Genomic DNA, 57,671 nt, shown 5'->3' with positions numbered 1-57,671 from the left:
CAGGAACAGCCGCCACTGAAGCGGGACGGAGGCGGTATCGGTGACCGCGTGCACGCTGACCGCCACCTGACAGTTCGCCTGTTTGCCCAGGGCCCCGCAGTACTGATGGGCCACGGCGACCGACATCTTCCCGTCCTTGGGAAACGACACGTCGTCGATGGCCCAGGCATCCGGGCCGATCAGCGGCACTATCCGCTGCGCGATCCGCCGCCGCACCGGCACCGGATCCCAGGTCGACTGGTTCACGAACTGCTGCAGGTTCTGCTCGTTGCCGTCCGGCAGCCGCGCAGCCATGGCCTGGATGGACTTGCGGCGGCCGTCCACCATCAGTCCCCGCAGATAACAGTCACCCTTGGCCCGCTGGTCCTTCCGCGGCACCGAAGAGAACACATCAGCCACGAACAACGCCAACTTCGCCCGAGCACGGTTCACTTCATGTGCGTCCACACACCCACCATGCCGCTGAACACCACCGACAGAAAGACCTAACGGAGTCCTACTAGCCGTCCCTGACCCCTCGGACACGCTGTCCGCGGTCTTCGCGGACGCTCACCTCGCCACCAGCCTGCTGGACTTCCATCGCGCCCAATATCTCTCCGCGCAACACCACGCCGAACAGGCTCTCGCCCTCTATGGGTCCCTTGACGGCTACAGTGAGGCGGTCCACACAGCGGCTCGCCTCGCCGGCCACGCCGCCTGGAAGCGGCCCCGCTACCAGGACTCCGTCACCCACTGGACCACCGCAACCACACCGCACACGCACGGGTCAGACGCGTTGGAGGGAACTCAGTGTGGAACAACCGCCAGAGGCGACAGCTATGCGCTCCGGGCGGCTCTCGCTGAAGCGGTGCTGGCAACCGGCGACGCACCCCGGGCCCGCACACTCATCGCAGCACTCCCCGCGGCATCTCCCGCTGCCCAGCTCGGCCCCATCACGAACGAGGCCCTCGGCGAGGTGGGCACTGGCACGCTCGCAGCCGCAGTCGCGGAGGCGCTGTCCGCGTACTTGCTGCCCGGCGCCCTGCCTGGCGACATGCTCCTCCTGCGTACCCGTACCGCTTACGCTCTGGACGACCACGACGAGGCTGCCGCCTATGCTCTCCACGTCCTGGAGCAGTCGAAGACCAGCGACCATCACACAGCCCTCGCTCACAACGTCCTAGCCCTCATCGCTTACAACTCCTGGGATTTAGAGCAGGCCCGCCAACACATTCGCCAAGGCCTCACCGCAGCCCGCCGCTGCCCCGACCAGAGTTGTCTGGTCCGACTTCTTCTGACCGATGCCGACCTCGCCGACCGCCGCTCAATGTGGGCACTACCGGGCATCAAACGTCAGTCGCCCATTCCACAGGTCACTGTTGCTGCGACACCCGCCGCGCCGACGACCAGCATGTCTCTCACACAGCGCACCGAATCAGCCCACCAGCGCGAACTCGCCGCCAGGCAACGTACCGCTGCGGAGAGTCTCGCCACTCAGCTCAACGACTCTCAGTTGCACGCACAGGCCATCGCTGCCCGTGATCCAGTAGCCGCCCTCACCGTCTACCGTGCTATTGGCGACCTGCATGGGGAAGCCGCCGCCCTGGGGTTGATGGCGGATGTCGCTGGCGAACGCGGCGACCTCGACCAGGTCGAGGAACTCGCCAACCAGGCCCTCACCCTCTACCGCACGCTCGGCAACCGGCGCAGAGAAGCCGACACCCAGGAGACCCTGGCAAGCGCCGCTTATCTGCGCAACGACCCAGACCGGGTCGAGGAACTCGCCAACCAGGCCCTCACCCTCTACCGCACGCTCGGCAACCGGCGCGGAGAAGCCAACGTCCTGGGGCTCCTCGCAGACGCCGCCCTCCAGCGCACCGACCTCAACAGGGTCGAGGAACTCGCCAACCAGGCCCTCACCCTCTACCGCACTCTCGGCAACCGGCGCGGAGAAGCCAACACCCTTGGGGTCCTGGCGAGCGCCGCCCTCCAGCGCACCGACCCCGACCTGGTCGAGGAACTCGCCAACCAGGCCCTCGCTCTCCACCGCGTCCTCGGCAACCGGCGTGAAGAAGCCAACACCCTTGGAATCCTGGCGGACGCCGCCCGCCAGCGCGGCGTCCCCAGCCTCGTCGAGGAACTCGCCAACCAGGCCCTCGCTCTCCACCGCACTCTCGGCAACCGGCGCGGAGAAGCCACCGCCCTGCATCTCCTGGCGGACGCCGCCCGCCAGCGCGGCGATACGAGGACCGCGCGCCACACCCTCGCAGAGGCAGCCGCGCTGTACGAGCAGATCGGGATGGTCCAGCAGGCGGCTTCATGCCGCCAGGAGCTACAACGGTGGTGACACAGGAGATGCACAACTCCGCCCGCTACATGGGCTTGGCATGAGACACGAGCGGCAACTCACATAGACGGCGAGCTGATCGTTTGGGACGCCGCGGGCCGCCTCGCGTTCGAGCGGCTGCAGAACCGGCTTGCCCGGCGCGGGGCCGGGGCGGCCCTGGCGGCAGAGGAGTGGCCGGCCCACTTCGTCGCCTTCGACATCCTGGCCCACCCTGCGGCAGGCCTCCCCGACCTGCGGCCGCGTCCGTACTCGGAGCGGCGCCAGGTCCTCCTGGACGTGCTCGCCGACGTCGGTCCGCCGATCGTGCCGGTGTGGTCGACCACCGACCGGGACGGGGCCCTGCTCTGGTACGAGGCGCTCGAAGGGACCGGTGCGGAGGGGATCGTGGCGAAGCCGCTCCGGTCGGCGTACAGGGCGGGCCGCGTGTGGTCAAAGATCAGACACGCGGACACGGTCGACGCCACCGTGGTCGGTTTCACCGGCACCCCCCGGCATCCGAAGGCGCTCGCCGTACGGCTGCCTGACGGACGCATCGCGCTGTCCCAGCGGCTGACCACGGCGCTCGCCTCCGTCGTCGCCCCGCACCTGGTCCCCCAGTCCGGGCGGGCGGTCCCGACGGCCGGCGACTCCTACACCCCCGCCACCGGTGATGTGGTGGTGGAGGTCGTGGCGGGCACGACCCGGCACGCGGTCGTGACCGTGGTCCGGCTGCGCTGACCGGTGACCATGTGGATCGGCAGCCGAGGGAAACTCTGATCGGGGGGAGAGGGCTACTTGGCAGAATCCGGTGTGTGGGAACAGCACAGCACACATCGCGGCAGCACCTCGTATCCCAGGTCCTGCTCAAAGAGTTCACGATGCCCGAGCCGAAGGACAGTAGCCAGCAGCTGCTCCCGTTCGACCTGCACAACCCCGGACACGTACACAAGCGGATGCCCCCCAGCCGATGCGGCTGGGTCGAGAACTTCGTCGCCGTCGACTCCCCATTCATCGAAGCACTGTGGAACAACGTGGAGAGGCGCGTACGTGCGGCGCTTGCCGCCGTGCACGCCGGCACTCCGTTCGCCGACCCGCTTCACGTGGACGTGCTGCGCGACCTCATCGTGCTCCACAACGTCCGGTCGCTCCACTACCGCGATGTGCATACCGACTCGGTCGAGCGGGCCCGAACGCACCTGGTCGCCAAGGTGATCACCCAGTATCCGGAGCAGCTGCGCCTCGAGGCACTGCGCGAGACGGGCCTGTACCTGTCCGGCCCGGCTGCCCTGGGCGCCTTCGCCGAACGTCTCATCGAACGGTCCCCGACTATGCGCGACCGCGAGAGCGGCAAGCTCTTCCGCACCAGCATCGAGGACACCTTCCACAAAATGCGGGACCTGGCGTCGACGCGGCGGCTGGAGGTGATCACGCCCGAGACGGGCCAGTTCCTGATCGGCGACAACCCGGCCCTGACCCTGTCCATGAAGGGAAGCCGCACCATGTACGGCATGGCGTTCCTTGACGCCCAGACCCTCGTACTTCCCATCGGCCCACGGCACATGCTGTCCTTGGGCGCCGAGGACGTCATGCTCACCGCTTCCCAGTCCTTCGTCGACCGCCTCAACGCCCTGCAGATCCACGCCGCCCACCGCTACGTCTACATGCACCCCGCGAGCGGCCTGGAACCGTTCGTGGAACGACGTGCACAGCGACGACTGGCCGGAGACCGGACCACCTGACAGGCGATCGTCATTGCTGTACCTCTGCGAGGGCCAGCGGCGGCGTGTCAGCCTGCGCATCCGAGCCGACCGGCTGATTCAAGTCCAGGTAGCAGCGCAGCCGTACACCGGGCTGGCCGACGTCGTGCGTCGTGCGCTCCGCTGACGACGTCGCCCACCGGTCGGCGAGCAGCTGCTGGAAGGCGAGCGCGGTGGCGTCGTCGGCGGCTGCGACGTCGACGACGACCAAGCCGGGCCTGCTGACGTGTACCTCGTTGATCGGGTCCATGTACGCCACTACGCCCGGATGTCCGGGAAGGTTCCGGCGGCCCGGCGCCTTCACCCGACCGGGTAGTACCGGGCACGACAGCCACGGACCGGTGCCAGCGACACTGGACGATCAGCCAGATACGAGAACGGCCTGGCTGACGCGCATGAACTCCAGGTAGGCGAGCTTCATCTCCTGCCCGTCCTCAGCCACCATCTCCGCCCAGTCCGCGCGCATAGTATCTGCGGGCCGGTCTGCCAGTTCCTCGCTCGCGAACCGGAGCGTGCTCACGAACCGCTCTGTCATGCGCCGCAGGGTGCCACCCGCGAGCTGGACGGAGTCAGGCCCCAAGAGCGCCAAGTGGCTGCACGCGGTGAGGAGTTTGAACAAGGCTTCCGCGTAGGCCTGCAACGACGCCTCATCCAGCACCGTGCCCGCTTCGAGCTGCTCACGCCGCCGGATGGACTCGACATTGAAGACGGCGTACATGTCCATCACCTGCAGACATGCCTTCTGCCGCTCCTGACGAACCCATTGCTCTTGTGCCAGAGCAGCCTGGTCGCGAACCTGAGCCCGTACGGCGGCCGCGTTCACCTCTGCGCCGATCCGAGCCCCACGTACTGCGGCACGCCCACCAGCAAGAGCACCGACGACCGCGCCAACAAGCCCGGCGATGCCTGCGACAACCGCTGCCCACCCTTGATCCACGCGTTCGAACCTGTCAGAGGCCCGGGGCCCCAGGAGGCGTTTCACCTAACACTGGCCGCATCACTATCAGCGCGGTGGCCACTTCCAGCCGTGGAGGTCAGGGGCTGGGGCCGCCCCCGCCCGCCGCGCCCCAGCCTCCGAGGAAGCTGGACAGGGCGCGGCGTTGCTGATCCTCGCGAGCAACCTCTTCGGTATCCATCCCCAGACCGCGCACCGGTGGGCTCTGTTCGCGCAGGACAGCTGGGCGGACTACCTCGCGGCCTGCGAAGCCACTACCGAATAGCACAGGGCCCGGAGGGCCGACGCACAGTTGCAGAAGCAGGCTGACATCGGTTCAGGGCACCAGGCGTAGCAGGGCGGCGGTCATGGCGATCAGCGTCTCGGCCTGCTCTCGGGTGTAGGTGAAGGTCTTGGTGACCGCGTCCGCGTGCACCGCGCCGCTTGCCTGGTCGTCGATGGCGGAGCGAATGATTGCCCATCGTTCGTCCTGAGCGCGCTGCTTTCTGTCCTTCGCAAACCCGGGCCAGTTCCACCCGCAGTGCAGTTCGATGTACTCCAGCGCCTGACGCACTTTGAGGATCGCTGCGTCGATCTCTTCCGGGCCGCCGCCGAGTTGGCGTTGGGCAGCGCGCAGGAGGATCACGGCCTCCTGCCGGGGGTCGTCCTCGGCGGGAAAGGGCACTGCCATCTCCACTGCCAGCGACTTGCCCAGTCCGGCCAGTTGGTCGCGCCAGCGGCTGGCCGCGACCGAGATGTAAAGCGTGGACTGCCCGGCGCCCGGGTACAGGCCGGCCGCTGCCTGCGGCAGCACTGCTTCAATTTCCAGCTTGAGGTTCAGATCATTGGACCGGCCCTGTTCGAGGGCGATCACCTGGGCGCTGGTAAGGAGGTAGCGCAAGGTCGCGTGACGTACCTCTCCCGGGGTGAAGGGGAGGTGGCAGACGGCTGAGCCGAGCCAGTCGTTGTGGCCGCCAGCCGATACGGCAAACAGGTTCGTGGGCAGGATCATCAGCCGTCCGGCCTTCTCCGGCTGCGGGGTCTGGACCGCGAGCGTCAGCTTGAGACTGTGGGTGCCCGCCGCTTTCTCGATCGTCAGACTGTTGTCGACGAGGGACACCGCCGCTGTCCCCAGTTCGGTGTCGAACCCGATCCGATCCATCCCAACATCCTTCCGTGCAGTCCGTAGTGCCCCGATTGTGACTGCCCGTTCGGTTGTCCGCCGCACGTTTTTGCGCGATCCGGCACAATGCCCGTACGCCCCGGGGCATGGTCGACAGCCTCTGGGAGTATCGAGGCTGGTCGGATCGCCTCTCAGGCTTGCAGGAGGACCTCATGGCGAACTCGTCCCAGCGTGGCCGGAACCTGGTCAGCCTGTACCTGTTCATCGACACCAACACCCTGATCGGCGCCCTCCACCGGAACACCGCAGCCGATGAGGCGGCCAGGGAGTTGTTCCGTCTCTGGGAGACGGGTTGGATCGGGTTGGCGCGCACGGACACGATGGACACGGAGCGCTTCGAGGGCCAGGACGCCGAGACCCGGGCCCAGCGAGAGGAAGAGGCCGCTGATCTCCCTGAAGCCCTCGGCCCGTTTGTCTTCGATCATTCCCGCTTCGATGCCTCGGTGTTCGCTTCCGGCGAGGACACGACCCGCGTCGAAGACGTCTTCGCGATCGTCTTCCCGACGAAGGTCGTGTCGACAGCGAGGAAGAACGAGGTCCGCGACGCCATGCACGTGGCCACAGCAGCCCGCTACGGGGGCCACGCGTTCGTCACCAACGACGGGGCCCTACTCAGGAAGGACCGTGAGATCGCCGAGCTGCTGGGCATAAGAGTCTGGTCCCCTGAGCAGGCGCTGACGGAAGTCAAGAGCAGGGTGGTGGCCCGCCGTCGGCTCCATGAACTCGAACCCGACAGAGGGCCGTTGCCTGCCGACTAGTTGTGCTATCCCACGAGGGCGCTGATCACCACAGTTGTCTTGTCGCCGCGGTGGCCTGCCGCGTCCGGTTGAGCGGTGCCTCGGAGCCAGGCCGCCCCCGGAGCCGAGGGCGGTCGCGTCGTCGGCTGCGGCAATGTCGACGACCAGCTGGCCCGCTTCCGCCACGTGTACTTCCTGGATCGGATCCATGCCCGGCATGACGATCCGGCAGACGCCGGGGTTCCGGCAGCCGGGTGGATTCATCCCAACGAGTACGGCCCCGGATCGCGGTCTCGCCCTGTCCGCGTGCGACCGGGTCAGGAGCGTGCGGTAGGTGTGGCTGGCAGCAGTGCCGCGGCCTCGCGGACGGTGGTCTGGAGAGAGTCGTGGACACTCACGTCCGGCCGGGCGTGCCGCAGTTGTTCCAGGACGTCCGGGCGGCGCGGGATATGGGTGCTGACGCACTGCCCTGGGCCGAACGGGAAGCACGTGACACCGCGAGAGAAGTCCAAGGGCTCAGGGCACGCGACGCATAGTCCAGAGTCGGGGGAACCGTAGTGACCTGGAATGCACGGCCGAGGTGCGCCCAGGCCATTGGTGTCCGTCCGTGGCGCACGGGGCCGGATACGACATTCTCAGGTGGCCGATCGGCAGCCAGGTCGGGAGAACTGGTGGCAGAGGGTGGGTGACGAGCGGATGATGCGCGTCTATGGGGATGCGGGGGCGCTGGGGCGTCCGGGTAGCGATCACGTTGTGCGTGACGGCCGGGGTGTGGCTGCTGGTGACGGCGCTGCGCGACGGGTGGGGTGGCGCGGACCCTTTGGCAAGTGTGTTCGACTCCGTGGCGGGGCTGGCCGCTTTGGTGCTCTCTCTGCGGGCAGTTCCCGCGCCCCGGCCACTCGTGGCCCGGCCGGCTCCGCCGGAGGTACCGGAATGGTGGGTGGACCGGGACGAGGCCGACGCGGTCATCCGGGCGGTGCGTGACAGCACCCGCCGGTGGCGGGGCGGCGGGTCGGTGGCGATTACGGCTGGGCTGCACGGGGCGGGCGGATTCGGCAAGACCACTCTGGCGAAGTACGTTGCCGCGCAGCGGTCGGTACAACGGCGCTTCCCTGGCGGCGTTCATCTGATCACGATCGGGCGGGACGTACGGGGGCGTGCGGCCGTTGCCGCGAAGGTCGCCGAGGAGACCCGCCTGATCACCGGCGACACCGTCGAGACCGGCTCGGACCCCGAGCGTGCCGGAGACCGCCTCGGCGGCTTGCTCGCGCAGCGCCCCCGCACCCTCCTGGTGATCGACGACGTGTGGGAGTACGAGCAGCTTGCCCCGTTTCTCCGCGGAGCCCAACGGTCATGCGTGCGGCTAGTCACCACCCGCAGATCCGACGTACTTCCTGCTGGGGCAGTTCGGATCGAAGTCGACCGCATGGCCGAACAACAGGCTCGGCGTCTGCTCGCCCACCGCCTGCCCGTCCTGCCCCGACGGGATGTGATGGAGGCTCTGGTGGAGGCGACCGGGCGGTGGGCTCTGCTGCTGGGCATCGCCAACAAGTTCATCGCCGAACAGACGGCAACCGGCGCCGACCCCACAACGGCGGCGAGAACGCTCCTGGAACGGCTGCGCGCCGGCGGGCCAGCCGTTCAGGATCCCGAGGCCACGCTCGATCTCAATGATCCCGACCGCCGCAACACCGCCGTCAGCGCCAGCATCAAGGCTGCCACCACTCTCCTCCAACCCGGTGACGCCGAGGACCGCTTCACCGAACTCGGTGTCTTCGCCGAGGACGAGGCAGTGCCCATGGTTCTGGTGACAGCCCTCTGGGGGGCCACCAGCGGCCGGGACGAAGCGGCCACGCGGTCGCTGTGCAAACAGATGGCCGACCTGTCCCTCCTCCAGATCGACACCACAGTGCCCGGCGGATCCCTCACCCTCCACGACGTCATCCGCGACTACCTGCGTGCCCAGCTCGGCACTAATGGACTACAGGCCGCCAACACCGTCCTGCTCGATGCCCTCGCCCCGAGCCTGCCACCCACCGACGATGGCGTGGCGTGGTGGCAGACCACTATCGGCTATCTCCAGGACCATCTCATCGAGCATCTCCTTGATGCCGGACGCACGACTCAGGCTCAAACAACAGCGGGAGACTTCCGGTGGATGCGCGCCCGACTGCATCAGCGCGGTCCCACTGCACCCTGGCGCGACCTCGACCGCATCGGCCTCCCTGCCCGCACGCTGGCCCGGCAACTGGCTTGCGCCGCCCACCTGCTGGCCCCGACCGACCCGCCCCACGCCCTCGACGCGATCTTGCGCAGTCGCATCACCGACGCCCCCCCACTGGCCCACCGCTCCACTGCCCGCAGGGCCACCTGGCCTCATCAACCGCTGGCCGCCCCCAGACCTGCCCCACCCTGCCCTGCTCCGCACCCTGACCGGCCACACCGACATGGTGAATGCGGTGGCCTTCAGCCCCGACAGCACCCGGCTCGTTACCGCCAGCAATGATCGGACCGTGCGGATCTGGGACCCGGCCACCGGACGAGAACTCCGCACCCTGACCGGCCACACCAACGGAGTGAATGCGGTGGCCTTCAGCCCCAACAGCACCTGGCTCGCCACCGCGGCCTTCGACTGGACCGTGCGGATCTGGGACCCCACCACCGGACGAGAACTCCGCACCCTGACCGGCCACACCAACGGAGTGAATGCGGTGGCCTTCAGCCCCAACAGCACCTGGCTCGCCACCGCGGCCTTCGACTGGACCGTGCGGATCTGGGACCCCACCACCGGACGAGAACTCCGCACCCTGACCGGCCACACCAACGGAGTGAATGCGGTGGCCTTCAGCCCCAACAGCACCTGGCTCGCCACCGCCAGCAACGATGGAACCGTGCGGATCTGGGACCCCACCATCCTTGAGGTGCTGCAGACGCCCCGCGCCCGAACCGGCCCCGCACATTCGATGGCGTTCAGCCCCGACGGCACCTGGCTCGCCACCGCCAGCTTCGATCAGACCGTGCGGATGTGCGACCCGGCCACCGGACGAGAACTCCGCACCCTGACCGGCCACACCGACGGCGTGAATTCGGTGGCCTTCAGCCCCGACGGCACATGGCTCGCCACCACCAGCAACGATCGGACCGTGCGGATCTGGGACCCCACCACCGGACGAGAACTCCACACGCTGACCAGCAACACCGACACGGTGAATGCGTTGGCGTTCAGCCCCGACAGCACCCGGCTCGCCACCGCCGCCTTCAACGGAACTGTGCGGATCTGGGACCCGGCCACCGGCCGAGAACTCCGCACCCTGACCGGCCACACCGACATGGTGAATTCGTTGGCGTTCAGCCCCGATGGCGCCTGGCTCGCCACCGCCAGCTTCGATCGGACCGTGCGGATCTGGGACCCCACCACCGGCACCGCCTCACGCACCCTGACTGGCCACACCGACGGCGTGAATTCGGTGGCCTTCAGCCCCGACGGCACATGGCTCGCCACCGCCAGCTTCGATCGGACCGTGCGGATCTGGGACCCGGCCACCAGCCGAGAACTCCGCACCCTGATCAGCCACACCAACGTAATGAATTCGGTGGCCTTCAGCCCCGACAGCGCCTGGCTCGCCACCACCAGCTACGACGGCACCGTACAGGTCTGGAGCCCCGACACAGGCTTGGTGCTGACCATGATTCGCACTGACAGCCACTTGTTCTGTTGTTCCTGGACTCCCGACGGGCGTGCACTGCTTGTGGGCGGAGTGGAAGGGCTTTTTGGTTACAACCTTTACCCGGGCTCCCCTGCCGGGTGATCCACCGCGCCTTCGGTACGCGGGCGTATCGGCCCTCACTAGGCTCTCAGCCTGCGTACCGAAACTCTGGCGGATAGCGAGGCGGCACAGCCACCGACTCACATGGCTGCGCTATTCGCACCTCTTCATTCCTTTGGTTCTGATGTGCGATGTCCGTGCCGCCGGAGGTCCCGCTCAGGCTCGGAGTTCGGTTCGAAGCAACCATCGGGGTCGAGTCCAGGGAAGCCGACGACGGCGATCGCGTCCAGCAGTTCCCGTACGAGCGCCTGGGCATCGGGACTACCGGAAGGGTAGGCGCGCAGCACGGGGGCCAGCCTCCAGGCGCCGAGTTCCGGGTGCGGGCGCAGCATCTGCTCGATGGACTCGATACTCAGGACGCCGCCGGCGGCCAGGCCGTCCAGGCCTCTGTCGGTGCTCGCCTGTGCGGACAGGATCCGTGTCCGGTGTTCCTCGGTCGCCTCCGGCTTCCACCGGCCGTGCACGTAGTCGGCGGTCAGGGCGTCGGCCAGGAGCTGCAGTTCATCCGTCTCACCGGTCAGCGTACGAATTCAGGGAGCAGGCTGGGCTGCCGCCCCTGATCTCCGATGTTGTCCGCCAGCGCCCGCTCGCCTTGTGCGCGTTCGGCCGCCCGCGAGGAGGAGCCGCCCTCTCAGAGAACGGAGTCGTCAGGTCCTGCGTGGACGGGCTGCCCATACGTCGTCATTGGCGATCCCTGACCTGAGAGCCCGGCGCGCGTACCGCCTCGCCAAGAACGACGTCGGCTCAGCGGCCCGGTTCGCGGCGTGCAGGCTCGTGGTCAGTTCCTCAAGACGCTGGCGTGCCGTGTCGTACTCCAGCGTGGCCAGGTCAACGCAGAGCATCTGCTGACTGCCGTCCCGCACTTCGACGTAGGCGTTGCCGGACACAGTGCACTGCGCCGCGTGCTGGTCCGGGGCCAGCAGGCTCGTCGCCCCTCCGATGACCGCGGCCAGAAGGGCGCCCACACCGGCTATGCGCGCACCGATGACATCGGCTACGGCCGACACGCCTGCCGTGGCACCCACCGCGGCCGCCAGCACCGACAGCCAGCGATGTGTGTGGCGCCAGATCATGGAAGCTGCGAACTGATGGTGCGCACTGTGCAAGGCCCGCTCCCACAATCGTTCACACTCCCCCGCAATGGCGCGCACTTCATCGGGGATGTCCCAAAGATCAAAGGGGACGGGATGCCCATGCCGGTCCGCCTGTTCAGCCATGATCCCCCCGAGACGCGCGCAAGCCCTCTGCCGGTAGGTCGCAGTGTGACCGTCTGCCTGCTCTGCCACCAGCCCGCCCACCAACGCGGCAGGCCGTAGCCGGTCCGCGCCCATCAGGGACTGTCGCCGCCCCAGTCCCAGCGGGCCGGGTCGCCGGGGCGCGGGTCGTACAACGCCCTCCCACCGGGGCCGAAGTGCCCCAGCTCGGTCTGGAGGGAGACACCGGTGTCGATCTCATCCTGCCTCCAGCCGGTGATGTCGAGCAGCAGCCCGTCCAGCGGCCCGCCGACCAGTTCGGCGTAGGCGCGGCCGGGGCGGGGACCTGGGTGAGGGTCGTCTGCATCGTGACCGTAGACCCGGCCGCGCAGCAGCTGCTCGTCATCGCTGTCCATACCGTCCAGCCTCGCAGCCGCCACTGACAACGCAGTCTTGACGACTGACGTGTGAGTGGTCAGCCGTTGGCGAGGGCCGAAGCGCCCATGATCTCGAAGATCTGCGGGACTCGCGCCCACCATAAGAAGGGAGTTCAGCACAGCGACGCGAAGGACCCCTCGCACGGACCTTGGCGCGTGGTTCGGCGGTGGGGACCTGCTCGCGGCAGGGCCCGCACGCGGTGAGCGTGCTTGCCTCGTACGGCGGTGGCGGGCAGAACCCGCAGTCCGGGCCGTGGACACGCAGTACACGCACGACGGGTCGCGCCCGGTCCGCTCGGGTCCGAACTGCCAGTACTGCAAGGTGAGTTCCAGCCGCCACCGGTCTCCGCCTCAGTACGGGTCGCCGCTCGCGGTCACCGGCATGGGCAGGCACAGCGCCCCGGGCAGGCCAGGAAGGCTGGCAGCCATCAGATGCGTCCCGTACGGCAGCCCGTCGACATCGGCGTCCAGATAGGCCCGCGGCCTCTCGTACGGCCGGCGGATGCCGTCGTCGACCTTTCAGCATCCAGCACTGAACGGTGATCTGCTCGCGGGCGGGGCCGAGGGCGAGCTTCAGCCGCGTGCTCTCGTCTTCCACGTGCAGCGGCAGTCGGGGTGTCGGCCACTGGTCGACGGGCACCGGCGGCTGCGCCAGGACCAGCCTCAGCCGCTCCTACACACAGCAGTACCTGCACACCGCGAGGTCCGCGAGCCGGAGATGAAGAAGTACCGCATCGGCCCCTCCTGTCCGCCGCGCACGGCTTCTCCGGCTGGTCGGTGCCGAGGTAGTGGCGGGCTACCCGGCTGCCGTCGGGGAGCTCGGTCTACTCGAACACGTTCGGTCCCTTGCCGTACGCAGTCGCGGTCCGCACCGGAGGCGGCCATTTTGGGGACAGGGGACCCCTCCGGCGAGAAGGTCGGTAGCTCGTTCTGCTCGGAGACGACCTTGCCGTCCACGAGTTCGCGAACGGCGAGTTGCCGAAGACTCCGGCGGGCCCACGAGAGTGAGCCCGCCGTCGCGTCAGCGGCGGGTCTCCCACCACAGGATCAGCAGGGACACCGTGCCGCTGCCAAGCCGGTTGGCCGCGCCCTGCAGGAACTCGCCCGAGACGATGTGTCCCTGCTGGACGATCCATTTCCGCAGGCGGCGCATGGTGTCGATCCGTCGCCTGACCCAGCGGAACGGGTGCTTGCGCTCGTCTTTCGCGTTACTCTCGTCCATACGGAGTTCCTCTCGTTACAGGCGTGCTGGAACACCGCGCAAGGAGCCCTCCCAACTCAGAGGCCTAGGAAACCTGTTGGGACGCAGGGGCTCCTTTTGCGCGTTCAGTGAGTTTATCGACGGCTGCTTGAAATGATTGTCGACTTGGCGTCATCGTGTGGCTGGAACCATACGAATGCTCAGCGGCGGGTGAAGTCGTGCAGTCGGTCGGCGAGTTGCTGGTCGGGGCGCCGGACGATGATGCACGAGCCGGACTTCTCGGTGGCGAGGCGGTCGACCTCCATTTCGAGGCCCCCGGTGGGCGGGCTGGTGAGGCTGGAGCCGGTTCGCCGTACGTACATCGCGACGGCTTCCAGGGTGGCGAGGAAGTCGCTGTCGGGGGCTTCGGAGTCGAGGACGTCGTGGGTGACCTCGTGAAGCCAGTGCCGTGCCTCGCGAGTCTCACCGAGGGCGAGGTGGTGCAGGTGCAGGCAGTAGGCGGCGGCACGGTGGCCGGCCCCGGCGGCGAGCTGCCACCAGAACTGGGCGCTCTCGCGGTGGTCGGTGAGGTGGAGCAGGCACGCGAAGATGAGGGCGCCGTCGACGTCCAGCTGGTCCGCGGTCACTTCGTCGGGTTCCTGGGCGAGGCGGTCGACATGGTCGGCTGCGTCGGGCCGGTTGAGGATCCAGCGGCACACCACCGACAGCCGCTGGCCGGCCTCCGCGGCGCGGATCATGTCCGGGTTCGGCGTCGGTGACGCGGTGGCCGCGTCGGCGGCGAGGCGGCGGAGCGCGGCGCCGACGTCGAAGCCCTCGTGCCGCGTGGTGGGCAGGCGCGCGTCGGCCAGGAGGGCGTCGATGGTGGTGCTCACTGTCCCGGTCCTTTCTTGGTCTTGCTGGGCGTGGCGGGCAGGCGCAGTTGGACGCGCAGGCGTTCCTTGCCCTTGCGGCCGTGGTAGTCGACGGTGCGGGTGTCCAGGCCCATGTACCGGGCGATCCGCTTGGTGGGGTAGCCGAGCAGGTGACGCAGGACGATCACGGTGAACTGCCGGGTCGGCAGGTCCAGGATCGCCTCGTACACGCGGTTGGCGTTGCTGCTGAGCTCCATCTGGCTGCGGACCGCTTCCAGGTTCTTCGCTATGGGGCCGTTGATGAGGAACGCCGGCGGACGTCCGTCTGCTTCGAGGCGGCGGGTGACGCCCCGGTGGAGCACGGCCAGGGTCTGCTGTTCGAGGTCGCCCTGCTGCAGAAGATCGTCCCAGCCGCCCAGGATGGTCAGGAAGACGTGGTGGACCACCCGTTCGGCGACCCGGCGGCTGCCCAGGTGGATCTCCGCGAAGTCGTGGAAGAACTCCTGATGGCCCAGGTAGAAGGCCTCGAAGTCGAGGGGCAGGTCGGGAGGGGCCAGGACGGGCTGGCCGTGGCCGCCGTCCTGGGGCGATACGTCAGTGGTGACGTCGCCGTTGCCCATACGGTCCTCCATGCGATGCGGGCACCGGACTCTCCGTCGAGGCCGGTGGGATCCAGCGCGGGCCAACTTGCCCGCGCAAGGGACCAGTTGGATTGGGCCCTCACGCACCACAATCTCTACTTTCCGGGCCTGAAACTCATACACCCCTCGAAAATCGTCACTCACCGATCTTGACCGTAAGCGGAACGTGAGTTCTCTTATCGCACAGACGTTCTATACAGGCGCTATGAGCTGGGAAAACAGAGCCATGCGGAGAGGTTCACTGTTCAAGAACCGCCTGGTTCGTGTCAGAGGTCACACTCTGCTCCCTTCTGTACAGACATCCACCGACGCGCCCCCGTCACTCGCGGCCTCCGATGTGGCAGAACCGATCCACCGTCACCCGATCGAGGGGCGCGCGATGGTGACAGTGAAACGCGCCTGGCACCACCGGTCTTCCGGCCGGCCGCCTCACCGCCTGCGTGACTTACCGATCCGTACGGGTGAGCCAGGGCGGATCACCGCGCGGCATACGGGACCCGCCCGCTACGAAGATCACGAACCGTCTGTGATCTTCGAGAGGAAGCCCCTCGTGCGCCTCACCCGCTCACATGCCGCTGCCGCCGCACTCGCTGTCCTGCTCTCCCCCGCCACCGCTCACGCAGTCGGCCCCGGCGACACCGTCGCCCTGCCCGTACGCGACGCCCTCCACGCCCTGACCATCCAGACCGAGAACCGCACCGGATACGAACGCTCGAAGTTCCGCCACTGGGTCGACGCCGACCGCGACTCGTGCAACACGAGGCAGGAGGTGTTGCTGGAGGAAGCCGTCACCGCACCCGTCCAGGACGCCAACTGCGTGCTGACCGGCGGGTCCTGGTACTCCCCGTACGACGACACGTACTTCACCCAGGCCCGCGCCCTCGACATCGACCACCTGGTCCCGCTCGCCGAATCCTGGGACTCCGGCGCCTCCACGTGGACAACGGCCGAACGCCAGGCCTACGCCAACGACCTCGGAGACGCCCGCGCCCTGATCGCGGTCTCCGCCACCACCAACCGCAGCAAATCCGACCAGGACCCCGCCACCTGGCAGCCCCCGGCAGCCGACTACCGCTGCACGTACGCCACCGACTGGATCGCCGTCAAAACCCGCTGGGGCCTGACCGTCGACCCCGCCGAACAGACCGCGCTCACCGAGGCCCTCGCCGGCTGCCCGAACAGCCCGATCGAGGTCACCCACGCCCGCTGACCCATCCTCGCCAGTCAGGTGCGAGCCCGGCCCCTTGCCCGGCGCGTCATGTGATGTGCCGGGGGGGCCGGTACATGTGGCCGTCCCATTGGCGTTGCGGCTGTCACTGTGGATATCGGACTTCCGCTGAAACGCCGCGCGCAACAAGTGCACGCCGACCAGAGAGTTGAGTGCTGTCGCTTCCGCCCCGGATGTATGGCAAAGGCTTTACGGAGAGCTTGTCAGAGCTTTCGGTGCCCGGCCGTGCGCCTATCCGTCGACTTCAGACGGGCAGATGATGCAGATGGGAGCAGCGACTGCCCATCTGCCGCAGGTTGTTCGGGTTCGCGAGGCAGAAAACGGAGAATAAGCCCAAGACAGGGAATGATCAAAGATGAGCAGTGGGGCGATCCTCAATCTAACCGCAATTGCTATATCGATCACTGCCGTCATCACCTCAGTATGGTTTGGCCTCAGGCAACTACGGATTTCCAGGGAAGCGAACCACATCCCTGTAATAGCGGAGCTACTTGGCGGATTTCGTGACGTTGATCTCTGTGATCACTATGTCTACGTGTGCACTAAACTCCGAGAGGAGCACTCGCCCGACTTGGGAATAAGTGGCCTCCCGCGCCCCGCCAGGAAAGCCATCTATGATATTGCCTACTTTCTCCAGACGTTCGCCGGGATGAGCTCCCTGGGTATCGTCAAGGAAGAACAAGTAGTGGCAATGCTCCACCGGAGAATTTCACGGGCCTGGAGTGCAATGAAACCCTACGTCGAAAAAGAGCGTGAGGTTGGAGCGGCAGGGCCTTATCTTATGGTTTTGCTCGAAGAATTCGCGGCGCGAACAGATGGTGACGGAGATCAGGCCGTCCAAGCCTTACTTGAACGTACTCGCAACGGGCAGACGTCCCACCTCATCTAATTCTGTGCGCGCTTTGATCCGCCAAGGAGGAAACGGCATGACGAGCGCTCTCGCGGGTGCGTCGCCGCCACCAGTACATTCCCCGTGGCCGGGCGACCGAGGGGGAGACGATGAGCGAGCGCGGCGCATTGCGGGGTCTGCGGGTCCTGATGTGGGTGGTGATCGCGGTTGAGGTGCCGGTGTGGCTGGTGTGGCTGGTCCAGGTCGGCTACCAGGCCGGGCAGCATCTGCCCCGCGGCGACGTCGCGCGGTGGGCGCCGCCCGTGCTGCTGCCGCCGGCGACCGTGCTGTTCTGCGTGGCGGCGGGCTTGACGTGGTGGCCGGCACCCGTTCGTCGCTGCGGGAGCGGTGGATCGTCGTGTCGCTGGTGTTCGTCGCCGTCTTCTCAGTGTTCTGCGGGGTGGCCTCGGTCGACGACCCGTCGGTGTCGGTGGGCCTGCTGAGCGCCGCCGTGACCGCGCTCGGCATGATCGGGCTGTTCTTCATCCCGGCCGCCGCCTCCCGCCAGTTGCCGGACGTCATCCGTCGGCGCTCCCGCCGTACGGACACGGCCCCGGGTGAGGCGGACCCGCAGTAGGCCCGGCCGTCCGACTGCCCGGGGCGCCGTGCGGCGGGCATGCTGCGCTTTCCGACTCCGACTCTCCGGCTCCGACTCCGTCGACGCCCGCGCGGTGTCTGACGGAGGGCTGAGCCACGCGATGGTGGAGCTGCTGCTGGAGTTCGCCGGTAGCGCGATGAAGCCGGACGACACCGGGAAGGCGCTGACCCGGATGGAGACGCTGCACGCCGCGACGTACAAGGACTTGCAACAGGCCCGCAAGAGGCTGGCCGAACGGGAGGCCGCCGACGGCTGACCCGGCGGCATGTGACAAGGAGTCCCGAACCGGCGCGCGGTTCGGGGCTCACCTGCGTGCGGCGCAAGTTACGGGGTTGAGAGCGAGTCCTGCCCGGGAATTCGGTCGGCGACTGCGAGAATGCACGCAGAGGCAGCGGATGCTGGTTGTGGGCCGGTCGTGCCTGTCTGTCGCCTGGCCATAGCCGGGTTGGACCTTGCGAGGTTCCATGTCCCTCAGCGAGTTCGTCGAGGTGTACTGCACCACCGGACAGCTGATCACCGTCATCCTCACCCTCCTCAACGGCCGCCGCGGTGGTGGTGGCAGCTGACACTGTCGTAGACCCTCGGGAGCCGTCAGCTCGCAGGGAGGGCCCGCAGTCGGCTGCGGGCCCTCCACGAGGTCAGCGGCGGGTCTCCCACCACAGGATCAGCAGCGTCACGGCGCCGCTGCCCAGCTTGTAGGCGACGCCTTGCAGGAAGTGGTGGTGAACGCCGTGTCTACGGCTCCCGTTCCATTTCCGCAGGTGAGTGCTGATGGACGAGAGCCATCTGTCTACACGGCGTGGGTGCTTCGGATCTGAATTCGCGCTAGGCTCGGTCATGCGGTTCCTTGCGTTAGCGTGCGTTTAGGGACACCGCGAGAGGAGCCCTCCCAACTCAGAGGCCTGAGAAACCCGTTGGGACCCAGGGCTCCTTTCGCGTTCTGCGGAGTCTATCGGCGAGAAGCTGATCGGTGTAGTTATTCATGCGGGAATACGCGCACCAGGCAACACTCTGCCTACCTTCTCGCGCACCAGCGATACATCCAGACCAGAAAATCCGCAGCTCACAGGCGTGCATGTGATCCCCGTCACCATCAAGCAGCGAAGCGACATTCGCCGGTCTTCCCTCCTGCGAGAAGCGCAGAAAAACGCAGGCCTCCTGCGAGAAGCGCAGGAAAACACGGGCTCCAATGCGCTCCAACCTAATCCATTGCATTCCATTGCATCGCGATGAGATGAAATGAAATGGATTACAGACGGTTACGGCAGGAGTGCCGGGCTTTAGGTCGTCTCGGGAGCCGAGGCCTCACGGTCTGCTCCTCGCAGGAATGTGAAGCGACTCGTCCCCGGCAGCTCCGATGCCGGGGACGAGTCGCTTGTGATGGAGCCTGGGTTACAGCACGATCCGGATGTGCTCCACGTCGGTGAACTCGACGCTGAGGCCGCCCGCCCGGGTGTTGTTGTTCCGGAAGTACATCTCCGCAAGCCCTTCGGCGGCGATGCGCTGGAGCTGCTGTTCGGTGGCGCCGGTGTCGCGGGCTTCGAAGAGGCGGTCCGCCCAGCGCGGGGGCAGGGCCTGGGTGATGTCGCGGATGCGTGCGTCGTCGGTCGTGCCGGGGGCGGCGGTGAAGCCGAATCTCGCGCGGGTGGAGACGACCAGGCCGCCCGTGGACGCGGCCTTCTTCTTGGCCTTCGCTCGGATCTGGGGCTGCCACCGCTTCTTGACCTCACGCTCGATGCGCTCGCGGAGGTCGTGGCGGGGCCGTTTGAACTTGCCCGCGACGTATCGCTCCACGGTGCGCTGGGACACTCCGAGTGCCTGCGCGGCGGCTTTGGTGCCCTTGAGCTGCTTGACCAGGTATTTCATCTGCGTCTGGGCGCTTTGCGGGGTGCGGCGGGTGAACGCCCCTTCCAGGGCCTGGTCGAGGCTGTCGCCGAGGGAGTCGGTCATGGTCGGTTACTCCCCTTCTCCGGCGGTCGGGTCGTTCTTGATGAGGTTGGCGATGTTGAACACCGCGCCGGCTTCCTCGAACTGGGCTTCCGCCCACAGCACGGTCTGGGTGCCCTGGTGCTTGACCATCCCCGGCGAGACCCCGAGCCGGAACGTGCCCGGCACCGGTTTGCCCTCTTCCGTGTAGGGCAGGACGTCCAGCGGGGACGGGCCTGGGGAGGGGTAGACGATGGCGTCGGTGCCGATCGCAACCGGGTACAGGTCGGCTGTGGCGGCGGTCTTCATCAGCTTGCGGTGGATGCCGACCCGCTGGCTCGCGAGCACGGCGGCCCGGATGTCCGGGCGCCACGTCTCCCGCTTGAGTGCCGGCCACGGCTCGTAGTACGGCACCTGCCCGCGGTTGCGCTGGCGCAGTTTGCCGATGCCGCCCTTCGCGGTCGCCTTGATCGCCTTCGCGAGCAGCGCCATCGTCGGGTCGGTGCTCTTGGAGCAGGCCATCGCATCGAGGAACTCGTGGCCGCTCATCGCGGTGGTGACTCCGAGGTCGGCCATCACCGTCACGTAGGCGTCGCGCAGCCGGTTGTACCAGGGGTCCAGGTAACGGCCGGACTGGAGCCGCACGTACGCCTCGATCGGCGCGACCTCGAAGCCGAGCTCCACCGCGTACGCGACGGTGGGGGTGGCGTACCAGGCCGGGCCGACCGGGCGGTCGCCCTTCGGCGTGAACGGCGAGGGGAGCCGGTCTGCGTCGACGGTGCGCCCGTTGACCTTTACGCGGGCCAGGTCGACGTGGGAGAGGTCGACCAGCCACGAGCCGGGCAGCTTCGGGTCGAACGCCGGACGGTTCGTCAGGTGGGTGGGGCCGTCCAGGCCCACGGTGAGGCTGTTGGCGGCCGCCGCGAACGACATATTGATGTCGACGGCGACCAGGTACGGATTCCGGCACTCGTCATCGGTCAGCGGCCGGCACCAGTCGTACGGCTCCTCCATCAGCATCTGGTCCGGGGTCCGCATGTGATGGCGCTCGAACCGGCCCTTCAGGACCGGGTGCTCGTCCGGGACTTCGCACTCCACGACGTCGTACACCGCGGTGAGCGCGTCTGCGTTGAACGCCCGCTCGAAGTTCCCGGTGGTCTCGTCCTTCTCCGCACGGGTCGGCGGGCGCAGCGCGGTCATCAGCTCCAGGCCGGTCGTCGACGCGGTGCCGCGCGGCGTGATCACCAGCTGTGCGTACGTGCCGAGATACCGGGCGAGGTCGGCGGGGTGCATGGACGGGATCTGCGGGTCGTCCTTGTGGTCCCACTCCCTGGCGTCAAGCGCGTTCCACGAGGGGATGCACACCTGCACGCAGCGGCGCCGGGAGCCCTCCGGGTCCCGGTAGATCCGCGCCCACGGCCCGAACCCGAGCTGGGTGAGCTGGAGTTCGGCCTTCTTGATCTGCTTGATCACCTTGTGGCTGTCCGGGAGCCGGCCCGCGCGCCGGTCCTCATCCGACAGGGCGGCGGGCAGGCCGTAGCGCTCCAGCGCCGACGGGGTGAGGACCAGGACCGGGTCGGCGTCACGGCCGTTGCGGTGCAGCCGGGCCTGACCGAGCTTCGCCTCGGCAAGCGTCCAGTCCACCAGCGCCGGCAGCGACTTGGCGGGCACGTCCAGGACCAGGCCGCCGACGCAGTACGCCGACACCTGCCCGTCCTCGCAGTCGACGACCGCCAGCGGGCCGTTCTCGAAGCGCGGGTCGACCACGGCCGCCGTTGAAGTGGTGGCCTTCGCGGCCCTCTTCGCGCCCGGGCGCCGCGACGTCGACGACGGCCTGGCGGTGCTCGTTGCCGGGCGGGCGGGCGCCTTCGGGGCGATCGGCGCCGACGGAGCCGGGGCGGGCGCGGCGGTGAACGTCTTGGGGACGGAAGGTTCGGGTGCCGCTTCGCTGTCGGGGGCGGGGAAACGCGCGGCGAGCCCTTTGAGCAGCTGGGCGTAGGCAGTGCGCTGCGGCGGGCGCGGTTCGGTCTTGCCGGTCTCCCAGTTCCCCACCGCCTCCCGGCGGGTGCCAAGGGCCTGGGCGATCTGGGTCTGACTCAGCTCAGCAGCCTCGCGCAGCCGCTTGCGCTCAGCGGGCGGTGGCAGGTCATTCTGGTCGACCTGGTTCAGCAGCGCATCGACAGCGCTGAGCAGCTCGTTCTCAGTGGGCACAGGGCTCACCTCCATTAGACACCCTAGATCAATCGCGCATTAGGTCGCTCGTTAAATCGCGCATTGGATCGCTCAATTTTGAGAGGTGGTGTGCAGCTCGTCGCCGGCCAGCCCCGCTCCGCAGCTGGCCGATCGTCTCGCTGGCAGGCAACAACCTGCGGTCCCCACGGCTGCATGGGCCTCGGGGACGCAATCCCGCTGGTGACTGGCTGATCAACGCCCTGACACGGCCGCGGCTGAGGTGGCAGGGTCGGTGAGATTCCAGACGGCAGATGAGGGGGCTCCGTGGACCGCAGTCTTGACGACGACGCGTCCAGCCGCATGAACGATGCTGAGGAGTACCTCAGCGCCGAACAACGGAGAGTGGCAGCCACGGAAAGGTCCAAGCTGCGCGATCTCCGGCACGAAGTGAAGCAAGCGGATCGGGAACTGGCCCGCCGCACGACGGCCGTCCAGATCGGATTGCTGGCGCTGATCGTTGCCGGTGTCTCCCTGCTGACAGGTCTGGGCTGGGCCGTCCTGGCCTGGGACTCCCCCGCGACGCTTCTCCGCATCGCCATCATCTGCGGCACACTCATACTGATCGCTGTGGCAGTCGTAATCGTGACTGTGCCGCGCCGGGGCCCACGCCTGGCCGACCTGATGAACGCAGTTGACACCAAGCGCGAGGAACTGCGGTTCCTCAGCTCCCTCTACTACCCGACGCTGAAGGAACGGCGCAGCCTCTACCGCGAGGATGTTGTCGGGGTCATCGAGCAGCACCGGGCAGACAGCCGCAAGTACCGGCTCGTCCACAACGCGCTGCAGAACCTCATCATGATCGGCTCCGCAGCCACGACGACCGTTGCAGCCCTGGACACCGGTAACAAGCTGACCTGGCAGAACGTCACGATCGTCGCCATCGGCTTCACCGTCACGCTGTCAGCCGCCTTCACCGGCTACTACAAGTACCGCGAGCGCAGCTACTTCCTGCTGCAGACCGCCGACGCCATCGAAGAAGAGGCCAACGCCGTCACTCTCGGCATCGGCCCCTACAAAGACTTCGGCCCAAACCAGGAGCAGCAGGCGCTGAAGCTGTTCACCCAGCGCGTCGAAGACCACCGCAACGAGCAGCGCCGCCGACAGCAGCAGCTGGACCAGCCCGCCGACCAAGCCCCACCAGCGGGGGCGTCACCGCCAGCCTGACGACAGGCTCACCCCCGAGCCGGGAAACGCGAACGGCCCGCCGCTTCGGGGGAAAACGGCGGGCCGGACTGACCCTCACGGTTGCCACACCCGTTGGCGCGGTGCACGCCGGAACAGTGACATCGCGGCCGCCCGGGTTTTGGCGCCGGGCAACGCAAAAGGCCCGCCCTGTGCGCGGACGGGCCTTTTGATCGAGCGCCGGGCAGGCCTTGCACCTGCATTTCCCCGCAGGAAGCGGGGCGTCTTTCCTTGGACCACCAACGCGCAACCAGCCGCCCTTAGTTGCGGCGGCCAGTTCAAGATCAAGTCTAGCGGATACGATCAGGGCTTTGCCCACAAGAACGCCGTTGGCTTCGTTCGCCTCATCGCAGAGGGCGCGTGCCGTGGGTTCAGGGCCGCGGTGCCTGCTGGTCGCCGCGATCTGTCCGGACGCCTTACGTGGAGACGTCGAGAGGCTGTCGGCGAAGCCCATATCGGACCCGGCACTTCGATGGCTGCACGGGCCCGCGGTCACCGCTCAAGCGCGATTCAGGCTGCGTAGGCATCGGCTCCCGAGAAGTGCGTCCAAGTAGCGAGGCGTGCGCGACGCAGCGGATGCTACACAGTGGTGTTCAGATACGGGCGAGCGGCCTGAGAGAACTCCTCCCGCGCCCGTAGCACCGCGGAGAGATCTGTGTTCCAGTCGAACGGGGCAAGCGGTGGAAGCCTCGTCCATCCCCCACAACACATGTGCAGGTTCACACAGGCTCTTTCCACTCTGTGTGCCGCGATAGCGACCTCGTCCGGACCGTAAAGGTCGAGCACGGCGAGGGTGGCCCGCATCTGCCTCAGGGTCTCATCGATGGCAGTCTCGACCTTCGCTTCGGCCCGCCGAGTACGGATCTTCTCCCAAAGGCTTCTCCGCCTACCCAGCAGCTCTCTCCAAGAGTGGAGCTTGAACGCTTGATCTGTCATGCCCAGGGTCAGAGCCAGGAACTCGAAGCATGCAGACCCTCTGCCACTCCGTACCCACTGCTTGTGAGCGATGTCCGCCTGATGCCTAGCTGCTGTGCGGGATGCGTCCGCCTGTGCTCGGGCGCTGCGGGCTTGCGCAAGCGCTCCTGCAAACGCGAACCCCCCACCGATCGCGGCTCCACCTAACGCAGCCATGACCTCGTTCATGTTGAACGATGTTGCCGCATCCTGGACCTTCTTGTCCTCGATCCAGGAGAGGGCGGCGGCCAACTCGGGCCGCTCGTCGCCGCAGGTGCCGGCGAGGCGGGCGCTGGAGCGGGACGACGCGAGTGTTGAGCGGTGGCGGAGCGAGGTGTGGGAGACGGTAAAGCCACTGCGGCGGCCCAGCACGCCTAGATCTGCTTCGAGGACGAGGCAGGACAGGGGCTGAGGCCGCCGAAGGCGGCACACGTGGGCACCGTGCGGCCGGACACCGCAGGTGCGGGTGCGTGACGCGAACCGGGGACGGGTCTCTGTGGCGGGACTGGTCTGCTACAGGAGCGGCGAACGATCGCGTCTGATCTACCGGTTGCACGTGTACCGGGGGCGGAAGGGTGAGGCGAAGAACTTCGGATGGCAGGACTACCGTGACCTGATCGTCGTGGCGCACAACCAGCTCAAGGCCCCCGCGGTCTGGGTCTGGGACAATCTCAACGTCCATCTGTTCGACGAGCTCGCGCTGTTCTTCGTGGAGAACGAGGAGTGGCTGACGGTGTTCCAGTTGCCGTCGTACGCTCCTGAGCTCAATCCGCAGGAGGGCATCTGATCACTGGTCAAGCGCGGTCTGGCCGACTTCGCCGCCGCCAACCTCGACCACCTGGCCCGCGTCATGAAGCGCAAACTCAAGAAGATCCAGTACCGTCCGGAACTGATCGACGGCTGCCTCACCGAGACCGGACTGATCATGAGTGCCGGATGATCGACCGGCCCGCCACTGCGAGTTCAACCGCAGTACTTCCTCCAGCAGACCGCCGACGCCATCGAGCAAGAGGCCAACGCCGTCACCCTCGGCATCGGCCCCTACAGCGAGTTCGGTCCCGACGGGGAAGACGAGGCGCTGAAGAAGTTCACCCAGCGCGTCGAAGACCACCGCAACGAGCAGCGCCGCCGCCAGCAGCAGCTGGACCCGCCCTCCGACCAGGCCGGCCCCTCCAGCCAGCCGCCGGCGGCCTGACCCGCTCTCAGCTCCGCAGCGGCGTTTCGTGTCTCCCCTAAACCAGGGGGGCACGTCGGTTGGCTGGACCGGCGTGACGGCGTCGCCCTCACTCACCGAGAAGAGCCTGGCCCGCCGCTACGGGGGGAAGCGACGGGCCAGATGACCGCCACGGTCTCATACGCACCGACCCCGGAACGCCGTCTCTGGCTGAAGTCGCCGCTGCGCAAGGGCGGGTGGCTGCCCGACCGCCCTCACCGCGCCTCAGCCGAGGCCGAGCTTGCTGAGCGCGGTGGTCCAGTCGGTGACGATGGCCTTCTGCGCGGCGGCGAGGGTGACCGTGCCCTTGCAGACCGCGGTGTGCAGCTTCGTCTCCACCGGGTCCTTCAGGTTGTTGACCCCGGAGCCCTTCTTGTGACCGGGGTCGGCGGGCTCCACCCACAGGTTGCGGTAGTCGTTGGGGTCACCGCCGAGCTGGAGGCTGATGAGGTGGTCGTACTCGGCATCGCTCATACGGCCGGTGAAGCCGTAGGAGGCGGCGTTCAGCTTCTTCTCCTTGCCCGTGACGTACGTGGAGGGGCGGATGCTGGAGGTGTAGCCGCCCTTGCGGCAGATCGTCGACTTCAGATTCGACTGCGTGACCGCCGGAGAGATGGCGCCCGGCGTGCACGTGGGGTCCTCGAGCGGCTCGCCCTTGAGGTAGCGGTAGTGGCAGGTGCCCGCGGCGGGCTGCTTCTGCACGGTGTATGTCTTCTGCGGGCCCGCCCCCACCGCGATCGCCTGTCCTGGCCTCCCGCCCTGGGCACTCGCGCCCGACGGACCGGCAGCCGGATTCGCGCTTGCCGACGCGTCCGAGACCGAGGTGCCGAGCGAAGTAGGTGAGCAGCCTGCGAGCATCAGGCAGCTGAACAGCACGGCCGACGCCACGCGGCGGGTGGAATGCATGATGACCCCTCACGGTCAGGCGGGAACTGAGCAGATGCTGCCCTACCCGACTGCCGCCCTACCGCGCGGGGGTACAGCGCGCAGTGGCCGCACCGCCGGCTGAGACCGCGGCTCCGGTCACGCGCTCGGGAACTACGAGGCGGTTGGCGTGGTGCGCTGGACGTGCAGGGGCGGCGGTAGCGGAAGCCGGAGCCCCGCCATCCCCCGGATGTTCAGTTCGCCGGTCTCTGCCCGGTGCAGCAGTTCGCCCGCGTTCTTCAGCGCCATGACGACCCGGGTGCGCAGGCGGGGGTGGAACGGCATGGCGAGCGGGACGAGGGCGGCGATGGCGGCCGGGTTGGGGATCGAGCTGTTGCGCAGCTCGCCGACGACCCGATTGAAGGCGTAGCCGAGCTTGGGCGGCAGCTGGACGTGGGAGCGCTGCAGTGAGGACAGCAGCAGTGCCAGCATGTCCTCGTACGCGGTGCGCAGGGCGTTGATGCTGTCGTACGACACGATGTCGGCGGCGAACAGCCCGCGGCCGCGCTCGAGGCGTTCGAGGATGGCTTTGAGCATCTTCAGGTCGATGTCGCCGGCATACCGCAGGGGCCGGTCCACCCGGGCCAGCAGCTTGCCGCCTTCCACGCCTTCCCTCCAGGAGAAGCTGCTCAGGAGGTGGAACCACGCCTCCTGGCTCCGCAGGGAGTGGACGCCGCAGCCGATGAGGATCTGGTAGAGGATCTTCGCCTTCAGCGGGCGTGCTCCGCGCAGGACGGCCCCGTACGTGACATGGGAATAGCCGGGCGCCTGTTGGGCCAGGGTGCGGTGGCTGAGCCCGTTGAAGTCCAGCAGCGTCTTCAGGAGCTCGCGCAGCTGGGCTTCGTCGACGGCGTGCGGCGGGGTGAGGTTGCCGGTGCGCTCCCAGCGGCTCAGTGCCTCGCGGCAGAGATCGCCGGAGAAGCCGGCGGCGGCCAGGCGCAGGCTTTCCCAGCGCGCGCTCCAGCTCTCGGGGTTGCCGCCGCAGGCCAGGATGTAGCCGTTGACGGTTGCCCAGGTGGGGAGCTTCTTGCCCGCGTGGGCGTTGGACAGCGTCGCGGTGGACAGCCCGCTGTGTTCGGCCATCATCGCCAGCGGCGGGTCACCGGCCTCCTTGCGCAGCGCCTGGAGGTCGCGTGCGAAGGCCACCAGTGGGTCGTTGGTGTGGGGCAGTTGCTTCATGGGACGGGCCACGGCGTCCATCTCCTTCCCGAGCCCGGAACAGGACCGGGGCCCGTCGGTGAGACGGGCCCCGGCAGGGCATCGGGTCAGAGCAGACGCTGACGCAGTTCGGCGGCCAGGAGACCGCCGGCCCCCAGGATGGCGAGGGCCTCCTCCAGCTTCATCCCGCGGGCGAGCAGGACGAACAGCGCGGCCAGGAGTATGACCAGCAGGAGTAAGGAGGCCAGCGGCGAGGACTTGGCAGTGCTCGCCGGGGTGTGCGCGCACGGCCCGTTCTGCTCAGCAGGAACGGGCTCAGGAAGCAGGAACGACAAGGAAGTTGACTCCCAACAGGAGGCGGATGGTCAGCTAGCGGTCCGGAACTTGGTGCTCAAGTGCCTTGCAGGGCACGGGACTTGACTCACGCCAGTAGTTGCAGCCACAGGTGTCAGCGAATCCCACGTTACCCACGCTTACGCCTGACAATGCCGATTCAGTTCCCATTGGAGGCAGACCATAAATAAAGCGCCGACCTGTTATTTAAAGGTCGGAACGGAATTTTTCAAAGGATGGTTCGCCATCGGATTTAACAACCCGCGAATCTGCCTCATCAGTGCAGGTCAAGCGGGATGGCGCTTGGACAGGGGAAAGTGTCTGCCTACAGCTCTTGGCCGAGGTCAATTATCCCCCCATTCTTGAACTCGTTCCCACGTGCGCGACGCGCGCGGCCCGCGGGCCGCGCATGCGCGTACAGGAGAGGCGCAGGTCCAACGGTCCGGACACGCACCGCAGAACGCAGGAGGCCCCGTTGCAGCGGGGCACCTCCGCAAGGTGGCACGGCCAACAGGTCAGCCACTGGACTTCCTTCCGCCCGACGATGACGACTCTCGCGGGCTGAAGGGCGTACGGCAAGAGGGCAGGGCCCGGCGGATTCCGCCGGGCCCTGCCGCATGCTCAGAGCGGCTCCATCGTCGCGCCTGCGGTCGTGTTCTCAGGCGTCGGGACGGTGTGGGGCGCCGAAGTCCTGGTCGGTGAACGTCCCGAGCAGAGGCTTGGCAGCGATAGGACGGGCGTGGGGTTCTCCGCACACCGGGCCGTACTCACTGTCGGGCGTGACCCAGACGCCGGTCCACCGCGGGTGGCGGTCGGTGATGGGTTCGCCGCAATCCACGCAGAGCACGACTGGGACACCGTGCTTGCGCAGCAGGCCGGCAAGTTCGGTCCGCTGGAGCTCGGGGACGTGGTCGTAGTAGCCAAGCCAGCCGACCATGGTCTGGGAGGTGTTCCACGCGGCGGCATCGCGGGTGTCCTCCCAGGTGGTGTCCGGGCCGACCGGGTGGACAAGACGCCACCCGAACACCGGCATGCCCGGCCCGTTCGGTTCCGGCTCCTCACGGAAGGACTGCAGAACAGCGGCGGTGTAGCCGGGACGAACCTTGCGGATCTCAGCCTCCAGGACCGGCCGGACCGACTCACTGGCCACGGCATGGAGTTGGGGTGTCCGCCCGGCGGCGGGAGGACGTCATGATCCGGGTCCAGGCCGCGGGGCACCTTGCCATACTGGCGGCCGGGGGGTGCGGGATGGCAGAACAGCGACCGTCGCGGCAGGAGCTGATCCGGCGTCGTCGCCGGAGCGGTTTCGTGGGCCGGCACGGGGAGATGAACGCGTTCCGGGAGAACCTGGTCCGGGATCCGGAAGGCGACGACTACCAGTTCCTTCTCCACGTGCGCGGCAACGCCGGTGTGGGCAAGACCTCGCTGGTCCGGCAGTGGGAGGCGGTCGCCCTCGAACAGTGCGCGACCACGGTCTACCTCGACGACAGTGTGCACAGCGCCGTGGAGGCGATGGAGGAGATCGGTGAGCGGCTGGGCCGTCAGGGCCTGGAGCTGCGCCGGTTCGACAAGCTGCTGGCGACGTTCCGCCAGCGCCACCACGAGACGCAGTCGGCGCGGGACACCCAGATGCCCGCGGAAGACGGTAGTGCCGCGCAACCGCTCGCGGCCTCGCTCTCAGGGTCGGTCGCCGCGCAGGTGGGTCTCGTCGGCCTCGGAATGGTGCCGGTCGTGGGGGCGCTCGCCGGCGCGGTCGATCCGCAGCAGGTAGCCCAGGGCGCGGACCGGCTGCGGGCCGCGCTCGGCGCACGGCTGCGATCCCACGACGACGTACGGCTCGTCATGGACCCTGTGCGCGGCCTGACCCCGGTGTTCCTTCAGGACCTGGCCGAGGTGGCGCGGCGGCGGCCACGGGTGGTGCTGTTCTTCGACGTGTACGAGCGGACAGGACCGGTGCTGGACGAGTGGCTGCGCGACATCGCCTTTGGCGAGGTGCACGGCGTACTGCCGGCGAACGTCCAGATCGTGCTGTCCGGACAGGGCCGTCTGGATGCCCGGAGCTGGGGCGACTGGCTCGACCTGGTCACGGAGGTGCCGCTGGAGGTGTTCACCGAGGAGGAGGCGCGAGCGCTTCTGGCACTGCGGGGCGTCACCGACGAACGGGTCGTCGAGGTCGTGCTGCGCCTGTCGGGCAGACTCCCCGTACTGGTCCACACGTTGGCGCAGGCCGGGCCCGACTCGGCCCATACTGTGGGCGACCCGTCAGGGACGGCGGTGGAGCGGTTCTTGAAATGGGAGACGGATCCCCCGCGTCGGGCCGCCGCCCTTGCTTTGGCTCTGCCTCTACAGTTCGACGAGGACGTCTACCGTGCCGTTGCCCCGCCTGAGGCCGCCGAGCAGTACTCCTGGGTGCGCCGACTCGCCTTCGTCACCGACCAGGCCGGGCGGTGCCGCTATCACGACGTCGTACGCGCTCCCATGCTGCGGCTGCAGCGCACCCAGTCACCCGCCCGCTGGCATGCCGCGCACGACCTGCTCGCGGAGACCTTCCACACCTGGCGGGCGCAGCGGGAGGAGGTGGTGCCGACTGCGGAACGTTGGGGCGACACGGTCTGGCGCGAGCACCGGTCGAACGAGACCTACCACCGCCTGTGCGCCGATCCGCGCCGCGCTCTGCCGGAAGCACTCACGGAGGCCGTCCGTGCCTGCGAGCACGGGAGCGGCACGGCCCGGCGCTGGGCGCAGCTGCTCGCTCAGGCCGCAACGGACAGCGCGGACGAGGGCCTGGCCGAATGGGGAGACCGGCTGACCGCCGCGTCCCGGGACGACGCCTCGGCCGTCATGGCCGTCCTTGACGCACTGCTCGCTTACTCCGGTATGGACACCGCGGGACAACTGCGCACCCGAATAGTCCGGGGGCGTCTCCACCGGCGCGCCGAGCGGTACGGACAGGCGCTCGCCGACTTCACCGCGGCGTTGGTCCTGGAGCCGCAGCACGCTGACGCCCTGGTGGGGCGGGCCCTCATCCACCAGCAGATGGGGAACGCCGACGACGCCCTTGCCGACATGGACGAGGCGATTCGCGCTCACCCCGGCGGCGCCTGGAACCACGTGTATCGGGGGCGCGTCCACCTGACGGCCGGGCACCGCACCGAAGCGCTCGCCGATTTCAACCGGGCAGTCGAACTCGACGCCGAGCAGGACTGGGCCCTCGCCAGCCGCGCCGAACTCCACCGCGCTCAGGGGCGATACCAGGAGGCGCTGGCGGATCTGGACCGCGCGCTCGGCATCGATCCGGAGTACACCTGGGCCTACGCGGAGCGGTCGCGATGCCTGAGTCAATTGGAGCGGTGGGACGAAGCGGTCCACGACATGGCGCGAGCAGCCGACCTGGACTCCGGATCGGGGTGGTACCGTGCCCAACTCGCTGGCCTGCTCCTCGATGTCGGACGGCACGCGGAGGCATTTCAGGAGGTCGACCGCGCCCTAACTGCCCCGGACGAGGACGGCCTACGCGGCCGAGCCTGGCCGTACACCTTCAGAGCCTGGGCACTGCACGGCCTGGGCCGCGACACCGAAGCCCTGTCCGACCTCGACCACGCGATCTCCCTCGACGACGCGTATGAGCTCGCCTTCGCGATGCGCGGATGGCTGCTGTGGGAGGCGGGGCGGCTCGCCGAAGCGGAACAGGACTTCGACCAGGCCCTGTCCGAGCACCCGCAATGGCCGTGGTGCCTGGCGGGCCGCAGCATGGTCCGCTTGTACGCGCAGCGGTACGAAGACGCTGTCAACGACCTCACTCGGGCTTTCAATATCCAGTTCGGCATCGCGGAGGCGGAAGGAAAGATCGCCCGGCCCCTCGTTGAACTGCTGCGGGAGCATCTTCCGACGAACCGCGCCCCCCTCACGGCCACGATCAGACTCGCAGCGCTCCTCAGCCACCAGATCCAGTGGCCAGGTCTGACCCACCAAGCAGGCTCCGTCCTCGCCCTGCGCCCCAGCCCTCGGCTGCTGACCGGCGGCTTCCGACTGCTGCGCCGCGTCACCACCGCCCTCAACGACCCACCCGAAGGCGCGGACACCCAGCGGACCGCCTGGTCACTGAGGCTCCTGTCCCCCATTCTCCGCATCCTGGAGCCCCGGGGAGCTCCGACGGGGTCTGTGCGACCGACTAGCGATGGACACGCGACTGCCGTCGGCGGATCGGACACAGCTTCAGAGTCAAGATCAGAAGCTGCGTCGTAACCTTTCCCTCAGGTCAGGGCCGTGTGAGGTCAGTACGTCCGCTGCTTGCCGTTCGGTTTGACCTCGATGGACGGAGAAGCGAACGGCAGGCAGCAGCAGAGAGGCCCCTCGCACGCAGCCCCGAAGGAGCTGCGCGCGAGGGGCCTGATGATCCAGGACGTGGAGGGACCCGAGGGGTGGCTTGCTGGCCACCATAGTGACAAGCCATCTGCGCCTGTTGAGTACCGCAGCTTCCCCGGCTCTACTCCTGAACGAGGTCGTAGACAGCCCGTTGATGGTCGGTTTTGATGATGAGCCCGTCTGCGCACAGGTCGCGCAGGATCTGCCGGACCCTTTTCTCCGCTGCCTGTTGGTCTTCCCACGCGTGACCGTGGTCGCCCAGAGCCTGGATGGCGCGCTGCGGATCCCAGGTGCCACCGAGGGCGCGAATCGCCTGGGCGAGGACATGCCGGTCGGGATGATCCTTCTTGCGGTGGTTGGCGATGCTGGCAGGGGCGCCGCTGTAGTTACAGTCGGCGCACTTCTCCCACGAGCAGTCCGGATCGGTGACGGCGGCGTAGCGGACGGAATGGTGCGAGCCGAAGCCGTGGGCGTGGAGCAGTTGAGCGACGGACCCGTCGTACTTGAGGGCCATGAGCGCGGCTTCGGCGATCTTGTCGTGGCCGGCGGCGAAGAACTTGCCTAGGCCGACGTCCTTCCCGCAGCCGCACCAGCACTTGCCGGTCGGGATGAGACGAGGCTTCTCATTGCTTGACATAAAGCCAAGGTAGCAATCCTTGGATTGAAGCCAAGATATAAATCCAAGGATAGCATCCAAGGATTGCGTCGAAAAGCAAGCGTACAGCCGCAAGCTGGCTTCATGCACAGCAGGGTCAGCAGCGCGCGTCGCCGGGGGGCAAGCAGGCTGGTCAGCTGAACGTCCGCGCTACTTCAAGCCGTCCCCTGAGGCGATCTCTGACTCCGGCTTCTTATGCCGGGACTTGGCCATCAGCAGGGAGGCGCCCTGCTGCCTACTCAAGCGTGGCCGGGGTTGGGGCGGAGCTACCGGCTGGGGAGCAGTCCCTCCCCTCACCACGGCGCCGACCGATCTGATCAACGCGACCCGGGCCAGGTCAACCCCGGACACTTCGCCGCCGTTCGGAGCAGCAGGCCGACGCCCGTTGGGCCGACGGCGAGTCGGCCGCCCGCGAACGTTGGCACGCCCTGGTCACCGCCCGGCGCTGCCTCCTCAGCACCAGGCGACAGGCAGCCGCGCGGCTGCCTCGGACTGCACCTGTTGGCCGACTAAAGCTTGCGGAGCCCGCTGAGAGCCCGTTCGAGCAGACTTACGGCAGGGGCGCTACCGGCCTCGGCGGCCTGCGGCTGGTGAACATCGACGATTCCTGCTTCCGCAAGATCAGCTACAAGGATGCGGGCAACTCCAAGAGGCACATCGGTGAGCGCCGCGATCTCAGCGACCGACCTGATCTCCTGGCACAGTCGGCAGATCCTCTGGTGTTCAGGCAGCATCCCCGCCCACTGGTGAGGTTCAGCAGCGGTGGAGACGAGCGCCTCGATGGCCAGGAGGTAGCGCGGCCGGGTACGTCCGCCGGTCATCACGGATGGCGCGAGCGAACGTTGTTCGTCTACTGCTCCCACGACTGCTGCCGCACCGGAACGGGCGGGGTACACGTCGGTACCAGCTGATCCACCGCCTCGCAGGTTCTGCAGGCGAGGGCGGTCGCCGTGCCGGTGAAGACGCCGGTTCGTCTCACGGCCCGCATCCGCAGTGTCCTCGGCAGGGAATGCAGATGGCCGGCCCGCTGCCGCTTCCTCGGCTTCGGCCCGTCGGCGAGCTTCGGCGGTGACCCGTTCGAGCGCAGCCGAAAGGGTCTCCGGTGCGGAATACTGTTCGACGAGCCGGTCGTAGGCGGCATCCTGATCGGCCGGCTTGGACGCGCCGATGGGTGTCGGATCCATCTTCATGCCTCCCTGTCCATCCGGATCGCGCTTCTCAGGGTCCGGCGCGCGTGGGCGAGGTTGGCCCTCGCCTGCGCCGGGGTGCACCCCAGGACTTCGGCGATCTCCGAAGGAGTCATGTCAACCAGTGTCAGCGTCATGACTTCCTGCTGCCTTCGGGGCAGAGCCGCGATTGCGGTTCCTGCGACCAGAGCGAGCTCCGCCGCGACCAGGTCCTGCGTCGACCCGCGGTCAACGAGTTCCCTCTCCGACAGCCCGGCCTGCTGATTCCCCGCCAGTTGGCAAGCCACCCGGAACGCGACGGTTCGGACCCATGCCTGAGGGGCCTGCACCTTCCCCCAGTGCTGGACCAGCCTGGTCATAGCCTCGGCAGCAGCGTCTTGCGCGATGACCTCGGCGAAACCGCGGTGGGCGACCAGCATGGCGATCACCCGGGGATAGTGACTCTCGAAGAACGCCGTGAAACCGTCGGACTCACTGTCCACTCCGATCGCCTCTCCGGCCCGGACGCGAATCGCACCCGTTCCTGCGCTTCACGACGACAATCAGCAGGACCAGTAAAGCCGAAGTGAGCGTGACTGCCACTGAATTGGTGGTCACGTACAGAGTCCCGAGACCTCCCAGAACGGTGTTGATCAACAACACCAAGCTGGCTGTTTCGCTGTGTCCCGAGCCTGCGGTCGGTTCGGGAACCGGATCCGGCTGCTCGGGGAGCTGCGGGTGGCTTTCCGTCATACCTACCTAGAGCCTGCGGAGACCACTCGCGCGAAAAGTGAAGTGAGTCACATGGAGGTCGGGGTCTGCGCGTGCCAGGTGACCGAATGTGGACTACCTGGTGGCCGATCGTCCTGGGACGGTGCTCAACGCCATAGTCTCGGCCGAAGCGGTTGGCCTCCGCCGCGTACCCGGACAGCCGGTTACAGCCAGCAGCAGGGCTTCTCCGGCACCGATGACGGCGCTACCCAGCTCACTGACCAGCCTCACCAGCGTCTCTGTCTGCACGTCAACTCGCCTGCCGGGCCGGCTCGTGGCTCTGGGTATGAGAGCGGAGGGAACGCTCGTGCTCTTTGTGTGCGCGGTCCTCTTCCTTCCTCCTCTTCAGTCAGCGGGAACGGGTCGCTGCTGGGGGGTTGCGTTTCCCCAGTACGGCGGAGTCTGCGAGCATCTCGCCTCCCTGCCCGGCTACCGGCCACCCCCGCCCGTCCGTCGCCCGCGGCCGGTCCTGATACGCAACGTCTGACGGAGCGGCACCTGGCCGGGCCTGCAGAACGCGAACGGCCCGCCGTTTCGGGGGAAAACGGCGGGCCGTACTGACCGCCACGGTGCCACACCCCCGAGCGCATCGCACGCCGGAACAGGGAAATCGCAGCCGCCCGGGTTCTCCCGCCGGGCAACGAACGGGGCCCGTCCGGTGTACGGACGGGCCCCATATATCGAGCGCCGGGCAGGCCTTGCACCTGCATTTCCCCGCAGGAAGCGGGGCGTCTTGCCTTGGACCACCAACGCGCAACCAGCCATCCTAAGTTGCGGCGACCAGCTCAAGATCAAGTTTAGCGTATGCGGCCGGCTCTCCGTCCCCAGGAAGGCCTCAAACCGGCCCGCTGTCGCCGGACCGGAGTCCCACGGAAAGAGAAGAACCACACGTGCCACAGGATCAGCGCGGGGCTTCGGCGCTGCCGCCGTGGCGGACCCGTTCCAGGATCTGTTCGTGGAGAGCAGCCAGGCTCTGCGGCGGCGCGGGGACGGGGCTGCCTGTGAGGGTGTACCACTCGTCTGCGTCCGTGTACTGGATGGCGATGTGGGCGCGTCCGTCGTCAAGGAGGCGGGTGGTGATGGTGAGGTCGCCGGTGATGACACCGACCTCGTCCGTCATCGCACCGCCGGGACCGGCCTTCACCTTGCTGACGATCTGCTCCGGCGGTGAGGGGTGTGCGCTCATGAGGAGCAGGTACCCAGCATGTCGGTGATCGTGGTCTTCTCGTTCTCGGTCACCGACAGTCCGTAGGTGGACTTCACCGACACCCAGGCGCGGGCGTAGGTGCACCAGTACGTTTTGGACGGCGGCTGCCACTCGTCCGGGCCCTGGTCGCCCTTCGACCGGTTCGAGGCGGCGGAGACGGCCAGCAGCTGCGAGTGCGTCAGATCGTTCGCGAACGCCTTCCGCTTCTCCTGCGTCCGCGTGTTGGCGCCGACTGGCGGGCAGCGTCAGGCGTTCGCCAGCGGCACCATGTGGTCGATGTCGAGATCCGAGGCGTCCGTGAACGCCTTGTCGTCGTACACGCTCACCCACCGGCCGGACACCGCCCGGCATTCGCCGTCCCGCTTGACGTCCGCGCCGTCGCGTTCCAGCACTGTCTCGCGGGTGTCGCAGGACTCCCCCTGCGAGGCCCAGTGGGGGAACTTGGCGCGGCTGTAACCAGACATCGAGCCGTTCGGCGCCACCTTCAGCCCGGCCAACTCGGTACGGGTTTGTTCAGCCGACGGCACGCCCGGCAACGTGCCCGTGCCGGCCTCGCCGCCCGGTGCCCCGGCCGAGGCCGAGGCCGACGGTTTGGCGTCGCTCGGCTGAGGTGCCGCCGGATCGTCGATGGCCGTGCAGCCGGCCACCGCGAATACGGTCACGGCCGCCAAGCCCCGCCCCCACCAGTACTGCTGACGCCCCATGACCTGTTGATTCCTCCCGCCGGGGACCATACGGGCCGCAGCGTACCCGCCCAGTACCACCCGCCCGGTCACTGCAGCGCACCGCTCACCCCTACGAGGTGAGCGGTGGTGGCTGACGGTCGGGTGAGCCGTACATCCGTGAGAAGAGGGGCGGCCAATCCGGGCAAGCCACAAGTGGCAGAAGCGTGAAAGCCACACCCGACGCCCCTGGGCGGGTCAACCATACGAGGGGCTCACCACGTCCCGCAGAACAACGTAGGGAAGCGTGACGCTTCCGCGACCGCTTCCCTACGGGCAACATCAGGCAGCAGACTCACCTCACGGCCTTCGTCGGGGTCACGTGCACCTTGGTCGGAGCACATGATCAGACGAAGGCCGCCCCCACGTCCGGCGAACTCCCAGGTGAGGACTCAGTTCGAGACGCCGTTCGAGACGCCGTTCGAGACCGGAAGAAAAAGAAAGCTCAGTACAGCTTGTTCACCGCCGTGACGGTCGTGGCCTTGAAGTCGGCCACCTGGGCGTGCTGGAAGGTGCCCATCCGGCCCCACCGGACGACCGTCACGGTGGCGCCGTCGCGGCCGACCGAGAAGAGGCCGATGTCGGAGGAGCCCCAGGCGGAGGCTGTGTGGATGCCGTAGACGTCGGCGCCCTCCTCGACGTTCAGCCGGCCGTAGTACTTCTGCGTCGCCGTGATGTCCGGGTCCTGCTGCATGAGCTTCTTCGCGCAGCCGGCCAGGTCCTTGCGCAGCAGCGCCGCGAAGTCCTTCGCCCACTGTTCGCTGCGCCCCTCGACCGTGAGCTGCTGGGCGTTGGTGTCGTACTCCGTCCAGTACTCCCGGTGCGTGGTGGTGGACGGCAGCGCGTCGCCCACGCACATCGGCAGCGGGTCGGGCTGGCCGGCCGTGACCGCTCCGGCGTACCACGGCGAGGACGGGTAGGGCGGCAGGTCGGCCGGCTCCAGGAACCGGGGCGTGTCGGAGGCCGGCGTGGTGGCGGCGGCCGGGACAGCGGCTGCGGCGACACCGGCCACGGCCGCCAGCGCGGCCACGGTGGTACGGATGCCTCGGGTACGGATCTGCATGGTCTCCCCCATTGGTTCCCCGGTCGAATGCGCGGGCTTGCGCCCTTGCCCCCCGTACGACCCACCACCACCCGTGACGGTTGCCCTGTACGTCCGCTACGGATCCGTCCCGATTGTCACCGTCCTGCCACCGGGTTCGAGGCCGGTGAACTCCCACTCCCGCCCGTGGTCGGCTCAGGTCAGCAACCGCAGCAAGAGTGACCAGGAACCCGCCACCTGGCAGCCACCGGCAGCCGGCTACCGGTGCGCGTACGCCACTGATCGGATCGCCATCAAGACCCGCTGGAGGCTGAGCGCCGACCCGGTCGAGTAGACGGCTCTCGCAGACATCCTCACCAACTGTCCGAACAGCCCGATCGAGGTCGTCCACGCACGCTGAACAGTCCTGTGGGGTAGCGGCTTGTGTGCTGCTACCCCACAAAGACTGACCTGAAATTCCGTATAGAAAATATTCACCCCTGCCAGAAAAAGGCATAAATAAAGTCGAGCCACAGCTCGACGTCAAGAAAAATAAAGGGGGTTTTCTAATTCCGCTTACCCCTTTCAGTCGGTGTCGCAATTTCTGGAATTTCGGAATTCTGTGGAATCTCACTCCGAATGGTGATTGTCGTCGGGTTTACATTGATATTGAATTCACTGGAGCATGCGGAGAGGGTGAGCAGGCTCCCCGCTAGGGCGATTGTGACCGCCAGGACCTTCAGCCAGGTCGTTCCGCGGTTGATGCGCGCCGCTTCAAGTCCAAGCTCCGCTGCTGCCCTGGACTCCCACATCCTCCACCGCGGGGCTTGTCCGCAGTTGCCGGAGTTACAAAGTTGCTGGTCAGGGCTCTCACTGCCCGACTTCTTGCTGAAATTTACCTTATACATAATTTCTCACTCTCCAATTGTAAATTTACATAAATGTCCCTTTTTTGGACAAAAAGGAACCCGGTGCGAGCCTCTTGGCTCGTTCCGGGCTGAATACGCCTGGGTGTGCGCGGCTAGCGCTAAGTTCCGTGTTTCAACATGCCTCCATAATACCAGGAAAACTGGGGGAGTGGAAGAGCGTCGGACCGCCACTGCGGTGCGCCGCAGTTTGTGTGCAGGTGAAGTCTGGCTGCTTTATTTTGGCGCGCATTGAACAAGGATTAGATTACCCAGATCTGTCCTCCTGTCAAGGTCTGCGGTGGGTGGAGCCATTTACCGGAAGCAGGTTCGAGATTCGGTCCAGCCCTATTTCTGGATTTGGCCGGAGCGGGGGTGCAGGATTCCTCACCATGTTCGCCGCCATGCTGTCCCTGACGGCGAACGTCATCGGCGCCCAGGTGCCCCACGCCGCCGAGAATCTGCTCCCGGCATCCATAGGTCCCTTCGGGGCGGCGAACCAGGACAGGTGGCGTGATGGGCCTCTTGTCGGGATCTGGTGTGTGGGCTGACCATGCGTTACAAACGGTCAGGTGAGCCGTGACGGAGTGAGGACCCATGTCCACGGGAACGGGTGGGGACTACTGCGCGGACAAGGCGCTGCCCAGCGTGTTCAAGCACGAGTTGCTGACACGATCGACGTGCTGGGCGTCGGCGCCCCGCTCACCTACGACATCAAGGACGACGACCCGCACTCGCAGACCTACGAGAAGGTGGATAACTGGCAGAAATGGTTCGACGTGATGTGGGATCTGCTTGCCAAGTGAGTACTTCGGAGCGAAGTGGTCGCGTTCCCGCCGGGTTGAGCGTTCGAGCCTGCTGTGGCGGGGGCGGGTTTCGAGGGCAAGCCGCGCCGGTGTCCATCCCCGCCAGAGGCCACCTTCCAAGGCCGGCTACAGGGTGCAACACTGCCTGGGTGGATGACAGGGCACGCTACGAGGCTCAACTGGACACGCTGATCGCCCTCATCACCTACATGGCCCTCACGAGATGGCGGAGCCGCTCTCCCAACGGCCTTTCAAAGGATCTTGGGTTAGCTGAGGACGTTGTCACCTGCGCGTTGAACGGATTTCCCGGCCTGTTTCGCCAGAGCGCCGACTTCTATCCGACTGACGCTGGACCCCAACACTCCTTCACCCTGCACGCGCGCTATGCACGACGCCGCCCACGGGGTGCAGACCCTGCCTTGAACCAACCAGCCGGTGCACATAACACGGCATCGCTCAGCGACCCCGAGCCCACTCAGGATGGGACGGGCGAGGAACTGGATGCTGAAACGCTCCGCGCGCTCCTGGACTACGTGACCGAACGCGCAAGGGCCGAGCGTGACACCCGCTTCCATACCCAATCGATTCGGTGGCTGCTAGCAGCAGCCACCGTGGCCGCCCTCGCCAGTTTGGCGGCAGCGGTCATCCAGACCCTCCAATGAATGGACGTTGACCGCGCAGGTCGGCGACCTACCGGAGCTTTCTTCAGGCGATTCCGTCGCGTCGTACGGACGTCGATGTCCAGGAGGTGCCGTTCCGCGAAGGCGGCAGCGGCTCCTTGCATGAACCAGGCTGGGGCGTGGCCGGGCCGACCACAGGGCGCCGGCCACGTCTGCCCCGTGGAGCGACGGGACGCCCCGGTGCCGTCGCGGATGACCCGTGATCCGGTAAAGGCGGTCTGGGCCAGGCTGCAAGTGGTCTGCCCAGAGTCTGGGTATTCGGCCTCGCCGGTGGAGTGATGCCTACGCGTCCCTGTCCCCGGCTCGCGGTGGTGGTGACAGGAATGCGGCAGGGTGGTCCTCGATCCAGGACAGGCCTCCGATGTCGAGGCGGTGGCGGGTGCGGGTGACGGCGACGTAAGCGAGGCGGGCTTCGCCGTCGTCGATCGGGCCGGGCACCGGACGGCCGGTGTCGTCCAGTTGGTCGCTGTCCTTGGGTGGGGTGAAGTCGTCGGCGATTCTCACGCGGGGCCATTCGCGGCCCTTGGCTTTGTGTGCGGTGGAGACGGTGACCTGGGCCTGTTGCTCGGGGACGAGTTGGGCGACGGCGGAGAGGATGGCGTCGGTTCCGTGGGTGTCGACGAGGTCGACGAGTGGCTGCAGATCGCGTCCGGCCGGGTCGTGGGCTGCGTAGTCCTGCAGGTCCCCCCAGGAGGGGAACAGGACCAGTTCGGGATGGGTGGTGCGGCGTCCGTCTTTCAGGTCGTGGGCGGCCAGGGCAAGGGCGCGCAGGCTGTCTCCTCCCCCGACCAGGGCCACGCGGTGTCCGGTGGTCAGCAGGTCCATGACCTGGGCGATGGCGCCGACGTTGGTGCGGCACAGCACGGCGTCTGGCTGGGTGAGGGGGCCGAGTTCGGTGGGCACGGTCTCGGTGCCGGTGAGGCGGAGGGGGGCGTCGGCGATGGCCAGCCACCGGTTGGCCTCGTCAGCGAGGCGGGGGCCGAAACGGAAGGACTGGGAGAGCGCGAGCAGGGTGCCGTCGAAGCCGGTCATGACGTCTTTGGCGCCGCGCCAGTCGTAGATGGCCTGTGCGGAGTCGCCGACCATGACCAGCTGGGTGTGGTCGCGTTGGTCGAGGAAGATCTGTTCGACGACGGGGTTGGTGTCCTGGGCCTCGTCGAGGAGGAGGAAGTCGGTGGCGATTTTCGGGGCGGTGAGGGCCCAGATTTTCAGGTAGTGGTCGTGGTCGAAGCGGACCGCGCCGTCGTCGGGGTGCTGGAGGTCGGCCCAGGCCTTGCGGGCGAAGGGGACGATGTGAGCGGCGAGTTGGGCGTGCAGGTCGCGGTCGTCCAGGCCGCGCAGGTGGGGGACGTGGTGGCGGGTGATGGCGGGATCGGCGGTGTGGCAGAAGCGGGCTACCGTCCGCAGCGCGGCGTTGGAGAGCGTTCGTTGTGACAGGTCGCGTTCGCCGATCCGGATGCTCTTGGTGATGCCGAGAGCCTGTCCGGTCTGCCAGGCCGGGCGGCGGGGTGCGCCCAGGCGGCGGGTGTAGTGGTGGCCGATGGCAGCGTAGGCGAGGGCGTGGGCGGTCTTGCAGGTGACGGTGGGCGGGAAGCGGGTGCGCGCGTCCTGGGCGATGGCCCGGTTGTAGGCGAGATAGCGGCCGCGACGCCGGGTGGCGTGAGCGAGCTGGGCCAGCGTGGTGGTCTTACCGGTGCCCGCGCCGGCCTGCAGTGCCAGGTGATCGCCGGCGTGAAAGGCGTCGGCCGCGGCTTGCTGTTCGTCGGTGGGGGTCAGCACGGCGTGGCTCCGGAGGTACGGGTGAGGGCGCGGCCAAGGGCTGTGAGGAGGTGGGGTGCGGTGGTGTGGGTGAGCAGGTTGTGGACTGCGTGGTCGAGGCGCTCGACCTCCTCGCCGGCGTGTCGGGCCAGGGCCCGCTGGAGGGCCAGTTCCAGGAAGAGGCGGGGTGGTTGTCCCGCTCTGTCGGCGGCGGCCTGGAGAACAGCGTGCGTGGCGGGCGGGAAGTCGACGTTGAGGAGGATCTTGCCGTCCGCGTCGGGGTAGTGCGTGGTGATCACGTCGATGGGCAGCAGTCCGCCGGTCTGGTGACGCAGTCGGTTGAGTGCCTTTCCCGGGGTTTTGGCAGGCACAACAGCCAGGAGGTGGGTGGCGTCGTGGTTGGCCGCGAGCGGCATCGCGCGAGCGGCCCGGTGAAGTTCAGTCGGGGTGAGGGACCGGGTCAGGGTGATGTCCAGTGCGTGGTACGGCATCGTCACCCCTTCCCGTGATGGCCGGGCGCGGTGTGGGACAGGCGGGTGCGGATGTGCGCTGCGTGGAGGAGGGGGTCGAAGACCTGCCATCCGGCGAGGGCGAGGTCGGCGGCGCCCGGATGGGCGGCGTGGGCGGGGCAGCGCTGGGTGCGCCAGCGCATCTGCTCGGCGTAGGGCAGGCGGCTGAGGTCGTAGACGGCCATCAGGGTGGCGGGCAGGGTGAGTTGGCCGCGCTGCGGGCTCGCGGGGAGCAGCGTCCATAGGCCTTGGGGGGTGTTGGGGGCGAGGACGGGCTCCGGGCAGCGGTGGCGGTGTCGGGTCTGTGCCACACATCGGATGCCCTCGACGGGGGTCTCGGCGAGGTAGCGGCCCAGCAGCAGTTGCACGACGGACCGGGCGGGGCTGCCGGCGGGCGGCGCGCAGACGGCGGCCGGGGCCGGGGTGAAGGCGCCGGTGTCGATGAGGCGGCGGGTGCGGACGGCGAGTTGGCGGCGTACCGCCTGGAGGTGCGGTCCGGTCGGGGTGGTGGGGGTGCGGTCCGGGCAGAGCACCGTGTGCGGGATGCGGCACCAGGCGCTGCCGTCGCCGTGGGGGTGGGCGATGCCGCTGCTCAGGTGCCAGCGGCAGGATTCAGGGACATGGGCGGCGGTCAGTTCGGCGGGGTGCAGGGCGATGGGCCGCTGGTCGGTGCGCTGGTAGAAGTCGATGCGGTTGCCGCACCGGCGGCAGCGGCCGCTCTGGCCGGCGCGCAGCAGGCGGCTGGGGCTGGTGGCGGCCACGCGCAGCGGACGGCGCGTCGGTGTGGTGCGGGGGCTGCCGTCCCAGGGGCAGCCGGTGGAGAGGGTGTTGGGGTGCATGGCGGGGACCGTGCCAGGCGACACCCCGCGATGACGGGGACGGACCGGGCCGTGTCCCCCAGGCGGCCCAGCGGCATCGAACGCGTAAGCCAGTCACCGTGTGAAGGTTCGATGCGTGCTCGCCGGTTCGGGTGAATCACAGAGCGGTGGGCGAGCAGGAGCAGCGTGGTCAGGAGTCCGGGGTGCCGGGTGGGGTGTGGTTGTCGCAGATGGGGCCCAGCAGGTGGTCGATCGGCACGTCGAAGGCGTGGGCGAGGGCGTGCCAGGTGGTGACGCTGCCGGTGGTGCGGCCGTGTTCGAGGTCGATGAGGGTGCGCCTGGCCAGGCCGCTGCGGGCGGCGAGTTCGTCGAAGGTCCAGCCGCGCGTGTCCCTCAGCCGCGCCAGCGTCACGCGCAGCGCAGTGAGGTCGGGGTCGGGCGGCAAGATCGTCACCCCACCATCCGACGGTGCAGACCCCTGCCCTGTCAGTGCGGGTTCCTGCACTATCGGTGCAGGTGGACGCCGGACGGCTCGACACTGCGGGAGGGCAGGGATCTGCACTACGGTGCGGCCGACTCCCGCTCTTGTCCTGGGAGGGCACGGCACCTGGACAGCACGGATTCGGATGGGGGCAACGGGCCGATGCGGCTTGCCAGCACGCACGCCACGGTGCAGCGCACCTGGACGGTGGAACTGCGCCCACTACCGGGCGGGCCGGCTCTGGCCTGTCCTCGCTGCACTCTGCACGGCCACCCCGTGCAGGCCGCCTCCGCCCGGTCCGCGGCCCTGACCCATCTGGCCCGCCACGCCCGTACTGACGCCCTGCCGGGGCATCTGCGTACCTGCCAGTGCCGGGCACGCGGATGCCAGTGGCATCCCCGCCACCGCGGCTGCGCAGGACCGGTACTCCTCGCCCTCACCCGCGACCGCAGCGGCCGCACCTGGCGTCTCGCCGACGCCTGCGCCGCCTGCGCGGCCGCCACCAGTCACACCGCCGTCGTCCCCGCCACCCTCCTCACCCCACGCCCTCCCGGACACGTCCAGTGCCGACCCGAGCCGCCGGGCGGCCCGGCCGAACGCACCCGCGTGAAGGAGATGCTCACCTACCTGGCAGCCGCGCTCCCACAGTTCACCTCCCCCGCCGCCCGCCTGCTCGCCCTCCAGTGCGCCCTACGCTCCGACACCCACGGCCACGTCCGACTGCCCGACGGTCTACTGCGCGGCATGCGACTGTACGGCCGCAACGAACTATGGGAAGAGCTGGAACACACACGCTGGCTACACCGCACAGCCGGCAAGCACCCGCGCACGCAGGCACAGCTGCTGGACGCGGCGGTCCTCTCCCAGCAACCGGGCGGCCAAGCCCGGGCCCGCGCCGCGCACTGGGCCCTGCACCCCACTCCCCTGGCGTCGCCAACCCGACGGCCTGCGGCTCTGCAGCTGACCGCACTGACCCTGGCCTCGCACACCTCAGGAGGCGCCGACAGTACCGACATGGAGGTGCTCGCCCGCATGTGCGGACACTCACCCCACCAGACCGCCGAGCTCCTCGACCGCCTGACCACATCACGCACACTCACCGCCTGGCACCACAACCGCGAAACCGACGAAGTCTTCTGGCACCTGCCCCCACAGCACACCACAGCACGGCCCGGCGAGCATCGAACGCACTGACTATGGTGCATGGACAACAAGTGCGGCTGAGCGCAGGACATCGCCCGGGCGGAACAACTGGCTCCGCCCGCCCGTACCATCGCTACACGGGGACAGACTGCACCAGGTGCGGCCACCCATGACTCAATCAAGCCCTACCGCCCAGCCCAGGCGCCTGCTCCGGGGGTTTGCTTCAGCCCGAGGCCGCGCCCCGAGGAAAGGCCAGCATCATGCCTGACACCCAGACCGCCACCACCGAACTGACGTCTCATTACACGGCCCAGGTGGCAGGCGACCTTGACCGCAACGCCAAGGAGCAGGACCGCATCGGCGCGGAAATCGACGCACTGCAGGAACAACTGCTCGCCCTGCAACACGACCACACCGTGCTGACGAGCATGCAAAAGGCACTTGGCACCACGGACACCGTCACCCAGCCCGCTCCCGATGCGGCCGCAGCACCCTCGGTACCGCGGCAGAAGACCACCGCGCAGCCCGATGCGGGCAAGCGGGTACGGGCGAAGAAGACTGTCGCTGCGCAAGGCGGCGAGGCGGTCAAGAAGCCGGCCGCCAAGAAGCCCGAGGCCGCAGCCAAGGCGACGGCAGCGAAGGCGGTCCAGCCCACCCTCGTCGAGCTGATCCGCCGCCACCTCACCGAGCAGAGCGAACCCCGCTCCGCAGCGGAGATCGCCACCGCACTCGGCCAGGCCCACCCCGACCGGAATATCAAGACCACCGTCGTGCGCACCACGGTCGAGGGACTCGTCGCCAAGAGCCACGTCCAGCGCACCAAGCAGGGCAGCTCCGTCTACTACACCACCACCGACGCCCAGAAGCCGACCACACCCGCAACGGCCCCGGCCGAGCACCAGCCCGAGACCAGCTGATCACCGGGGGTGCCTTACTGGGCACACCAGGACCACTGCCAGCCGACAGCGGAGATCATCAGTCGCAGACGGAGTTTTTGGCCTCCTCAAATCATGCGACGCGCAGAGGAAGAGGAAAGGGACAGCGTGCACAACGACCCCGACTCCGTCGCGTCGTTGCTGCGAGCGAGGTACAGGCGACGGCTGCCTTCCCGTCTCGACGACCTGACCGGACCCGAGCGCGGAGGGTGGAACTGCCGCTGCACATCGCGTGGTCCGGGCTGCGCACCCTCGATCTGGACCGGCCGCGCCAGCGCATGAGCCTGTACAGAACGGTGCTCGCCGAAGGCATGCGCGACGACCTGTGCCGCTTCCTCAACCGGGACATTCTGCTTGAGCTGTGGCCGGTGCTCCACAGGCTCACCAGCAGGGCCGTCAAGGACGTATGGGAGGAGGCATTCCCCGAACTGCGGCCGTAGCCGCCGTAGTCGATGTTCCCCGTCTGCGCGGTGGCGCTTCTCAGCCGTTGTCTGGCGCCGGTCGCGCGGCCTGCAGTCCGCATGACGGGTTGTCACTATGCTGCGGCCAGAGAGGACCGGCCCACAGAGGGGATCATCGGGGGATGCAGGATCCAGGCCGTCTTCCGGCGCCTGACGACACGGGCTCGGCAACCGAGGAGCGTTTCACCTACCAGGCGCAGGCCACGCTCCGTGGGGTGTTGGAGATGCTGGCGGGTGGCGGAGTGGTCCACGTGACGTGCGAACATTTCGAGGATGTCCTGGTCGCCCGGGCCGGCGGCACGGTGGCGGGCGACGTGGCGCTGTGGGACTTCCAGCAGATCAAGTCCCGCGAGAAGCAGGATAGTTGGACCTTGTCCAAGGTGCTTCGGAGCAAGGCTCTGGCAAGCCTTCTGCGCACCCATCGCGCCCTGCGGGAGCACAGGGACCTGCCGTACGTCCTGACGCTCGGTGTGGAGGGTCCGCTGAGCTCCGAGGCGGATGTGCGGGCAATCGCGCGGGGACAGGGAGGCGACAGCGCAGAGCGGCTGGGCAGGATCGCCAAGTACCTCGATGCGGACGCTGCCGAGACTGCGGAGTTCCTGCGGCTGGTACGCATCGAGGAACTGCCGGACCGTTACGAGCTGGAGCGCCGCAACCGCGATGTGCTCTTCGAGCTGACCCCGCATCTACGGGTCGGGGAAGTCGAGGTGCTGCACGCGGATCTCCTCAACCGGGTCAGGCTCGCGATGGGCGGGAGCCTGGGACCGCGTTGGCAGGCGCTGGTGACACAGCTCGATGTACCGAAGGCGGTCCTGCGCAAACGCCTGACGCCGCAGAAGCTCCGCGACGTCGCGCTGCGTCTGACCCGCCCGGACCTGGCCGACTACGTGCGCGCAAGCCGGCTCGCAGCACAAACACATCCCTATCCTGAGGCCGGGCAGGCAGGCGTGCCGTCGCTGAGTTCCGTCTATGTGCCGCAGCGCCTGCACCGGATCGACTCGGAAAACGGGCAACAGTACGGCAGTCCGGCAGATCAGTCTCCCGGCGATGTTGCCGACGCCTCCGCGCTCTTGGGACGCGCACCCGTGTGCCTGGTGCTTGCCGGCCCGGGCGGCGGGAAGTCCAGCCTCCTGCGCGCGGTGCAGGCCGACTCGGCCGAACGCTGGCTGGCCCGCGAGGACCAGCAACTGCTCGGGGTGACCGTGCCAGCCACAGCGCTGCTCGGCTCTCCCCTGCCAAATGCTCTGGCGGCAGCGGCAACCACACAGCTGGCCGCTTTCGCACTGCAGCGGACGCTGTCCGACGAGTTCTTCCTCAGCAGGCCCGCCCCGGGCGCCCGCTGGCTCGTGCTGGTCGACGGACTCGATGAGATCACCGACCGGCACGACCGGCAGAACCTCCTGCGCACCCTGGCCAGCTTCGCCGCCGAGCCCGACCCCCTGTACCGGTTCGTCGTGGCCACCCGGCCGCTTCCCGGGAAGGATCTCCGCATCCTGGGTCACGGCGTGCCCCGCTACCAGGTGGTGCCCTTCTCCCGCAGCCAACTGTCCAGCGCGGCCCAACGCGTCCTGGACGGCTTGGGTGTACCCAACTCCCGGGACGCGGCAGGCCGGTTCGTCCGCGTGCTGGACGACGCGCACCTGACCGGTTTCGCCCGCACTCCGCTCATGGCGACGATGTTGTGCCAGCTCTATGCCGCCCATCCCGGTCAGTCGCTGCCGGCCACCCGGGGGGCGCTGTACGCGAGGTTCACCGACCTGCTGCACCGCCGTATGAGCGGCAGGGGCCTGTCGGGAGTGCGGAGCCAGACCGAAGCCGCCCTTGCGCGTTTCGGCCTCACGGCCGTGTCTCGGGCCCATGACCTGCTTGATCAACTGGCGGACACGATCGACAGCCTGGCGTATGACCATCGCAGCGGCAGCGTAACGTCCTGGGTTGGCGCGCTGGCCGCCATGGGCAGCGCGCGGCGCCCCCGCGCCGTTCCGGAGGACGACTGGAACGGTTTCCTGGCCTCGGTCCTGGAGCGCAGCGGGCTGCTCACTCGTTCCGGGGACGGTTTCGCCTTCCTCCACCAGACCCTTCAGGAGTACTGCGCTGCCCGCCACCTCGCGCGCACCCCTTCTGCCCATGCCCGTGAGCTCGGCCGGCTGCTCGGCCCCTGGGAGGAGGACGGGGGGACGACCCCGTGGGGTGCGCCGTTGGACACCGCCTCCTACATCGGGTTTCTCATCGACCCCGGAACCGCCCCGCCCACCGATCCCGCCACCTCCCTCAGGGCCCTGGCGGTGCCCGACAACATCCGCGGGTGCCTGCTGATAGCCACCCAGCTGTCCCTGGGCACCCTGCTCGCCGACACGTGGAAACCACTGGTCCAGACGGCTGCACAGGCCATGGCAACAGCGAGCGCGGATGACGACCGTGACGCCACCTCACGCGTCTGGGCGGCGAGCGTGCTGGCGGAACTGAACCTCCAGGACGGCACCACCGCGCTCGAGACACTGGTGGACGATCGACTGTTGGACGAGGAGTTCAACGAGGACCCGCACAGCCCGGACTTCAGCGACCGTCTCCTGGCTGCCAGGTCCTTGCTGGAACTGGACCCGGTGCGTGGGAGAGATGCCTGCCACCGGCTCGTCCGCGACTCTCACCTGTACGACTCCGTCCGGGTACGAGCCGCTGACATACTCCTGTCTGCCGGGGACGAGCGCGCCCGCCCGGCCTTGGAGTACCTCGCTGGAGCGGACATCCTTTTCGACGACCGCCTCGACGCGGCGAACCGGCTCGCCCCCCTGGACCCTGACGCGGCAGTTCACGCACTGCACACCCTGATCGGCGACTACCGGGGCGACCCGGACTGGCTCGACTGGTGCAAGACCGCCGCCCAGGCACTGACCGATCTGGGCGACCCACGCGGCCGGCAGATCATCGGTGAGCTCTCAACCGACCTCTGACACCCGTACCGGCTCCGAGAAAGCCGCATCCTGCTCAGGACGATCGGCGGACGGACGAAGGGGCATCCGGGATCCAGCTCTCGCCGGACGCCACGATGTGGATGGCCCGGGCGGGCCGGCAAAGTCACCGAACTGCCGTGGCCTGCAACATACGCTGGCCATCGTGGGCATCTGATCGGCCCTATGGCCGCCCGGTTCGTCGCCGCAATTCATGCCTGCCGACCTTGCGATGGCGGCGAAGGCAGGGTGCAGTCGAGGGTGAAGGCTGCGACGGGGACACTCTTGAGGGCTTGCTGTGTATGGGCCTGTTTTTGCTGGTGCTGGTCAACTGACGCGAGCGTGTGATGGGTTGCGGGGCAGGATCGCCGCTTGGTGGCCGACCAACGGTCGCAGTCGAAGTAGCCGGTCAGCAGGATGCCTGCCGTGCGAGGGGTGTTCAGGTAGCGGTCGACTAGTTGGTGTTCCAAGGCTGTGGGCAGCGTGCTGTTCCAGCAGCCTTTGCACTCGATCACCAGTCTGACCGGGTCGTGTCCGCTGTCTGGCGGGGCTGGGACCTCGATCTGGATGTCGGTGCGGCGGCCAGCCAGACCCGGTCGGTCGAGCTGGACTTCACGATTGACGACCACACGGTAGCCGCCGATGTCCTGCAGGAGGAACGCGGCAAGGATGTCGCTGAGGTCTTCCTCCCAACAGGGCCACCACTCGGCTTGTGCCGCAGAGAACTCCGAGCGGTTCCACAGGGCGATGCTCAGGCCGTTGGGACGATGCAGAGCGTGTTGGAAGCGGCCGAGAGCCTCCAGCACGAGCGCCAGGAGGTGTCCTTCGTCAGTAACCCAGCGGCGTTGGTGCGATTCGGCAAGTGCCCTGAGCTGAGGGGGCGTTACCGGGGCGTGCAGGGATTGCGCGGCGGTGGTTGCGGTCTGCCGGGCGAGGTGGCGTAGACGCCACAGTCCTGTCTGGGAGGCCAGACGGTGCAGCTGGTGGGCAGCTTGCGGCGTGTTCTTGGCCTGGAGGAGCGGTGGAATGGATCGGATCAGCTCGCCGAAGTGGTCCTCGCCGATCCAGCCGGAGCGCAAGGGCGGGTCCAGAGCTTCCGCTGGAGCATGTCGGGCGAGCGCGAGGTATAGCTCGGCGAGGGCTTCCTCGGTCAGGTCGGCCAGCTGGTGCGGCTGCGTGTAGTGGTGCACGGGGCGCTGGCCGAGTTGGTCGATATAGGACCGGGCGAGTATCTCGTTGTGCAGATGTTTGTGCACGAGCGGCCACAGTTTCGGCAGTGCCGGACAGTACACAAGGATCTGCGCTGCCATGAGCCATCGGGTCAGGGTTTCGGGTGTCATGGCCGAGTTCGAAGGATCGAGGTCGAGGGTCGCCTGCAGGCGCGCGTAGGCGCTGGGGTGGCCGGTGAAGGCCAGGGCGCTGGTGACGCCCTGCCAGTGTTCAGGGTCGCGGTCTGGGTGGTCGGCCCAGACGGCGAGAGCGTCGACGGCGTCCTGCTGCGTGTGGGCGCCGAGGCGGCGGGCCAGGTCGTGTGTGGTGGCGGCGTCCGTGTGGGGATCGCGGAGCACCTCGTCAAGCAGGGTGATCAGGGCGGGGCCGGCTTGTTCAGCGCAGTAGAGCAGGAAGGTATTCCGGACGGCTTCGCCAGGGGATGTGTAAGCGTTCGTGGTGGCCAGGGCGAGAGCCCAGCTGGCCCAGTGGGCAGGGGGCGTCGAGGGGAGTTCGTCCGGGGTTCCCAGTACGGCGAGAGCACTGAGCTCCAGCATCAGGCGCGGATTGGCGCGCCCGCCATAGGCCAGCAGGTGCGATGGCAGGGGCGGCGCGGTCGTCAGCACCTGCCGAGCAGCAGCCCGCAGCTCCGCATCGAGGTCGCTGCCCTGCCCCGGACGGGACGGGGCGTGGTGCGCCCACAGGAGCAGCGGATCCTCCCACAGGCGAGAAGGCTCGGCTCCGTCGTGGGTGCATCTCATCTGGTCGATGACGGTGCCCCAGGTATGGCGGACATTCTCGGAGGTGGCGGTGTGGACGGCGGCAAGCGCTTCGCGCAGCCGTGTCTCGCTGTAGACGCGGCTCTCGTCGCGAGTGGTGTCGGCTTCTTGGCGGGGTTCTGGGTCGGGGGCCGGAGCCCAACGCTCGGTGATCTGCCGGAGGGCGGGATGGGCTCGGCAGGCTGCTTCTACCAGAGCTTGCAGATCAGGGTCGGCCGGTGGGGTGATGGATACGACCAGCCGGGCTAGTGCGGGTGGCACGTCAGCGAGTTGTTCCCAGTGCCCCATCCAGTAGAACGCGTCGTCGTAGGTGGTCAGGCCGCCACGTGGCACCGCGCTCCAGACGCGGAAGAAGTCTTGCTCGCCGAGGTGGGTGAGAAGGTGGAGTGTCAGGGCGCGGCGCAGGCTGTGCTGGGCGCGCAAGGCGTCGCCCAAGGCCTCGTGTTCGGTGCGTCCTTCAAGGCCGTACAGCAGATCGCTGTGGTTGGCCAGCGCGAGGAGCGCCTCACCGATGACGGTCTCGGGATGAGGCAGTCCAGGAAGCCCGTCGATACCGGCCAGGGTGACCGCGCGACTGATCAGGCTGGTGGCCAGGACAATGCTGTGCCCCGGTAGTGGCCGCTGAATCGTGTCGCGGGCCCACAGCAGAGCCTCCCCGGTCTGGGCTGCGGTCAGCTGGGCAGGGATTTCCGAGCGCAGCACCCACGCGCGGCCGTAGTAGTCGGCAGCCGGATCGCGAAAGAGGTCGAGCAGTTCTCGCAGGGACAGATGGCTGGGCCACAATCGATAGAGAGCGGCAGCGACAACTTCCGGTGAAGGGTCATCGGCCGCCACTTGCCTGACCCGTTCCACTGTCGGGACATCCGCGGGACGGAAGTCGGCGACGGCCCGTAGGGCAAGGGCGCGTAGCTCCTCGGGCAGGCTGGTGGTCCCGGCGACCTGCAGCAGGGCATCCGTCAGCTCTGGATGAGGACAGAATCGGGCCACTTGCAGCGCGGTGTACACCACCAGCGTGTCCGCGTCCGGCCGCAGGCGGGACAGAAGCTGCTGCGACAGTCCGGGGTGTTCGAGGCGGTGCAGCGTCGTATGGTCGATGTCGATCGTGTCGTCTTGTTGGACCAGGCTGAAGATGGCTTCGACGACCCGGGCCCGGTCGGCGGCCGGCCGTGCGGGCAGATCGGCCAGGAGCAGCACCCGCGGATCGTCGCGCAGGAGGTTTTCGAAGAGGGTGCTGTCGGTGCCGCTGCGCCAGGCGGCCACTTCGCGGTGGGCCGGGTAGATGTGCCGCGCTGCGCCGTCTCCGACCCACAGCAATCCGTCCTGGGCGGGCGGGTCAAGCTGGTGGGCTTGCAAATATTGGGCTGCCAGGAATTCCTGGTAGCTGCGGTGCGCGAAGGTCCACCGCAACAGGCCGACAGGATCGAACAGATGAGACTCGGTCAGTCGGCGCAGTTCGTCGGTCGTGCACGGGACCTGCCCGTCCAGCAGGCCGGGCTCATGTCCTCCTTCCAGTTCGGCCAGGGTGATTTCCCCGCGGTCGGAGGGGTGCGGGGAGGTATCGCTCAGCACGTTGTGTGCGCCGAACTGCATCGTCGCCGCGACGCGGGCGGCAACCGGCAGCAGACGCTGCCCCGTGGGCTGAGCCCGCAGTTCACGGACGTCGGCCGGGCGTCGGGTCTCGGAACACAAGAGCACGCAGGCCTGCTCGTAGGCGTCTGCCGCAGTGGCAGGCAGCGTCCCGTTGACACGGTGATGTTCGAGCAGCTGCAAGAGGGTGACGGGAGTCCTGGACAACTGCGACAGGCCCCGCTCGCGCAGCACGGTGCCGAAGACATCAGCGTCCAGACCGTAGTCTTCAGCGGCGACGGCAACATCGTGGTCGCTGAGCGGAGCCAGGATCATGTGCCGCACCTGAAGTGGCGACTGCCAGTGCCTGGTGAGTGTGTCCTGCAGGACGTCGGGCCAGCGCCCCGTGCGGCAGCTGAACCGCAGCCTCATATTGCTTCGCTGGTCCACGGCGAGTGAGTCGATCCAGTCGGCGATCAGCCCGCCCAGGGCAGGCAGGACGTTCAAGCCCTCGTCGACACTGTCCAGGAATACCCACCACTCCCCCGCCTCCTGGGCAGCGGACGTGGCAGCCAGTGCTGTCACGACCTGGGACTGTGTCTGGTGCCGCCCCAGGTTCACCCACCGCGTCTTGGCACGCGCAGCCTCCAGGGTCTGATACTCCTGCACAAGCGCCACTGACTTGCCCGCGCCCCGCTCTCCGAACAGGGCGAGCACCGGCACGTCCCGTAGCTCCTCCAGCCGCCGACCGTGGTCCCCTTCCGCGGCAGGCGCGCTGCTCCAGTCTCGGCCGGGTGTCCAATCTCCCAGCGACACCATCTGCCGCGCCCAGGGGTAGACCACTTTGGACAATGCTGCTGCCGTCACAGCTTCAAAGCGTAGAGGGACGCACTGACATCGCCGGTAACGGCGCTGGTTGACCATCGTCGAGAAGCCGCCGTACGGGGTCACGGATCGCGACCTCCGCCGTCGGTAGGACAGGCAAAGCCGAGCGGCCGATCCTCTTCATGTTTGGCGTCACGGCCTTCAGACAGACGAGGCCCCAACTCCTCCCCAGCGGACTCGGAGTACGAATTACGGCCCGGCAGCACGCTGCTGGAGGTGGCACCGGACTTCTGGCGGAGGCTGGCCGTGGAGGTCTCCGTGACCGAACCCCTGCCCTGGCAAATCTGGGCACCCCGCCTGAAGTTCTGGCTTTTCCGCAGAAACGGTACGCCAGCACCGGCCAACGCCCAGTTGAAGTAGCCGGGCTCTCGGTTGCCGCCATAGGGGCCGAGTCGGGGAGGGCGCACCGTGGGTCCGGTCTCCCAAAACTGCAGCAGGTAATCAGCGTCATTCAAGGTAGGCGTTGGGGTAGCGGGCGAAGCCGGTGGGTTTCTGCCAGGTGATCAGTTCGTCGTCGAAGCGAATGCGTCCGGCGGGACATCGCGCTCCAGGGCGCGGGGTAGGTGGAGCCGGTGACCATGCGGGGACGCTGGGCGAAGGCACCGATGCCGTACAGGAGGATCGAGCGCACCGCGCGGGAGGCGAGGTGAGCGGCGCGGACCTGCCGGGCATCTACAGTGCCCTCGTCGACAAGCAGGGCATATCGCCGCAGTCAGCGCACTGATGAACCTGTTCGCCCTCACCGATGAACAGGGCAAAGCCGCCACTGCCCGCATCGTACTGACCTACCCCAACCAGTAAGCGGTATGACGCCGAACTCAGGCCTTGCGCAGAGCTCGCGCTGCAGTGGCGATGTCGCGGCGCGCGGGCCTGTGTCCGTGAAGAAGTCTTCTCGGCGAGGAGTGCGGGCTTCCCCGTTGGCGGAGCGGATGCAGTGGCGGTCCCGGACCAGATGCCTGGCCGGCTACAGTGGACGCCATTTCAATATTCACTAAAGCGAATCTTTGAGCAAAAATCCAGTTCTTCAGGTCGACTTCCACCGCCAGCCGCCGGACGAAGCTCCGATCCTGTCGACGGATCGACGACGGGTCGACCTTTACGGCCCGAGCAGTCACCGCGGATTCGACGGGGCACCTGGGGCGTCGTTCCCTCCGCTCGTCGTTGACTGGCCCTGCCGGGGATCCGACCGGGATCGCCGCACGGGTCTCTCCGCCAGCCGCCCTCCTCTTGAACGGCAGCCCACGGAACATCCCGGAGAAGGTGTTCGCGCCTGCAGTCGACATCGGCGACAGCGCTGGGCGGGCAGACCCCCACCGCCCAGCGCGCTCGCGCACGCGGGGATGCGTCGCGGGCGTCGCCACATCCGGAGACACCTAACGTGCACCGGGCGCCCTCTACCAGACCGCCGCCGGTGGGACAGGATCCATAGGCCAGCCCAAGTCGTCTGAGATCAGGACTCATTATCCCTAATGCTCGTTTGACCCAGCGTCACGACATGCCTAACCTGACACCGAAGCGTTCTTTCGACGGATCGGAGCGATCGTGCAAGCCTCCATGGGCGTGGGTGACGCCGACGCGGTCCGTCTGTTGCCGGCACACACACGGCCGCCGGCTCATGCACCCTTCACGGGACTGCCCGCGATGACGATGCCGCAGGTGAAGCGGGCTCAAGGATGAACGATGTCTCTTGGCGGCGCGGAGAGAAACGCGATGGCCGGCTTCTCCAGTCCTTCGCCTGCTGCCCTGCGGATCATCCCCGGCGCCGTGCGTGCGATCAGCCCTGGGCCCATGAGGTGCAGACCTACTTCCGCCGCGACGCGATCACGTCGTGCAACCAGCACGAAGCCGTCTACGACCAGCGCCTGCTCCTCGTCCTGGACGGAACGGACCTTGTCGGGGCGGCCGTGCACGCGCTGACCGAAGCCGACGATCCGGCCGGCTTTCGCGAGCGGGCGCTTGTCGCTTATGCGGTAGGTGTCGATCACCAGGGAAAGTCGCTGTCCGACGGCCGCCGCGCGTCCACGGCGGTCCTAGAGGCCGTCTTCATGGACATCGTCTCGCGTCACGTGGAGGAACAGGTCGTCTTCCTCCACGCCTCGGTCCACCCGGCCAACGAGGCCTCTCGCACCGTTCTCAGCCGCCACGGCATCCAGCGCCGCAGCACCAACGGCGACTACCTGGTCCACTCCACCCGCATCCGCTGACCGGCATCGGCCAGCCCTTCTCCGGGAACCCGCCGCCCTCTCAGTCGGGCACGCCCGCGCCAGAACGGTTCCGCCGACCTGGGCGAGCCCTAACCCCTAAAGACCCATCGCCATGTCGCTCAACAGGTCGAATCTCGCCTTCAGAGCGCCAAGGTGATCGCCGCCCGTCCCTCCCGACAGCTCCAGGGGAGAAGATCCCGGAGAGTGCGACGGCGTGGGCGGACCCGGACGGGTGGCCTGCCGTGCCTCTATCCGATGCCCCACGAACCGGAGTTCGGTCGGGGCGCCGCATGGCCGCCCGGACGGAGTCGGTCTGCTACACACCGCGGCATGCGAAGACCGCGCGCCAGGTTTTCGCGGGGCGCACCCGCCGGTACGTGGTGACGTCCGCCGTCGAGGTGTACGAGTACACGGTGGCCCCAGCGGCCGAGGGCGTCATGGATCCGCACGGCAGCCGTCGACCACAACCTCCCCTGGGGCGACCCGGAGTTCCTCGACGCGCATGACGGCGAGGGCGAGCGGCAGGCCGAGGCCGTGTTCGCACCCGACCCGCTCGTTCCCCATGTGACCGTGCGCGTCACCCATGCCCTCGGAGGTGACGACGACTTCACCGACCGCCTGGAGCACTACGCCGAGCCCATCCGCACAAGCGAGGCGACCGCCGCGCCGTCAACCACCCGGCGACCTACATCCATGTCGTTTGCCGTCCGCACCCAGCCACGGCCAGCCCCTGCCGAACGGGCATACTCGCATCACGAGCGACCAAGGGGAACCACCCAAGCGACAACAATATTTGCTATTGCATTTCTCATTGCAACTATTGACTCTCACCCCTTGGAGCCAGGCTGCGAACGATACGCCGCCACCCTCCCCGCCGGTCCGGCAGTCAGCGCAGCCCAGGAGGACAGGCGGGAAACGAACGGGCAGCCGATCCCCGACCCGCCTCGCGACGCTCAACATCAGCCCTACACCACCACAGGCAACCCCCAGGAGCACGAGATGGCCCATAGGCACCCGCCAGGGTCTCGACTTCGACGGGACGACGCTCCTACGGCTCAGCCCGTCCACGTCAGCCGGATTGGGGCCCGCCTCCACCGATGGGCACCTTCATAGACAGCCATCCCCATCATCGAGGATGACCTGCACTTCACACGGCGGATCCGCTTCGGGCAGGTAGCGGAGGCGGGATTCCGGTGGCGCCACAATCAGATGGGCAACCGATCCTCCACCACCCGCGCCAGCCGGTACAGCAGACGTGGACGATGCTCACCCCGCACAGCCCTCACCCCGCAGGCCGGCAGAACAGTGCGCAGGGGCAGCGCCAACTCTGCCCACGAGGCATGCAGTCCCAGAATGCGCATGCGCTCCCCGGGTTCGCCGCCAATCGCTCGTCGACCTGCCCGATGCGTGATCAGGACAACCCTCAGCAGTGACGGCATTCCCCCTTCTCGTTACCTGACGCTCCAGCCCACATGACAAAAGCGCAGTTCATCGCTGGTGCACACTGCAGAGAGAGACAAACGGCAGGCCGCAGATGCGGTTGACCAAACGCCCGGAATACACTTACTGTGACACCGAAGCGTTTTTTCGACGGATCGGGGTGGTGTCCATGCAACCACATACGAGCGTGCTCTTCGCGACGGTCGGCTGCGTGATGCTGTTCGTCGGCTGCGTGATGCTGTTCGTCGGCTGTGTGATGTCGTTCCTGGTCGCGCAAGCACTCCCGGAGAGATCTCTCCGGGTCGCACCGCGCACGTTCCGGCACTCCTTGCCCCTGAGGAGGCACCTTTCCATCAGAGAGGAGCGGCTGTGCAAGTCCTTGCCGACATGACCGAAGCAGCCCCGGTCCGCCCATGGCCTGTAGCAAGCTGGATAGGCGTACTGAACGCATACAGCCCCGTCGGGGAGCCGACAGAAGCCCGGCTGCGGACGTTGCGCCGCAATCACGTCGTCTCCGAAGGGGTCCAGGAAGCC

49 protein-coding genes and 4 pseudogenes (2 of these 53 cut by a window edge) are annotated in these 57,671 nt (G+C 67.8%); 23 read left to right on the top strand and 30 right to left on the bottom strand.

The window, feature by feature from the left end:
* A protein-coding gene (locus OG595_RS45175; protein ID WP_329266523.1) for an IS701 family transposase crosses the window boundary here: on the bottom strand, positions 1 to 447 show its 5' portion. It extends 831 nt beyond the left edge of the window; only the first 447 of its 1,278 coding nucleotides appear in the window; it begins with the start codon at positions 445 to 447; its stop codon lies beyond the left edge, outside the window.
* Between the two features lie 400 nt (positions 448 to 847).
* Here OG595_RS45175 and OG595_RS45170 point away from each other — a divergent pair, with 400 nt between their 5' ends.
* From OG595_RS45170 to OG595_RS45160, 3 genes are all read left to right on the top strand, one after another.
* Entirely contained in the window at positions 848 to 2,326 is a 1,479-nt protein-coding gene (locus OG595_RS45170) for a tetratricopeptide repeat protein (RefSeq protein ID WP_329266525.1), read from the top strand.
* Between the two features lie 63 nt (positions 2,327 to 2,389).
* A complete protein-coding gene (locus OG595_RS45165) occupies positions 2,390 to 3,043 on the top strand; it encodes an ATP-dependent DNA ligase (RefSeq protein ID WP_329282543.1) in 654 nt (217 codons plus the stop codon).
* Positions 3,044 to 3,054: 11 nt separating this feature from the next.
* Positions 3,055 to 4,044: a DUF4238 domain-containing protein gene (locus OG595_RS45160; protein ID WP_329282537.1), complete on the top strand. Its 990-nt coding sequence runs from the start codon at positions 3,055 to 3,057 to the stop codon at positions 4,042 to 4,044.
* A gap of 10 nt (positions 4,045 to 4,054) precedes the next feature.
* Here the strand turns inward: OG595_RS45160 and OG595_RS45155 are convergent, their stop codons facing one another.
* From OG595_RS45155 to OG595_RS45145, 3 genes are all read right to left on the bottom strand, one after another.
* On the bottom strand, positions 4,055 to 4,312 hold the full coding sequence (locus OG595_RS45155) for a DUF6207 family protein (RefSeq protein WP_329266529.1): 258 nt from the start codon (positions 4,310 to 4,312) through the stop codon (positions 4,055 to 4,057).
* Positions 4,313 to 4,423: 111 nt separating this feature from the next.
* Positions 4,424 to 4,780, bottom strand: a complete 357-nt coding sequence (locus tag OG595_RS45150; protein ID WP_329266531.1) for a hypothetical protein — start codon at positions 4,778 to 4,780, stop codon at positions 4,424 to 4,426.
* Positions 4,781 to 5,333: 553 nt separating this feature from the next.
* On the bottom strand, positions 5,334 to 6,158 hold the full coding sequence (locus OG595_RS45145) for a hypothetical protein (protein ID WP_329266533.1): 825 nt from the start codon (positions 6,156 to 6,158) through the stop codon (positions 5,334 to 5,336).
* A 173-nt stretch (positions 6,159 to 6,331) separates the two neighbouring features.
* Between OG595_RS45145 and OG595_RS45140 the strand changes: the two genes are divergently transcribed.
* The gene (locus tag OG595_RS45140; protein WP_329266535.1) at positions 6,332 to 6,937 is read left to right on the top strand and encodes a type II toxin-antitoxin system VapC family toxin; all 606 of its coding nucleotides are present in this window, start codon (positions 6,332 to 6,334) and stop codon (positions 6,935 to 6,937) included.
* Between the two features lie 90 nt (positions 6,938 to 7,027).
* On the opposite strand, the pseudogene OG595_RS45135 reads toward OG595_RS45140, so the two are convergent.
* Positions 7,028 to 7,126, bottom strand: a pseudogene (locus tag OG595_RS45135) (DUF6207 family protein); the annotation flags it as partial.
* A 547-nt stretch (positions 7,127 to 7,673) separates the two neighbouring features.
* Between OG595_RS45135 and OG595_RS45130 the strand changes: the two are divergent.
* The gene (locus OG595_RS45130) at positions 7,674 to 9,422 is read left to right on the top strand and encodes an NB-ARC domain-containing protein (protein WP_329266537.1); all 1,749 of its coding nucleotides are present in this window, start codon (positions 7,674 to 7,676) and stop codon (positions 9,420 to 9,422) included.
* Entirely contained in the window at positions 9,376 to 10,725 is a 1,350-nt protein-coding gene (locus OG595_RS45125; RefSeq protein WP_329266539.1) for a WD40 repeat domain-containing protein, read from the top strand. Before OG595_RS45130 ends, OG595_RS45125 begins: the two co-directional genes overlap by 47 nt.
* Before the next feature lie 125 nt (positions 10,726 to 10,850).
* Here the strand turns inward: OG595_RS45125 and OG595_RS45120 are convergent, their stop codons facing one another.
* The 6 genes from OG595_RS45120 to OG595_RS45095 all read right to left on the bottom strand — a co-directional run bounded on the left by OG595_RS45120 (position 10,851) and on the right by OG595_RS45095 (position 15,045).
* Positions 10,851 to 11,207, bottom strand: coding sequence for a hypothetical protein (locus OG595_RS45120; protein WP_329266540.1), 357 nt, complete (start codon positions 11,205 to 11,207; stop codon positions 10,851 to 10,853).
* 183 nt (positions 11,208 to 11,390) lie between these two features.
* The gene (locus OG595_RS45115; RefSeq protein WP_329266541.1) at positions 11,391 to 11,960 is read right to left on the bottom strand and encodes an SLATT domain-containing protein; all 570 of its coding nucleotides are present in this window, start codon (positions 11,958 to 11,960) and stop codon (positions 11,391 to 11,393) included.
* 113 nt (positions 11,961 to 12,073) lie between these two features.
* A complete protein-coding gene (locus OG595_RS45110) occupies positions 12,074 to 12,352 on the bottom strand; it encodes a hypothetical protein (RefSeq protein ID WP_329266542.1) in 279 nt (92 codons plus the stop codon).
* A 1,042-nt stretch (positions 12,353 to 13,394) separates the two neighbouring features.
* Positions 13,395 to 13,595 (bottom strand): hypothetical protein, encoded by a 201-nt coding sequence (locus OG595_RS45105; protein WP_329266544.1) that lies wholly within the window; start codon positions 13,593 to 13,595, stop codon positions 13,395 to 13,397.
* A 179-nt stretch (positions 13,596 to 13,774) separates the two neighbouring features.
* A complete protein-coding gene (locus OG595_RS45100) occupies positions 13,775 to 14,446 on the bottom strand; it encodes a hypothetical protein (protein ID WP_329266546.1) in 672 nt (223 codons plus the stop codon).
* Positions 14,443 to 15,045 (bottom strand): sigma-70 family RNA polymerase sigma factor, encoded by a 603-nt coding sequence (locus OG595_RS45095; RefSeq protein ID WP_443073315.1) that lies wholly within the window; start codon positions 15,043 to 15,045, stop codon positions 14,443 to 14,445. The genes OG595_RS45100 and OG595_RS45095 overlap by 4 nt, the downstream gene beginning before the upstream one ends.
* A gap of 571 nt (positions 15,046 to 15,616) precedes the next feature.
* On the opposite strand from OG595_RS45095, the gene OG595_RS45090 reads away from it, so the two are divergent.
* The 4 genes from OG595_RS45090 to OG595_RS45075 all read left to right on the top strand — a co-directional run bounded on the left by OG595_RS45090 (position 15,617) and on the right by OG595_RS45075 (position 18,037).
* Positions 15,617 to 16,276 carry an HNH endonuclease family protein gene (locus tag OG595_RS45090; RefSeq protein WP_329266550.1) on the top strand — a complete coding sequence of 220 codons (660 nt, stop codon included), beginning with the start codon at positions 15,617 to 15,619 and terminating at the stop codon, positions 16,274 to 16,276.
* 373 nt (positions 16,277 to 16,649) lie between these two features.
* A complete protein-coding gene (locus OG595_RS45085; protein ID WP_329266552.1) occupies positions 16,650 to 17,183 on the top strand; it encodes a hypothetical protein in 534 nt (177 codons plus the stop codon).
* Positions 17,184 to 17,433: 250 nt separating this feature from the next.
* The gene (locus tag OG595_RS45080; protein ID WP_329266554.1) at positions 17,434 to 17,760 is read left to right on the top strand and encodes a hypothetical protein; all 327 of its coding nucleotides are present in this window, start codon (positions 17,434 to 17,436) and stop codon (positions 17,758 to 17,760) included.
* Between the two features lie 94 nt (positions 17,761 to 17,854).
* A complete protein-coding gene (locus OG595_RS45075; protein WP_329266556.1) occupies positions 17,855 to 18,037 on the top strand; it encodes a hypothetical protein in 183 nt (60 codons plus the stop codon).
* 1,136 nt (positions 18,038 to 19,173) lie between these two features.
* On the opposite strand, the gene tpg is transcribed toward OG595_RS45075, so the two are convergent.
* The gene (tpg, locus tag OG595_RS45070; protein ID WP_329266558.1) at positions 19,174 to 19,731 is read right to left on the bottom strand and encodes a telomere-protecting terminal protein Tpg; all 558 of its coding nucleotides are present in this window, start codon (positions 19,729 to 19,731) and stop codon (positions 19,174 to 19,176) included.
* A 6-nt stretch (positions 19,732 to 19,737) separates the two neighbouring features.
* Positions 19,738 to 21,933 carry a telomere-associated protein Tap gene (gene tap, locus OG595_RS45065; protein WP_443073314.1) on the bottom strand — a complete coding sequence of 732 codons (2,196 nt, stop codon included), beginning with the start codon at positions 21,931 to 21,933 and terminating at the stop codon, positions 19,738 to 19,740.
* 270 nt (positions 21,934 to 22,203) lie between these two features.
* Here tap and OG595_RS45060 point away from each other — a divergent pair, with 270 nt between their 5' ends.
* The gene (locus tag OG595_RS45060; protein ID WP_329266562.1) at positions 22,204 to 23,103 is read left to right on the top strand and encodes an SLATT domain-containing protein; all 900 of its coding nucleotides are present in this window, start codon (positions 22,204 to 22,206) and stop codon (positions 23,101 to 23,103) included.
* A gap of 597 nt (positions 23,104 to 23,700) precedes the next feature.
* Here the strand turns inward: OG595_RS45060 and OG595_RS45055 are convergent.
* Positions 23,701 to 24,447, bottom strand: coding sequence for a hypothetical protein (locus OG595_RS45055; protein ID WP_329266564.1), 747 nt, complete (start codon positions 24,445 to 24,447; stop codon positions 23,701 to 23,703).
* On the opposite strand from OG595_RS45055, the pseudogene OG595_RS45595 reads away from it, so the two are divergent.
* Positions 24,341 to 25,015: pseudogene (locus OG595_RS45595) on the top strand (transposase); the annotation flags it as partial. The gene OG595_RS45055 and the pseudogene OG595_RS45595 sit on opposite strands and share 107 nt — an antisense overlap.
* A 498-nt stretch (positions 25,016 to 25,513) precedes the next feature.
* On the opposite strand, the gene OG595_RS45040 reads toward OG595_RS45595, so the two are convergent.
* The 4 genes from OG595_RS45040 to OG595_RS45025 all read right to left on the bottom strand — a co-directional run bounded on the left by OG595_RS45040 (position 25,514) and on the right by OG595_RS45025 (position 28,853).
* A complete protein-coding gene (locus OG595_RS45040) occupies positions 25,514 to 26,194 on the bottom strand; it encodes a hypothetical protein (protein WP_329266571.1) in 681 nt (226 codons plus the stop codon).
* Positions 26,195 to 26,326: 132 nt separating this feature from the next.
* On the bottom strand, positions 26,327 to 27,403 hold the full coding sequence (locus OG595_RS45035) for a hypothetical protein (RefSeq protein ID WP_329266573.1): 1,077 nt from the start codon (positions 27,401 to 27,403) through the stop codon (positions 26,327 to 26,329).
* A 74-nt stretch (positions 27,404 to 27,477) separates the two neighbouring features.
* Positions 27,478 to 27,705 (bottom strand): hypothetical protein, encoded by a 228-nt coding sequence (locus OG595_RS45030; RefSeq protein ID WP_329266575.1) that lies wholly within the window; start codon positions 27,703 to 27,705, stop codon positions 27,478 to 27,480.
* Between the two features lie 656 nt (positions 27,706 to 28,361).
* Positions 28,362 to 28,853, bottom strand: a complete 492-nt coding sequence (locus OG595_RS45025; protein ID WP_329266577.1) for a hypothetical protein — start codon at positions 28,851 to 28,853, stop codon at positions 28,362 to 28,364.
* Between the two features lie 98 nt (positions 28,854 to 28,951).
* Here OG595_RS45025 and OG595_RS45020 point away from each other — a divergent pair, with 98 nt between their 5' ends.
* Positions 28,952 to 31,948, top strand: a complete 2,997-nt coding sequence (locus OG595_RS45020) for a tetratricopeptide repeat protein (RefSeq protein WP_329266579.1) — start codon at positions 28,952 to 28,954, stop codon at positions 31,946 to 31,948.
* A 241-nt stretch (positions 31,949 to 32,189) separates the two neighbouring features.
* On the opposite strand, the gene OG595_RS45015 is transcribed toward OG595_RS45020, so the two are convergent.
* The 6 genes and pseudogenes from OG595_RS45015 to OG595_RS44990 all read right to left on the bottom strand — a co-directional run bounded on the left by OG595_RS45015 (position 32,190) and on the right by OG595_RS44990 (position 37,664).
* Complete coding sequence (locus OG595_RS45015; RefSeq protein WP_329266581.1) at positions 32,190 to 32,705, bottom strand: hypothetical protein; 516 nt, start codon at positions 32,703 to 32,705, stop codon at positions 32,190 to 32,192.
* Positions 32,706 to 33,232: 527 nt separating this feature from the next.
* Positions 33,233 to 33,586 carry a DUF742 domain-containing protein gene (locus tag OG595_RS45010; protein WP_443073316.1) on the bottom strand — a complete coding sequence of 118 codons (354 nt, stop codon included), beginning with the start codon at positions 33,584 to 33,586 and terminating at the stop codon, positions 33,233 to 33,235.
* A gap of 323 nt (positions 33,587 to 33,909) precedes the next feature.
* Entirely contained in the window at positions 33,910 to 34,392 is a 483-nt protein-coding gene (locus OG595_RS45005) for an RNA polymerase sigma factor (protein ID WP_329266583.1), read from the bottom strand.
* A 1,169-nt stretch (positions 34,393 to 35,561) separates the two neighbouring features.
* Positions 35,562 to 35,846: a hypothetical protein gene (locus OG595_RS45000; RefSeq protein WP_329266585.1), complete on the bottom strand. Its 285-nt coding sequence runs from the start codon at positions 35,844 to 35,846 to the stop codon at positions 35,562 to 35,564.
* Positions 35,843 to 36,571: pseudogene (locus tag OG595_RS44995) on the bottom strand (GmrSD restriction endonuclease domain-containing protein). The gene OG595_RS45000 and the pseudogene OG595_RS44995 overlap by 4 nt, the downstream one beginning before the upstream one ends.
* Before the next feature lie 463 nt (positions 36,572 to 37,034).
* Positions 37,035 to 37,664, bottom strand: coding sequence for a hypothetical protein (locus OG595_RS44990; protein ID WP_329266587.1), 630 nt, complete (start codon positions 37,662 to 37,664; stop codon positions 37,035 to 37,037).
* 61 nt (positions 37,665 to 37,725) lie between these two features.
* On the opposite strand from OG595_RS44990, the gene OG595_RS44985 reads away from it, so the two are divergent.
* The 4 genes from OG595_RS44985 (at position 37,726) to OG595_RS44970 (ending at position 39,983) form a co-directional block, all read left to right on the top strand.
* On the top strand, positions 37,726 to 37,965 hold the full coding sequence (locus tag OG595_RS44985; protein WP_329266589.1) for a hypothetical protein: 240 nt from the start codon (positions 37,726 to 37,728) through the stop codon (positions 37,963 to 37,965).
* Between the two features lie 942 nt (positions 37,966 to 38,907).
* Positions 38,908 to 39,066 (top strand): hypothetical protein, encoded by a 159-nt coding sequence (locus OG595_RS44980; RefSeq protein ID WP_329266591.1) that lies wholly within the window; start codon positions 38,908 to 38,910, stop codon positions 39,064 to 39,066.
* 36 nt (positions 39,067 to 39,102) lie between these two features.
* A complete protein-coding gene (locus OG595_RS44975) occupies positions 39,103 to 39,321 on the top strand; it encodes a hypothetical protein (protein WP_329266592.1) in 219 nt (72 codons plus the stop codon).
* 149 nt (positions 39,322 to 39,470) lie between these two features.
* Positions 39,471 to 39,983 carry a hypothetical protein gene (locus OG595_RS44970; RefSeq protein WP_329266594.1) on the top strand — a complete coding sequence of 171 codons (513 nt, stop codon included), beginning with the start codon at positions 39,471 to 39,473 and terminating at the stop codon, positions 39,981 to 39,983.
* A gap of 300 nt (positions 39,984 to 40,283) precedes the next feature.
* Here OG595_RS44970 and OG595_RS44965 read toward each other — a convergent pair whose 3' ends face one another.
* From OG595_RS44965 to OG595_RS44950, 4 genes are all read right to left on the bottom strand, one after another.
* Positions 40,284 to 41,777 carry a UvrD-helicase domain-containing protein gene (locus OG595_RS44965; protein WP_329282546.1) on the bottom strand — a complete coding sequence of 498 codons (1,494 nt, stop codon included), beginning with the start codon at positions 41,775 to 41,777 and terminating at the stop codon, positions 40,284 to 40,286.
* Positions 41,774 to 42,250 (bottom strand): hypothetical protein, encoded by a 477-nt coding sequence (locus OG595_RS44960; protein WP_329266597.1) that lies wholly within the window; start codon positions 42,248 to 42,250, stop codon positions 41,774 to 41,776. Before OG595_RS44960 ends, OG595_RS44965 begins: the two co-directional genes overlap by 4 nt.
* A gap of 2 nt (positions 42,251 to 42,252) precedes the next feature.
* A complete protein-coding gene (locus OG595_RS44955; RefSeq protein WP_329266599.1) occupies positions 42,253 to 43,107 on the bottom strand; it encodes a DUF6083 domain-containing protein in 855 nt (284 codons plus the stop codon).
* Between the two features lie 169 nt (positions 43,108 to 43,276).
* Positions 43,277 to 43,540 (bottom strand): helix-turn-helix domain-containing protein, encoded by a 264-nt coding sequence (locus OG595_RS44950; RefSeq protein ID WP_046702854.1) that lies wholly within the window; start codon positions 43,538 to 43,540, stop codon positions 43,277 to 43,279.
* 189 nt (positions 43,541 to 43,729) lie between these two features.
* Here OG595_RS44950 and OG595_RS44945 point away from each other — a divergent pair, with 189 nt between their 5' ends.
* From OG595_RS44945 to OG595_RS44930, 4 genes and pseudogenes are all read left to right on the top strand, one after another.
* Complete coding sequence (locus OG595_RS44945) at positions 43,730 to 44,761, top strand: hypothetical protein (RefSeq protein WP_329266602.1); 1,032 nt, start codon at positions 43,730 to 43,732, stop codon at positions 44,759 to 44,761.
* 209 nt (positions 44,762 to 44,970) lie between these two features.
* Positions 44,971 to 45,627, top strand: a complete 657-nt coding sequence (locus OG595_RS44940) for a hypothetical protein (protein ID WP_329266604.1) — start codon at positions 44,971 to 44,973, stop codon at positions 45,625 to 45,627.
* A 93-nt stretch (positions 45,628 to 45,720) separates the two neighbouring features.
* Positions 45,721 to 46,085: pseudogene (locus tag OG595_RS44935) on the top strand (hypothetical protein).
* Positions 46,086 to 46,228: 143 nt separating this feature from the next.
* Positions 46,229 to 49,057 carry a dsDNA nuclease domain-containing protein gene (locus OG595_RS44930; RefSeq protein WP_329266606.1) on the top strand — a complete coding sequence of 943 codons (2,829 nt, stop codon included), beginning with the start codon at positions 46,229 to 46,231 and terminating at the stop codon, positions 49,055 to 49,057.
* Between the two features lie 209 nt (positions 49,058 to 49,266).
* Here OG595_RS44930 and OG595_RS44925 read toward each other — a convergent pair whose 3' ends face one another.
* Positions 49,267 to 53,475 (bottom strand): NACHT domain-containing protein, encoded by a 4,209-nt coding sequence (locus OG595_RS44925; RefSeq protein WP_329266608.1) that lies wholly within the window; start codon positions 53,473 to 53,475, stop codon positions 49,267 to 49,269.
* 1,811 nt (positions 53,476 to 55,286) lie between these two features.
* Between OG595_RS44925 and OG595_RS44920 the strand changes: the two genes are divergently transcribed.
* On the top strand, positions 55,287 to 55,697 hold the full coding sequence (locus OG595_RS44920) for a hypothetical protein (RefSeq protein WP_329266610.1): 411 nt from the start codon (positions 55,287 to 55,289) through the stop codon (positions 55,695 to 55,697).
* A gap of 435 nt (positions 55,698 to 56,132) precedes the next feature.
* Here OG595_RS44920 and OG595_RS44915 read toward each other — a convergent pair whose 3' ends face one another.
* Entirely contained in the window at positions 56,133 to 56,324 is a 192-nt protein-coding gene (locus OG595_RS44915; RefSeq protein ID WP_329266612.1) for a hypothetical protein, read from the bottom strand.
* 1,200 nt (positions 56,325 to 57,524) lie between these two features.
* On the opposite strand from OG595_RS44915, the gene OG595_RS44910 reads away from it, so the two are divergent.
* Positions 57,525 to 57,671 carry the 5' portion of a hypothetical protein gene (locus tag OG595_RS44910; protein WP_329266614.1) on the top strand. Its footprint extends 636 nt past the window's final position, so 147 of the gene's 783 nt are visible here — the first part of the coding sequence; the start codon lies at positions 57,525 to 57,527; the stop codon falls past the right edge of the window.

It is taken from the genome of Streptomyces sp. NBC_01451 (genome assembly GCF_036227485.1).
Lineage (GTDB): Bacteria > Actinomycetota > Actinomycetes > Streptomycetales > Streptomycetaceae > Streptomyces.
The sequence above is the reverse complement of the archived record's forward strand: the minus strand, read 5'-3'. Positions and strand labels throughout refer to the sequence as shown.

Coding starts and splice junctions, on each gene's coding strand:
- OG595_RS45155 (WP_329266529.1), bottom strand. CDS start 4,312: ATGGACCCGATCAACGAGGTACACGTCAGCAGGCCCGGCTTGGTCGTC.
- OG595_RS45140 (WP_329266535.1), top strand. CDS start 6,332: ATGGCGAACTCGTCCCAGCGTGGCCGGAACCTGGTCAGCCTGTACCTG.
- OG595_RS44955 (WP_329266599.1), bottom strand. CDS start 43,107: ATGCACCCCAACACCCTCTCCACCGGCTGCCCCTGGGACGGCAGCCCC.
- OG595_RS45000 (WP_329266585.1), bottom strand. CDS start 35,846: ATGAGCGCACACCCCTCACCGCCGGAGCAGATCGTCAGCAAGGTGAAG.
- OG595_RS44945 (WP_329266602.1), top strand. CDS start 43,730: ATGCGGCTTGCCAGCACGCACGCCACGGTGCAGCGCACCTGGACGGTG.
- tap (WP_443073314.1), bottom strand. CDS start 21,933: ATGGAGGTGAGCCCTGTGCCCACTGAGAACGAGCTGCTCAGCGCTGTC.
- OG595_RS45115 (WP_329266541.1), bottom strand. CDS start 11,960: ATGGCTGAACAGGCGGACCGGCATGGGCATCCCGTCCCCTTTGATCTT.
- OG595_RS44940 (WP_329266604.1), top strand. CDS start 44,971: ATGCCTGACACCCAGACCGCCACCACCGAACTGACGTCTCATTACACG.
- OG595_RS44980 (WP_329266591.1), top strand. CDS start 38,908: ATGTTCGCCGCCATGCTGTCCCTGACGGCGAACGTCATCGGCGCCCAG.
- OG595_RS45040 (WP_329266571.1), bottom strand. CDS start 26,194: ATGCATTCCACCCGCCGCGTGGCGTCGGCCGTGCTGTTCAGCTGCCTG.
- OG595_RS45085 (WP_329266552.1), top strand. CDS start 16,650: ATGAGCAGTGGGGCGATCCTCAATCTAACCGCAATTGCTATATCGATC.
- OG595_RS45150 (WP_329266531.1), bottom strand. CDS start 4,780: ATGTACGCCGTCTTCAATGTCGAGTCCATCCGGCGGCGTGAGCAGCTC.
- OG595_RS45095 (WP_443073315.1), bottom strand. CDS start 15,045: ATGGGCAACGGCGACGTCACCACTGACGTATCGCCCCAGGACGGCGGC.
- OG595_RS45015 (WP_329266581.1), bottom strand. CDS start 32,705: ATGTCAAGCAATGAGAAGCCTCGTCTCATCCCGACCGGCAAGTGCTGG.
- OG595_RS45020 (WP_329266579.1), top strand. CDS start 28,952: ATGGCAGAACAGCGACCGTCGCGGCAGGAGCTGATCCGGCGTCGTCGC.
- OG595_RS45110 (WP_329266542.1), bottom strand. CDS start 12,352: ATGGACAGCGATGACGAGCAGCTGCTGCGCGGCCGGGTCTACGGTCAC.
- OG595_RS44930 (WP_329266606.1), top strand. CDS start 46,229: ATGCAGGATCCAGGCCGTCTTCCGGCGCCTGACGACACGGGCTCGGCA.
- tpg (WP_329266558.1), bottom strand. CDS start 19,731: ATGACCGACTCCCTCGGCGACAGCCTCGACCAGGCCCTGGAAGGGGCG.
- OG595_RS45145 (WP_329266533.1), bottom strand. CDS start 6,158: ATGGATCGGATCGGGTTCGACACCGAACTGGGGACAGCGGCGGTGTCC.
- OG595_RS44990 (WP_329266587.1), bottom strand. CDS start 37,664: ATGGGGGAGACCATGCAGATCCGTACCCGAGGCATCCGTACCACCGTG.
- OG595_RS44960 (WP_329266597.1), bottom strand. CDS start 42,250: ATGCCGTACCACGCACTGGACATCACCCTGACCCGGTCCCTCACCCCG.
- OG595_RS45105 (WP_329266544.1), bottom strand. CDS start 13,595: ATGGACGAGAGTAACGCGAAAGACGAGCGCAAGCACCCGTTCCGCTGG.